The following is a 57,671-nucleotide window of genomic DNA, read 5'->3' as shown; positions in this document are numbered from 1 at the left end:
CGGCACTCGGATTTCCACCTCTTCCGGGTGCAGCAGTCTGGACATATCACCGCCGTCTTTCCCGGTAAGAGCAACAACATTAATGTTTCTGTCGTGTGCTGCCTGAATGGCTTTCACCATGTTCGGGCAATTTCCATGGGCCGAAACGACCAGCAGAATGTCACCTTCCTGACCCAGTGCTCTGATTTGTTTTGAGAAAACATCATTAAAGCTGGAATCGTTGGCAATGGAGCTCATGGTCATGCTGTCGGCACAAAGAGACAATGCGGGCAACGCTGGCCGCTCACGATCAAAACGGTTGAGCAGTTCAGAGACGAAGTGTTGAGCGTCACCAGCAGCGCCACCATTACCACAGGCCATGATCTTTCCTTCACTTAACAGTGATTGAACCATCATTTCAGCGGCTTCGGCAATAACGGGTGGCAGTGCGTCAGCTGAACGGATTTTGGCGTCAATGCTGTCGGAGAAATGCTGGGTTATACGTTCATGCATGCCTGAAATCCTGAGATGAAAACCGTTGGGAGCCTGTCGGGCTTACCACTGACCTACTGCGAAAAAGCCGGATTTGGCCATTTTTTACGCTGCTTTTCGTTGAATAGTTGGGCTATTCGCCTCAAACCAGCATAAAAACTGACTTTTTCTCGCTACGGTCGGCTAAGCCCGACAGACTCCAAGGGTTTTCATGTTGCTCCTGTTGTCATACGTCAGATGAATGCTTCAGTACTTTTGGTCAACTAAATAGTCTCCACTAAAAAGCATTTTTAATCCATTTTAAAGTGTTTTCGTATTTGGCGTCACTGTTATCAATGGCGATTACGTCAAATCGACAAATTCTGTGATTGTGCTGACGGTGATTTTGTAAATAAACGGCGGCCGTCTTTCTGATTTTTGTCTGTTTGTGGTGGTTGATGGTTTGAGCGGCGGAACCGAAGTGGCTTTTGCTGCGAAAACGCACTTCGATAAAGATCAGTTTTTCATTATCCAGCATGATGAGATCAATCTCGCCAGATTTGCAGGCAAAGTTTCTAGCGACAGATTTCAGGCCCTGCTGCTTCAGGTAGCGCAGAGCCTGATTCTCAGCCTGAAGCCCCGGGTTATTCCTGAGACTCAGTTTCCAGAACATCAGGTGTTGTGGTGCGGTACTCAGGTGGTAGGAAATCCATGGTGCTGACGGTCAGCGGCTTTTCAGTTTCCTTCGGCTTAACGATTGGCAGTGGTGACAGGTTGCCGTTCTTGAAAATCTGCCAGGAGAGTTCACGGTGTACTTTGCCATCGGTGTTAATGCTGAGAGAGCCGGTCATGCCGTGGAGTTGGCTGCCTTGCAGTGCAGCCAGTTGCTGCAGTCTTGGGTAAAGGTTATAAGCATCAACACCTAGGGCGTAAAGTGTGCCCAGCTGGCTGCGTGATTGTTGCCATTGGCTGTTGATCTGACGTTTTAAAGGTAAGTGAGTTTCCGGCAGGAGCCATGGCATGATAGGTACGCGAATGCCATTCATGTCCTGATCCTGTGTTTTGTTGCTGACACCGGAGAAAACACTGGATGTTGCGTATACTGGCACACTGCTGGCGTACTGGTAGGCGAGTGCAGGTTTGATTTGGCGAGCTTCCTGAGGTGTGGCACCAATAAAGACCATATCCACATCCTGACGACGCCTTGCCTGGAAGCCCAGGCTTTCGCCCAATACCCGGTTTAACTGTCGTGCTCTGGCTTCACTCTGGTCGGTGTGCATGAGCCAGCCGGCAAGGCTGCTGAACTGGGTTTTTCCGTCAAACTCACCGGAGCCGACAATCTCGCCGCCCAGTGCTAACCACTGATTTTGGAATGCAGTGTTTACCCGTTTGCCCCACTCGGTTTTCGGGGTGATCAGCAGGGCTCTTTGATGACCGTCCAGCCGGGCTCTGTGGGCCGCTAATACGGCTTCATCTTCAGCGGACAGGCCAAACTGGTACAGTTTCTGGTACTGGTTTTGTGGTTGATTTAACTGAGGTGCAGCTGTTTCGTCGGTATGATCATCGATATAGTTCAGCGCCAGAACAGGGACTCTGCTGGTGATGTCGCTGCTGAGTTCTTTGACGTTCGATTTATTCAGAGGGCCAATGATCAGCTGAGCGCCTTCATTAATAGCTTGATAGGCAAGGTCATTAATGTTGCTGCCCTGAGTATCGTAAAACTGAAGCTCAGTCAGCTGTTCTCCGCTTTGGATCGCCTCGAAGTGAGCCGCCATCATGCCATCGCGTACGGCGGCACCCATCTTCTCCAGCCTGCCAGTGAGGGGAAGCAGCACGGCAATTCGGTCTGGGCGCTCAGCAGAGCTGCCTTTAAGAACTTCAAAGTCCCCCGGCAGAAACTGTTTTGCAGGATGGGTTGCCCATTCCTGTTTCCATTGTTCAAGGCCCGCCAGTTGTTGATCGAGGCTTGTGCCTGTTTGATAGATGAGAGCCAGTGAGAGCCAGCCTTTCATGGCTCTGGAGCGTTCCTGTTGGTGGAGTAGGTTCAAACGCTCCGGTGAAACGTGTAGCAGGGTTTGCCAAAAGCGATCGTAATAAGGTTGCTTTTCACTTTCTGCCAGATAAGGCCCAGCCAGAATCCACTCATCCAGTGACGCCTGATGTTCTCCAAAGCGACCGTAAGCGAGGGCTTTAAGAATGTGGGACTGTGCGTTGATATTGCGATCGTTGCTGATGATGACGGCTTCTCTGTCCAGCCAGTCAAAAATAGCCCAGTCTTTGTTATTGGCCTGTGCCAGTTGAGCTTGCTGAATGGCCAACTTTGCCTGAATGGTTTTTGGTAGCTGATCATAGGGCAATTCGTCGAGCACCTGCTTGGCTCTTGCAGGATTGTCATTGGCCAGCTGGCTGGTCAGCTCCAGCGTCAAGCTGGCTCTTTCCGGATAACTGAGTTTTGCCACTTCAACCAATTGCTGTTCAATGCTTTTAGGTTGCGTTAAAGAAGATGTTTTCCCCCCAAGCGTGGATGAACAGGCTGAGATTAGCACAGGAACTAGCAGCGCCATGGCAACAGCGGGGAGTTTTTCCTGCAATCGTTCAGCTTTCAGTTTTGAAAGTAGCGCGGTGATAAAGTTCATCATTGGTAATTGTGCTTGGCTCTCTGGGGCTGGGAGTGCTGAGAATATTGAGAGTACTGAGAGTACTGTAATAATTGTCTTATTGTACACAGCCGTTGGAATCGACACTATAGGGTAAGCTCTTTGTCTCTACCAAAAGATGGTAAGATAGTCGAAATTTTTATGAGTTCCCATCTCTCATGACAGAATCCCTCCTTTATATAGTATCGACACCGATTGGTAATCTTGGGGATATGACGCCCAGGGCTGTTGAGGTGCTTGAGCGGGTTGATGTGATTGCAGCGGAGGATACCCGGCACAGTAAGCGATTGATGAGTCATTTTGGTATCAATACACCATTAATTCCCTGTCATGATCATAATGAACGGCAGCAGGCAGAGTCGATTGTTAACCGAATGCGTAATGGTGCGTCTGTGGCGCTGATCAGTGATGCGGGCACGCCGTTGATTTCCGATCCTGGCTTTTATTTGGTGAGAGCAGTGCGTGAGGCAGGTTTTCGGGTGGTGCCGGTACCGGGTGCCTGTGCATTTGTGGCGGCATTGTCGGTCAGTGGCTTGCCCACGGATCGTTTTTTCTTTGAAGGTTTTTTGCCGGCTAAATCTGGTGCCCGTCGAAAGCGGATGGAGGTTTTGTCGGCTTTTGAACATACCTGGGGTGTTTATGAATCGCCTCACCGTATTCTGGATTCCCTTGAAGACTTGCAGGCGGTGCTGGGCGATGAACACTATATTGTGATCGCTCGGGAAATCACCAAAACCTTTGAAACGGTGCTGGCCGGTTCGGTTTCTGATGTGTTGGAAAGGGTGAGGTCAGACAGTAATCAGCAGCGTGGCGAGTTTGTAGTTTTGGTGGAAGGCAATAAAAAAGAAAAGAGTTCAGAGATTACCCCTGAAATTCAGAAAATGCTTCAGCGCCTGCTGGAAGAGCTTCCCATTAAAAAGGCCGCCGCCGTGGTTGCCGATTTGACCGGGCTGCGCAAAAAAGCCCTTTACGAGCATGGCCTTACTTTTAAAGATAACGATTGAGATAAGCTTGCTTATCGGCTCGCAGGCAAGTAATATTCGCGGCCGCGAGCTGGCCGGGCAATCGCTGTTTGTTATTTCTTTGGATAATGCATCTTCGGAATTAATAGGTGGAGGAAAGTCCGGGCTCCATAGGGTAGGGCGCCAGGTAACGCCTGGGGGGCGAAAGCCTACGGAAAGTGCAGCAGAGAGTAGACCGCCTAAGTCACGCTTTCGAGCGTTGACCGGTAAGGGTGAAAGGGTGCGGTAAGAGCGCACCGCATGACTGGCAACAGTTCATGGCACGGTAAACCCCGCCTGGAGCAAGACCAAATAGGAATCCTATAGGTGTGTCCCGCACTGGATTCGGGTAGGTTGCTTGAGGTGTCTGGTGACAGACATCCCAGATGAATGATTGCCCAGGCCTGTTTTACAGGCTGGACAGAACCCGGCTTACAGGCCGGCTCGCGACTTCTTTTTTTTCCTGTTTCTTTTTATCTGTCGTATATCTGGCTTGCCGGCCGGATGACGCTGTCCGATTTTCTCTGTTTTTGCAGACTGAAGTTCTAAGAGCGTTCTTTTTCTATGAAACCCTTATGGAAGTTGGTTGTCTCATACTTTGCGAACGAGTGAGTTCCATCCCTTGACGTGGGTTTTTCAGATTCCTATAGTGTGCTGTAGTGGTGAAAAGTGGATTAAAGTGGGATGTGATGGGTTGAGTATGATGAACATGCCTCATCCGTTGCGGGTTTTCGTTATGGATAAGGCTTGTTCTTTGGGTGCGTAGGCAGTAGGCGTTTTCAATCTATCGAGCCAGGGGGAAGGTTGCTTGTTTCGAGGTGTTAACGCCATCAATCTGGATGCCAAGGGGCGTCTGGCTATACCTGCCCGGTACCGGAGTGTGCTGCGGGAGCGTTGTGATGGCGCACTGGTGGCAACCATTGATACGGATGAACCCTGCCTTCTGATTTACCCTCTTGATGAATGGGAGCTGATTCAACAGAAGATCGAATCATTACCCAGTTTTCATCCCATGACCCGCCGGATTCAAAGGCTGCTTATTGGTCACGCTACGGATCTTGAGTTGGACGGCAGTGGACGTATATTAGTGCCGCCACTGTTGCGGGATTATGCCGGTCTTGAAAAGCGCAGCATTCTATTGGGCCAGGGTAAAAAGTTTGAACTCTGGGATGAACAGTGCTGGAACGATCGTCGGGATCAATATTTGAAAGAGGCCAGTGAGTCGGATGAAATACCGGCAGAACTGCAGTCTCTTTCTTTATAAGGAGCGGTTACCTGTGGTAGCCGCTCATTTAGTGAATGAATACCGAGCCAGGCTCCCATGCTCAGCGTGGGAGCCGAGTAGCTCTGATAGTCTGGGTATGCATTCTCACGAAAGAGAGGCTGTCGCAAAAAAAACCAAACATCTCGTTCCCATGCTTTGCGTGGGAATGCATACCCTTGAATATTCAAAGGGTTAGAAGTATGGATTCCCACGCAAAACATGGGAACCAGGGCTTTTGCGACAACCTCAAGAGCGTGGGAACGAGGTGTATAAAATGCCAGACCACTTAGTGAATGAGTTTATGAAATCGTTAGAAGCTGTCGAAAGTCAGAGCCTGGAAGTTAAGTCGACCCAAAGTCCACTCAAGGATTCTGGTGAGCTCAAGGCTGCTGTGCATAAAACCGTCATGCTCCATGAGGCTGTCGAAGCGTTACTGACAGATCCTTCCGGTGTCTATGTGGATGGCACCTTTGGCCGGGGTGGACACAGTCGTCTGATTTTGCAATCTCTTTTAGAACAGGGGCGTCTGATTGGTATTGATAAAGACCCCGCCGCCATCGCGACCGGTGAAAGCCTTGCTGGCGATGATTCAAGATTCTCTATTCATCATGGTTCCTTTATAGAAGTAGATGCCGTTAATGGCGATGAGCCTGTGGATGGTATTTTGCTCGATCTTGGTGTTTCTTCCCCGCAGCTGGATGACCCGGAGCGGGGCTTCAGTTTTATGAATAATGGCCCGCTGGATATGCGGATGAATCACCAGCAGGGCGAAAGTGCAGCCCAGTGGTTGGCCCGGGCGGAAGAACAAGAAATCAGTAAAGTGATCTGGGAGTACGGTGAAGACCGCTTTTCCAGAAGAATGGCTCGTGCCATCGTCAGGGAACGGGACATTGAGCCGATTTTAACTACCAAGCGTTTGGCGAATATCATCGCTGCGGCCTGTCCGAGTCGGGAAAAAGGCAAGCACCCAGCGACCAGAGCGTTTCAGGCGATTCGGATTCATATTAACCGTGAGCTGGATGATCTGATTGATTGTCTTGATCGAGCATTGGAAAAGCTGAAGCCCGGCGGTCGTCTGGTGGTTATTAGCTTCCACTCGCTGGAAGATCGAATTGCTAAACGTTTTATCCGTAAGCAGGAAAAGGGCGATGACCTGCCCAGCTGGTTGCCAGTAAGAGAAGATCAACTGAATAAACGTATGAAAAGTCTGGGTAAGGCGATTAAGCCATCCAAAGAAGAAATTGCTGAAAATCCTCGCTCTCGAAGTGCAGTGATGCGTGTGGCGGAAAAACTCGCCTGATGAAAACGCTTGTGGTGGAGAGTGGCCTGTTTGGCATCCGAATATTTCAGACCTATGCATTGCCTTTGGTGTTGTTGTTGCTGGTGGTGATTTCAGGGTTGGCGGTGGGTTACGTTTCCTATGAAAATCGCCGGCTGCATAACCGGATGCAACAGGAGTTTGACAATAAAAATAATGCCCAGATTGAGTGGGGAAGACTGTTGTTGGAGCACAGCACCCTGACGGCTCCGGCCCGGGTTGAGAAAATCGCCAGAAGTAAACTGGGCATGGATGTGCCCGCTAACCATCAGATTGAAATGGTTTTGCCATGAGCCAGGGACGAAGAGTTCAGTACAACAGGCGTTCTGAATCCGAGAAAAGGCCCGGCTTTTTCTCGCGAATGAAAAAAGCGGCAGCTCATAAGTGGCGCCTGAAAATGTTGCAGGGTGTCCTGCTTATTGTTGGTTTGGCTCTGGGCTATAGGGTTGCTGATTTACAGTTGATTGATCGCCACTTTCTGCAAAACGAGGGAGATAAGCGGTCGGTTCGCTATGAATCGGTCTCAGCCCACCGGGGCGTTATCTTTGATCGCAATGGTGATCCGTTGGCGGTGAGCACGCCGGTGGTAACGATCTGGGCCGATCCGGAAGATCTTTATAAAGCCAAAGATCGCTGGGCTGATTTGGCGAAAGCGCTGGGTGTGCCTCTTAAGTGGTTGTCGGATCGGGTTGAGGTTAATAAGAACAAAGACTTTATGTATTTGAAGCGCCATCTGACGCCGGAACAGGGCGCAGCTATAGTGCGTATGAAAGTGCCTGGTGTTCAGGCAACGGATGAACAACGTCGTTATTATCCGGCGGCGGAGGTGACGGCTCACCTGGTTGGTTTTACTGATATCGATGAAACCGGTCAGGAAGGCCTGGAGTTAGCCTACAATGATTGGCTGTCTGGCCAACCGGGCAAGCGACGGGTGTTGAAAGATCGAAAAGGTCAGTTGGCTCGTCAAGCGGAATTGATGGAAAGTGCCAGCCCCGGTAAAGAGCTGATGCTCAGTATTGATCTTCGGCTTCAATACATGGCGTATCGGGAGTTGAAGCAGGCGGTAGAGAAGCATCGTGCCAGTGCCGGTTCTCTGGTGATGCTGGATGTGAAGACCGGCGAAGTGTTAGCCATGGTGAATCAGCCTGCTTACAACCCGAACAACCGTTCGGATATGCAGGCCTATAAAATGCGTAACCGGGTGGTCACGGATATGGTTGAGCCGGGCTCCACCCTAAAGCCGTTTACCGTGGCGGCTGCTCTGGAAAGTGGTCAGTTTCAGAAAACGTCGGTGATCAATACTTCACCAGGCGTTATGCGACTGGGGCGGGATAAAGTTAGAGACCCCAGGAACTATGGCTCTATTGATATTACGACGGTGTTACGCAAATCCAGCAACGTCGGTGTTTCAAAAATGGCACTGGCTATTGGGCCAGACAAAGTTTTGGAGTTATTACAGCGAGTAGGGCTGGGTCAAAGTACGGGGACTGGTTTTCCTGGGGAGAGCTCAGGTTATCTGCCATTCAGGGATCGCTGGAGTGATATTGAAATAGCGACCTTGTCGTTTGGTTATGGCTTAACAGTAACGCCACTGCAGTTGGCTCAGGCTTATACCGTTCTGGGATCAGGCGGTGTTTTACGGCCGGTGTCTTTAATCAAACGTGATGTTATACCCGACGGTGTTCGTGTAATGGATCAACGAATTGCTGATGATCTGAGAAAAATGCTTCGGGAAGTGGTGCACGGAGGCACCGGTGGGCGAGCACGAATTGATGCTTTTGAAGTAGGTGGCAAAACGGGTACAGCGCGGAAGGTTGGCAAAAATGGTTATAGCAAAGACCGTTATATCGGTATGTTCGCCGGTCTTGCGCCCATTGATGATCCGCGACTGGCCATTGTTGTTGTGATTGACGACCCCATCGGGCAGACCTACTACGGTGGTTTGACGGCGGCGCCGGTGTTTTCCAATGTGGCGGCTGGCGCGCTCAGGTTGTTAGGTGTTGAGCCAATCGACAGAGCAATGAATGATTCGGCCAGAAGTATGGCCTATGTGCCTTGGCGATTGACGCCAGATGGTCAAATGATGGAGCCGGGCTATAGCGCAACAAGGCTCAACTTTTTTAAAGAAAAGTTAAAGAAAAGTTAAAGAAAAGTTAAAGAAAAGTTAAAGAAAGGTTGAAGTAAACAGGCAATGACAGCTGACAAAGAGAAGACGCTGAACAGCGTGCTCACCGGGTTGCAGTTACCCCCGGTCGCTGTGGACAAAGAAGTAACCGATCTGACCCTCGATAGTCGCAAGATTATCGGGGGTGAGTTGTTTATTGCTGTGCCAGGGGTTATGTCTGATGGCAGGCAGTATATTGTCAGTGCTTTGGAGAAAGGTGCGGCGGCTGTTCTGGTGGACGACAGTGGGTGTGAGCGGTTTGATATTCCCAAAAGCGACAATGTTTTTTTAGTGTCTGGTTTGAAAGACAAGATGGGAACTTTGGCTGATCGATTTTATCGGCACCCTTCTAAAGGCCTGAAGGTGATGGGGGTTACCGGCACCAATGGTAAAACCTCCTGTTGCTGGTTTATCTCTGATCTATTGCGATTGCTAGGCGAACCCTGCGCCCTGATGGGAACGGTGGGTAAAGGCTTGCCCGGCCAGTTAGAAGCATCGTTGAATACCACCGGTGATGTGGTTTCCCTTCAGCACTATCTTGATCAGCTTGTCTCTGAGTCCGTTTCATCGCTGGCCATGGAAGTATCATCCCATGGTCTTGATCAGGGGCGAGTCGATGCGGTTCATTTTGAAGTGGCGCTATTTACTCACATCAGTCGTGATCACCTTGATTACCACGGTACTCTTGAAGCGTATGTTGATGCTAAGGCAAAACTGTTTTCCCAATGTGAGTACCGCTTTGCAGTGATTGGCAAGGATGATGTTTTCTCCGGGCAAATGGTGGCTGCTTGTCCTGCAGGCGCACAGATCACAACCTGGTCTTTGGAGGATGCCTCGGCAGATGTTTATCTGAGTGAGATTGAAGTGCTGCCGGAGGGTTTCAGAGCAATGCTTCACACACCTTGGGGCAATGGGTTATTAAACACCTCTCTGCTTGGGCGTTTTAATCTGGAGAATCTGCTTGCCGTTATTGCGGCACTGGGTGTTCAAGGTTACGCCATTGACCAACTGCTGGCAGCTGTTCCTGATATGTCGACCCCACCAGGAAGAATGCAACGCTTTGGCGGCGGTGATAAACCTTTGGTGTTGGTTGACTACGCTCACACGCCGGACGCCATTGAAAGTGTACTGACATCACTGCAAGAACATTCACGGGCGTTAAAAAATAACGAACCAGTTACCGGCAAAGTTTTCTGTGTATATGGCTGTGGCGGTGATCGAGACCGGGGTAAGCGTCCCTTAATGACGAATGCGGCATTGAAAGGTGCTGATAGAGCAGTGTTGACCAGTGATAATCCGAGAACGGAAGACCCGAATCAGATTCTCTCGGATGCACAGGAAGGTATCGATAGCGATGCTGCTCAACGACTCACGGTGATTCCTGATCGTGCTACTGCCATACATTCCACAATCAGAAACGCTCGTGCTGGTGACATTATCGTGATCGCCGGTAAAGGCCATGAGAATTATCAGGAGATCAACGGTGTCCGCCATCATTTTGATGATGCAGAGCAGGTTGAAGCAGCCTTGTTATCCGGGAATTGCTCAGCCCAAATTAGTGAAAGTGTGCAAGAAGGTGGGCTTTGATGATTAAGTCTATGTCGCTTTCCCAGGTTGCCAGTGTTGTTGACGGTGAGCTGGTTGATGTGGTCTCTGCATCGCTGTTGGTTTCCGGTGTCAGTATTGATACACGAACGTTGACGTCTGGCGATTTGTTTATTGCCATTAAAGGGCCGCGTTTTGATGGTCATAATTACCTTGCTCAAGCCGCCGATTCTGGAGCGGTGGCGGCGTTGACAGAAAAGGTGTGTGAAGGTTCGCCCATTCCGCAAATTGTCGTTACTGATGCCCGTCAGGCATTAGGTTTACTTGGTGCTGCCAATCGTGACGCTTTTGAAGGTTGTCTGGTTGGTGTAACGGGCTCCTGTGGCAAAACATCGGTTAAAGAGATGTTGCAGGCGATTTTCTCCGAGGTGGGTTCGACTCTGGCGACGGAAGGCAATCTGAATAATGATTTGGGTGTTCCGCTAACGTTGTTGAAAATTAACAGTGATCATCAATTCGCGGTCATTGAAATGGGCACCAGCGCCCCCGGAGAGATTGAGTACATTGCCAATCTCGGCCGGCCGAATATTTCACTGATTACCAATGCCGCGGAAACCCATCTGGCAGATTTGAAAACCGTGGCGGGGGTTGCTCAAGAGAAAGGTTATATTCTGGATGCGCTGTCAGCGGATGGTATCGCCGTCCTGAATATGGACGATCATTTTTTCCCGCAGTGGCAGGCTCGAGCCTTGCAGCCAAATGAGCGCACGGTAGTGAGCTTTAGCAGCGAGCAGGCAGCAGCCAATGTGTTCGCCAGCGATATTACGCCAAATCAGCAGGGTACCCGCTTTACTCTTCATTTTAATGATGGGGCTGATAATGCGATTCAGCAATCAGTTCAGCTCGCATTCTGGGGGCGTCACCAGATTTCTAATGCCTGTTGCGCGGCAGCAGTCGCCATGGCTCAAGGGTTGACGCTGGACATTGTTGCCCGCGGGCTTGAAAATGCCCGACCATTTCAGCGACGTGGTCAACGTTTTGCCCATGAAAGTGGTGCAGTACTGATTGACGAAACCTACAATGCCAATCCGAAAGCGACGTTGGCCGCCGTTGATCAGTTGGCTGATTGTGAAGGCATCAAAATTATGGTGCTTGGGGATATGCTGGACCTTGGTGAGGTTTCAGATGAACGTCATCGAGACGTTGGCCGCTATGCGAAAGCGCAGGGCGTGCATGTATTTTTGAGTTTTGGTGCTTCTGCTCATCTGGCCAGTGATGCGTTTGGTGACGGACATCATTTTGCAGAAAAGTCTCAGCTGGTGAACTGGCTGAGTGAATATCTTGGTACTGATCACTCTGAGCCGGTTTCGGTCATGGTTAAAGGGTCACGTGGCGTAAATATGACGGAAATTGTACAGGCTCTAACTGGAGCTGATGAGAAGGGAGAAGCCTGATGCTGCTTTGGTTGGCAGACTATTTATCACAGTTTTACCATGGATTTGGTGTCTTCAAATATCTGACATTGAGAGGGATTCTCGGTGTATTGACGGCACTGGCGATGAGTTTGTGGTTGGGGCCTCACTTTATTCGTAAGTTGAGTTTTTATCAGATTGGTCAGTCTGTGCGTAGCGATGGTCCGCAGTCCCATCTCAGCAAAGCGGGAACGCCCACCATGGGTGGTGCGCTGATTCTGGTGTGCATTGCCATCAGTACATTGCTTTGGGCTGATCTCAGTAATCGTTATGTTTGGGTAGTGCTCGTAGTGACCGGTATTTTTGGTGCCGTTGGCTGGGTGGATGATTATCGTAAGGTGGTGGAGAAAAACTCCCGTGGTTTGCCGGCGCGCTGGAAAATGTTCTGGCAATCACTGGCTGGGCTGGGTGCTGCTATTTTTCTGTTTTATACCGCCCCTTCTGCCACTGAAACGACGCTGATTATTCCGTTCTTCAAAAATCTCACGATTGAACTAGGCCCATTCTTTATTGTTCTGGCGTATCTCACCATTGTGGGCTCCAGTAATGCCGTCAACCTGACAGACGGGTTGGACGGACTCGCGATTTTGCCAACCGTTATGGTCGCTTCGGCGCTGGCGGTGTTTGCCTACCTTAGTGGTCACGCGAGTTTTGCCGAATATTTGTTGATTCCTGCTGTGTCTGGTTCCGGCGAAATAATGATCTTCTGTGGTGCGATTGCTGGAGCGGGTCTTGGTTTTCTCTGGTTTAACACGTACCCGGCTCAGGTCTTTATGGGCGACGTGGGCGCTCTGGCGCTTGGGGCTGCGCTGGGTGTGATTGCCGTTATTGTCCGACAGGAAATTGTACTGATCATTATGGGCGGTGTTTTTGTGATGGAAACCGTATCCGTGATCTTGCAGGTGGGTTCTTATAAGTTAACCGGTCGTCGTATATTCCGTATGGCACCGCTGCACCATCACTTTGAATTGAAAGGCTGGCCAGAGCCGAGGGTTATTGTTCGCTTCTGGATTATTACTATTGTGCTGGTTCTGATTGGTCTGGCATCACTGAAAATTCGATGATCAGCATTTGCTGAGTATCAAAAGGTAACGGGATTGTGAGCAGCAACGCAATGAATAATGAACAGGTAGAGTTAATAGGCTCAAGTTGTAATCGGGTCATTATCGGTCTTGGTATGACCGGACTCTCCTGTGCCCGCTATCTTTATCGTCAGGGGTTACCATTCAAAATTATCGATACCCGTGAGAACCCGCCCGGGCAGGAAGAGTGTCGTCAGGAGTTTCCTGAAATAGCTCTCCATACCGGTGGTTTTAGTGAAGCGTGGTTGATGGCGGCGGATGAGCTTGTTGTCAGCCCGGGTATTGCCCTTGCAGAGCCAGCGATTGCGCGAGCCATTGAGCATGGCGCTCAAGCTATTGGTGACATTGAACTGTTTTGCCGAGCCGTTAATAGTACTGCACCAGAGAAACCCGTTATTGCCATTACGGGTTCCAATGGAAAGAGTACAGTCACCACGCTGGTGGGTGAAATGGTTCTGGAAGCCGGCTTAAAACCTGGCGTTGGGGGCAATATAGGCACGCCCGCTCTTGAGTTGCTGGACGATCCGTCTATTGATGTCTACGTGCTGGAACTGTCCAGTTTCCAGCTGGAAACCACACACAGTTTGCGGGCTACAGCAGCTACAGTGCTAAACCTTAGCCCTGATCACATGGATCGTTATACGACACTTTCTGACTATCATCAGGCAAAACAACGAATCTATCGTGGTTGTGCAACAGCCGTCTACAACCGTGATGATCCATTGACATCGCCGTTGTTGCCGGTCACTGCCGGTGGTGTGAGTTTCACTGCGCTGTCGCCTGATCTTGGTCAGATGGGCTTGCTGTCAGACGACGATGGTGTTTGGTTGAGTAAAGGGCTGAATAAGCTGCTTAATACTCAGGATATGAAACTAAAGGGAACCCATAACCACCTGAATGCTCTGTCGGCTATGGCGTTGGCTGAAGCCGCAGGGATTGAACCAAAGGCGATGTATGAAGCGGTTAAGCGCTTCCCCGGTCTGGAACATCGTTGTCAGTGGGTTGGTGAGGCTGACGGTGTTGCCTGGTTTAATGATTCCAAAGCCACCAATGTTGGAGCAGCAGTGGCGGCTATTGAAGGTTTGGGTGCTGGCTTAACAGGAAAGGTGATATTGATTGCCGGCGGCGATGGCAAAGGTGCTGATTTTTCAGGATTGCGACCTTCTGTGCAGCGTTATGTGTCGCACGTAATACTGATTGGCAGAGATGGCCCGGTGATTGGTGATGCTTTGAAAGGAGCCGCGAAAGGAGCCGCGCAAACACATTCGGCCAGTGACCTTGAAAGTGCTGTCAGATTGGCCGCAGATTTATCAGGCTCCGGTGATGCGGTGCTATTGGCGCCTGCGTGTGCCAGTTTTGATATGTTTAAAAGTTTTGAAGATCGGGGTGAACAATTTACCGCCCAGGTAAATGAATTACTTAACAGGTTGAAAGAATGCTGAAGCGGGTGCGCAATCATTTAGCCCGCACAAAACCGGGCGTGTCACAAGAGCCATCAGCGGCACAAGAGCCATCAGCGCTAATGAGCATTGATATGATTCTGCTGGGTTCGGTGTTTGCGTTACTGGCCATCGGTTTGGTTCTGGTGGGATCGGCATCCATGGATGTGTCTCAAGAAACCTTTGGTGACCCGGCAAAAATTGTGTTGAAACAGCTGGTGTTTATGGTGGTTGGTTTGGTTGTCATGGCCGTGATGACCTTGATGCCCATGAACCGTATCCGTCAATTCAGCTGGGTTGGTCTTCTGATTGCTTTTTCTCTGCTGTTGCTTGTGCTGGTGGTTGGTCGTGAGATAAACGGCAGTGTTCGTTGGATTCCTTTAGGTTTTTTCAACCTGCAGGCTTCTGAGGTGGCAAAGCTGTGTGTGGTTATCTACATGTCGGGCTATCTGGTTCGTCACTTGGATGAAGTTCGTACGCAGTGGAGCGGCTTTATTAAACCCATGGTGGTTATGTTTGGTTTGGCGTTGCTGTTACTGGCAGAGCCGGATCTTGGCGCACTTGTGGTTTTGACTGTGGCAGTGATGGGCATGATATTTATGGCGGGAGCGCGCTTTCATCAGTTCCTGGCCATGATCGGTGTGGTGATACTTCTGATCGTTTTGTTGATCTGGATGGAGCCGTATCGAATGGCTCGTATTACATCGTATATGGATCCTTGGGCTCATGCCTATGGCAGTGGTTATCAGTTGACTCAGGCTTTGATTGCCTTTGGGCGCGGAGCCTGGTTTGGGCAAGGGCTCGGTAATAGTATTCAGAAACTATTTTATCTCCCCGAGGCACATACCGATTTTGTATTTGCGGTGCTGGCAGAGGAGTTTGGCGTGATTGGTTCCTTGCTGATTTTGGGGTTGTTTCTGTTTGTGGCATGGCGCTCTTTGCATATTGGTTCAAGAGCTGAGTCGAAAGGGCTGCTGTTTCACGCGTATGTGGCCTACGGTATTGCGCTGTTGTTCGCCAGCCAGGCATTTATCAATATTGGTGTAAATACCGGGCTACTGCCCACTAAAGGATTGGCTCTGCCACTGATCAGTTACGGTGGCAGTAGCATGATTGTCAATTGCATGGCGTTTGGCATTCTGTTTCGAATTGATCATGAACGACGACTGGCGAAAGCCGTAGAAGAAAAACCGGTGGCTGGTCGCAAAGCGAGTGAGCAGAAAGCTCGACAAGAATTGGAGCGTACGGTTGAAACAACATCACAAGGCATCGTTGGTGGAAGGAGGCGATATGTCTGATTCGTCATTGCTCCAGAAACCGGTCGTGATGATTATGGCGGGTGGCACTGGAGGTCATATTTTTCCGGGACTGGCTACCGCCCATGAGTTAGAAAAGTCTGGCTACCGAATCCATTGGTTGGGCACACCCGGCAGTATGGAAGCGGAGCTGGTGCCAAAACATGGCATTGATATCAGCTTTATCCCGGTGACGGGGTTGCGTGGCAAAGGGCTTGGCTTTTTGGTAAAGGCGCCTTGGCGTCTGATGAAGTCATTAATTAAAGCGATTCAAGTGTTAAGAACTCAGAAACCCGTGTGTGTCATTGGTATGGGTGGCTACGCGGCGGGACCGGGCGGTGTTGCTGCCCGTTTGCTGGGCATTCCTTTGATCATTCACGAACAGAATGCAGTCGCAGGGCTGACCAATAAATTGTTAGCTCGGGTTGCGACACGTGTGCTGGAGGCATTTCCGGATGCATTTTCAACGTTGCCATCCGTCGCTGGTAAAACGGTTTTGACTGGTAATCCAGTGCGTTCTGAGATCGCTGGCGTTAGAGCCAATAAACCCCATAGCCCACTTCGTCTTTTAGTGGTGGGTGGTAGTCGTGGTGCACTGGCGATCAATGAGTTAATGCCAGAACTGATGAAGCGATGTAACAATCGGCTGGAAATCTGGCATCAAACCGGTAAAGCAACCTACGAGCAGTGCCTGGCTCAATATCAGCAGCAGGGCTTCCCCGGTAATGATTCGAATTGCAGAGCTGCTCCATTGAGAGTTGCTCCATTTATTGATGACATGGCGCAAGCCTATGAATGGGCGGATCTGGTACTTTGTCGCTCCGGTGCATTGACGGTGGCAGAGCTTGCCGCAGCGGGTAAACCAGCGATTCTGGTGCCATTTCCCCACGCGGTGGATGACCATCAGACGGTCAATGGTCAGTATCTGGTTAAGCAAGGTGCGGCCCTGATGATTCAACAGCACGATCTGGATATCGATGCATTAACAAAAAACATAGTTGAGTGGATGGATGATCCGGCTCAGCTTGAAGTAATGGCCTCCTCAGCAAAATCAGCCGGTCTGCCCCAAGCGACAACAGACGTGGTTCGAAACTGCCTTGAAGCGGCTGGCCAGGAGGTTTCTTATGCCTGATCTAAAGAGTCGAATTCCAGTCGTCGCCGTGCCGGAAATGCGCCGGATTCGTAAAATTCATTTTGTCGGGATTGGCGGCTCCGGCATGTGTGGGATTTCTGAGGTTCTACTGAATCAGGGTTATCAGATTTCCGGTTCAGATATCCGCGCCTCTGCGGTCACTGAACGATTGGAATCCCTTGGTATTGAAGTATTTATTGGCCACCATGCTGAGAATATTGCCCATGCGGATGTGATTGTCACGTCTACAGCGGTTTCCAGTGACAACCCGGAAGTGGTTGAAGCGGAAAGTCGTCGTTTACCTATCGTGCCAAGAGCGCAGATGCTGGCGGAATTGATGCGTTATCGACACGGTATTGCCGTTGCCGGTACCCACGGAAAAACCACAACCACCAGTTTACTGGCCTCTGTTCTTGGTTTCAGTGGAATGGATCCAACGTTCGTTATCGGTGGCCGTTTGAATTCCGCTGGTACCAACGCCAAGCTCGGTGGCAGTCGCTATCTGGTGGCCGAGGCGGATGAATCCGATGCATCGTTTTTACATCTTCAGCCAATGGTTTCCATTGTTACCAACATCGATGCAGACCATATGTCTACTTACGATGGTGATTTTGGTAAGTTGAAGAAGACCTTTGTGGACTTTCTTCATAACCTGCCTTTTTATGGTGTTGCCATCGTTTGCATTGATTGCCCTGTGGTTCGGGAGCTTATCCCGGAAATTAAACGACAGGTTATTACTTACGGTTTTAGCGAAGATGCAGATTATCGTGCGATAAACGTACGACAGAAAGGCATGAACACTACATTCGATGTGGTTCGCCCATCGATCCAGGATGCGTCCGTTGACAACAAGCCAGTAACTGTAGAGCTGGGAATACCCGGCAGGCATAATGTATTAAATGCCTTGGCCACTTTTGCTACAGCGGCGGATGAGGGTGTGCCGGATCAAGTGATAGCAGAAGGTTTGAGTCTTTTTGATGGTGTTGGTCGACGTTTTCAGGTATTGGGTGATTTCAATACGTCCGCTGGCGAGGTAATGTTGGTAGACGACTACGGTCATCATCCTACTGAAGTGGATGCAACGATTAAAGCGGTGCGTGATGGTTGGGAAGATAAACGACTGGTGATGATTTATCAGCCTCACCGTTATTCCCGTACTCGCGACCTGTATGAAGATTTTGTGGATGTTCTCTCCAAGGTGGATGTACTTCTGTTGATGGAGGTTTATCCCGCAGGAGAAGAGCCAATCCCCGGTGCTGATGGCCGTGCGCTATGTCGCAGTATCCGTCAGCGTGGACAGATTGATCCGATATTTGTCAGTCGTCCGGAAGATGTGGAGTCAGTATTGGCGGATGTGCTGCAGGACGGCGATCTTCTATTGGCACAGGGTGCTGGTGATATTGGAGCACTCGCATTGCGGCTTGCACGCAGTGAATTGAAGCTGCCTTCTGGGCGATAATGTGCGCTGGTTCACATTTTATATAGCTCACGTTTTTTCAGGAAAAGGGATATAGTGCATGAAGTACGACCGGAGCGATGATCCGTTTGATCCAGCATCCTTTGGCAAGGTTGCTGTACTTTATGGTGGTCACTCTGCGGAGCGGGAAGTGAGTCTGAACAGTGGTCAGCGCATTTTTGACTCCCTGAAAAGTCAGGGTGTGGAATGCTTGTTGATTGACACGGCTGAACACGACTCAGCAGAGCGTTATGTCGAGCAGTTACTGAATTACAAGCCGGATATGGCATTTATTGCGCTTCACGGTCGTGGTGGTGAAGACGGTACTATGCAGGGCTTCCTGGAAAGCATGGGCATTCCATACACTGGTAGTGGTGTGATGGCATCTGCTCTGGCCATGGATAAGTACCGTTGTAAACTGCTATGGCAGTCTATTGGTCTGCCAACGGCTGAGTTTGCGCTGATTACGGATTTTGACAATATCGACAGTCTTGAATACGCAGAAACCTTGTTGCCTGCATTTGTGAAGCCTTCTCTGGAAGGTTCCAGTGTTGGGGTTACTCGAGTTGATCGTCGTCAGGATCTCGAAGCCGCCTGTCGCCGTGCCGGTGAGCATAAAGGGCCTGTATTGGTGGAGTCGTTCATTGATGGTCCGGAATTCACTGTAGGTATTCTTAATGGTCAGGTGTTGCCTGCTATTCGGGTAGAGGCAACCAGTGAATTTTATGACTACGAAGCGAAATACTTATCGGATTCTACCCGCTACCATTTGCCCAGCGGTCTGACCGAGGTGAAAGAGCAAGAGCTGCAGGCCATTGCCCTGACGGCTTTTGAATCCATCGGTTGTGAAGGCTGGGGGCGTGTGGATTTCATGCAGGATCAGCAGGGACGTTTTTGGTTGCTGGAAGTGAATACGATCCCAGGCATGACCGATCATAGTCTTGTGCCCATGGCGGCCAATGCTGCCGGGTTATCTTTTGATGATCTGATTGTTGAGATACTGAACACCGCCAGCGGTAGGTAAGGTTGAATGGCGGCGTTTGGTCATTCCAGTTCATCCAGAGGGGCAACGAGAAGCCCGACGGCATCGCTTTTGGATAAACCGGAAAAGCGACGTTTGAACTGGAAAAGAGTGCTGCAGTTGATGATTTCTGTAGCGTTTATATCAGGGGTGTTGGCTTTTGCCCCGCGAATTATGGACTGGTTGAATCAGCCGATAGCACGAGTTGAAGTGCATTCAGGGTTTGAGCACCAGTCTAGACAGGATGTTGAAAAAGCGCTTGAGCCCATGCTGCAGGCGCAATTTTTCAGTCTCGATCTTGAGTCGATGCAAGAGGCATTGATGAGTTTGCCTTGGGTGAAGGAAGCATCCGTCAGAAAACAGTGGCCTGACCGTGTCATGGTTAATCTGGAAGAGCGGCAGGCCATAGCAAGATGGGGAAAGCACCGCTTGATCAGTAATGAGGGTGTGGTATTCGAGCCGAATAGCCTTGAGGGTTTTTCGGATGTACCTGTTCTGGCCGGTGCTGATGAGTCCGCAGAAGAGGTGATGCAGCAGTATTTGGCTGTTGGTCAGCTGCTGCGACCCATTGGTTTGAGGTTAAAAGCGCTCACCCGTAAAGACAGTGGTTCATGGTCGTTTGTTATTGGTCACGTTCAGGTCAATATTGGCCGTGATCGACAGATGGAAAGATTGCAGCGGTTTACGCGGTTGTACCACACCAGACTTGAATCGCGATGGTCTGAGGTTGACCGGGTAGATCTACGATATTTGAACGGTGCTGCAGTAGCCTGGCGAAAAAAGGCTGCAGCAGACGCAGGCTTATGATGGATAGAGACGTTTGGGAAGGTTGATGCCATGACAGCGGTGGAAAATGGAAGATTGATCGTTGGGTTGGACATAGGCACCTCCAAAGTAGTGGCTATTGTCGGCGAACTCAATGCTGAAGGTGACATTGAAGTCATTGGCATCGGCTCGCATACTTCCCGTGGGCTGAAGCGGGGTGTTGTGGTTAATATCGACTCCACAGTACACGCAATAAAACGTGCCGTTGAAGAGGCTGAGCTGATGGCTGGCTGTCAGATTCACTCTGTTTATGCCGGCATTGCAGGCAGCCATATTAAAAGCCTCAACTCTCACGGTATCGTGGCAATACGTGAGCGAGAGGTGAATGGTGCTGATGTGGATCGGGTTATTGATGCAGCTCAGGCCGTAGCTATTCCGGCTGATCAGCGGATTTTGCACATTCTGCCTCAGGAATATGCCATCGATAACCAGGAAGGCATTAAAGAGCCTCAAGGTATGTCTGGCGTAAGACTGGAAGCCAAGGTTCATTTGGTGACCTGTGCCGTCAATGCGGCTCAGAATATTGAAAACTGTATACGACGCTGTGGTCTTGAAGTCGACGACATTATTCTTGAGCAGCTGGCATCCAGTTATTCAGTGCTTTCTGAAGATGAGAAAGAACTGGGTGTCTGTATGGTGGATATTGGCGGTGGTACTACCGATATAGCCATCTTTACTGAAGGGGCTATTCGTCATACGGCAGTGATTCCGATAGCGGGTGATCAGGTGACCAATGACATTGCCATGGCTTTGAGAACACCGACCCAGAATGCAGAAGATATAAAGATTAAATACGCCTGTGCATTGGCGCAACTGGCGGGGGCGGATGAAACCATAAAAGTCCCCAGTGTTGGTGATCGGGCACCTCGAGAGTTGTCAAGACAGGCATTGGCGGAGGTGGTGGAGCCGCGTTATGACGAATTATTCACATTAATAAATGCGGAAATCCGTCGAAGTGGCTTTGAAGACTTGATTCCAGCAGGTATTGTGCTGACCGGTGGCACCTCAAAAATTGAAGGCGCAATTGAGTTGGCGGAAGAGATTTTCCATATGCCTGTCAGGCTGGGTGTTCCCCTGGCGGTAAAAGGTTTAAGTGATGTAGTGAATAACCCGATTTATTCGACAGGTGTTGGGTTACTGCATTACGGACAGAAAATGCAAAAGGACGGTCTGAAAAAGGCGGTTCCGGGTAAAAATCAGGAAGCCGGGCTTGTTGAAAAAATGAAGCGCTGGTTCCAGAATTTCTGATGCTTTTTTGATACTACGGCGGCGTGCTGTAAATATCGGTGACGGCATTGCTCTGAATTTGTTAGATTAAGGGTGATAAAAAGGAGATGACCATGTTTGAATTGGTGGATAGCGTACCGCAGGAAGCGGTCATCAAAGTGATTGGCGTTGGTGGCGGCGGTGGTAATGCTGTTGTACATATGCTCAAGAGTCAGCTTGAAGGGGTTGAGTTTGTCTGTGCAAATACAGATGCTCAGGCACTGAAAAAGCAACACGTTCAGGCGCATACTCATCTGCAGTTGGGTGCTTCTATCACTCGCGGGCTGGGTGCTGGCGCTAATCCGAATGTTGGCCGTGAAGCGGCGATGGAAGACCGTGAACGTATTGCCGAGCTGCTCAAAGGCGCAGATATGATATTCATCGCTGCCGGTATGGGCGGTGGTACGGGTACCGGTGCAGCACCAGTGGTTGCTCAGATTGCCCGTGAAATGGGTGCGCTGACGGTAGCGGTCGTGACCAAGCCGTTTGGTTTCGAAGGCAAGCGTCGTATGGCTATTGCTGAAGAAGGTTTGAAAGAGTTGCAGGAACATGTTGACTCTCTGATTACTATCCCTAACGAGAAGCTGTTGCCAGTTTTGGGCAGCGATGTCAGCCTGCTGAACGCTTTTGGTGCAGCCAATGATGTATTGCTCGGCGCTGTGCAAGGCATTTCGGAACTGATTACTCGAGACGGCTTGATTAACGTTGACTTTGCCGATGTGCGCACAGTTATGTCTGAAATGGGCATGGCGATGATGGGCACAGGTGTTGCTACTGGCTCAGGTCGTGCAGGTGAAGCAGCTGAGAAAGCCATTCGCAGCCCGCTTCTTGAAGATGTTGATCTGGAAGGCGCTAAGGGCGTGCTGGTCAATATTACCGCAGGTCTGGACTTTACTGTTGGTGAATACAATCAAGTGGGTGAAGTGGTTAACCAGTTTGCATCGAATGATGCGACCGTGGTTATTGGCACAGTTATTGATCCTGAATTGACTGACGAACTCAGAGTCACCGTTGTGGCTACCGGTATTGGTATTGCGGGAGCGAGAGAACCTCTGAAGGTTGTCGAAAAACCGGCGCCTAAAAAGAACGATGGTAGCGTGGATTACAAAGGTCTGGATGTGTCTCCTCTGATTCGTGAACAGAGAAAGAAACATGAGGAAGGCCTTGAGCAGCGTAGCGAGACTAAGCGACCCTCTTCCTCTGGAGACAGTGTTGACTATCTTGATATCCCAGCGTTCTTAAGACGGCAGGCAGACTAAATTGGATGTGGCAATGTGAACTTGTGTCAAATGTTACTTTTGTTACAATGCTACGTTGCATCCAAAGAATATAGGCCTGTAAAGGTCGCGGAACACCCTTATCATGATCAGACAACGTACACTTAAAAACATTATTAGAGCGACAGGAGTGGGTTTGCACTCTGGTGAGAAAGTTTATCTCACCCTGAAACCTGCACCTGTGGATACCGGCATCATCTTTTGCCGTACCGACCTGGAACCGGTCGTTGAAATTCCTGCGTTTGGCCTGAACGTTGGTCAGACGACACTGTGCACCTCTCTGCACAAAGACGGTGTTCGAGTTGATACTGTTGAACATCTGCTTTCTGCGATGGCTGGCCTGGGTATCGATAATGCCTACGTCGAAGTTAGCGCCCATGAAGTGCCTATTATGGACGGAAGCGCAGGTCCTTTTGTCTTCCTGCTTCAGTCTGCAGGCATTCAAGAACAGAATGCACCTAAGAAATTTATCCGGATCAAAAAAGAAGTGACCGTAAAGGATGGCGATAAAACCGCTACCTTCAAACCGTTCAACGGCTTTAAAGTCAGCTTCACGATTGATTTTGACCATCCGGTATTCACTAGCCGCTCACAAACTGCCAGCATCGACTTTTCAAGTACCTCTTTTGTGAAAGAAGTAAGTCGTGCTCGTACTTTCGGTTTTATTCGCGATGTTGAGTACATGCGTTCCCAGAATCTGGCTCTGGGTGGTAGTGTGGATAACGCCGTTGTTGTTGATGACTATCGAATTCTTAACGAAGATGGCCTGCGTTATCACGATGAATTTGTTAAGCACAAAATGCTGGATGCGATTGGTGATCTTTACCTGATGGGCCATAGCCTGATTGGTGAGTTTATCGGTTATAAGTCTGGCCATGGGCTGAACAACAAACTGGTAAGAGAAATTCTGGCCAATGAGCATCTCTGGGAAATCGTCACCTTTGAAGATGCCGAGGTTTCTCCAATCGCTTACCAGAAGCCTGCGGCAGTTCCCGCCTGATAGAGCTGTTTGTCCCGATCTGAATCATGATACTTTGCAGACTGCGTAAGCAGTCTGGGTTGGGTCGCTTAGTGCGGCCCTGTTTTTGTGTGTAACACTTACCAAAATTTATCTTCAGGGAGTTCCCCTGTTGTTGAAATCTGTACAAAAATTAAAAGAATGATGATTTTCAACGATAAAATTGATATCCGTACTTGCACATTCAGCTGTCGATCATGTGAAATACCTCTGGGGCTGACAGGTGTAGCCTGTTTGTTATCAAAAATTAAGGGCAAAAGATGAAGATCATAGTTGTAGACGAAAAGTACTCACGCACAAGAACTCTGGCTGGGAGTAGCGTGGGCTTTGGTATGATGCTCGGCTGTGTTCTTCTGTTGATGGCCGCTCTCGGCAGCAGTGCCACCTATTTCTGGATGAAGCGCGGCCATGCTGATTTTTTGACGCAGGAAGGCGTTGCAAACTGGAAGCAGGTGATTGAGTTACAGCAGCAGGATATCGGTATAGTTAGGCAACAGACTCAGCATCAGGTTGATGCTCTGATGCTTCGGATGTCTGAGCTGCAAGGCCGTTTGACTCGTCTGGATGCTCTGGGAGAACGATTGACTGCCAAAGCCAAACTGAATGATGGTGAGTTTGATTTCAGTGAAGCCCCAGCGATTGGTGGTCCACAGGATTTAATGACGTCCGACGAAGCCTTTCATCAGCTGACCTTAATGGATGCTATTGATGAGCTATCTGGCCAGATTGAAAGCCGTGAGCAGCAACTTGATCTGCTTGATCGTCTGATTTCCAATCGCACCATTTATGATGATTCATTCCTTGCAGGCCTGCCTGTTCGCAAAGGTTGGCTTTCTTCCCGCTATGGTCGCAGAACAGACCCCTTTACTGGTCGGCCAGCCTGGCATAACGGTGTAGATTTTGCCGGTAAGCGTGGCTCGGAAGTGATTTCAGTGGCGGCTGGCGTGGTTGTCTGGTCTGGCAAAAGGTCAGGCTTTGGGCTTCTGGTGGAAGTTAATCATGGTAATGGATACCTGACCCGTTACGCCCATAATGAAGAAAGCCTGGTGAAAGTGGGTGATATTGTCTCCAGAGGCGAAGCTCTTGCCAAAATGGGGAGTTCTGGTCGCTCAACAGGCCCTCATGTGCATTTTGAAGTGTTGAAAGATGGACAGCCACAGGATCCAGCCAAATATATTTACAGAGCCAGTAAGTAGCTCTTTGATTCTGTCATCGATTTGTGCCTATCTCATAAAGCCCTTTTATAGGGCTTTATGTTTTTTGACTTTTATCATTGAGTACAAAAAGCTCGACCCAGCGCTGATTATCCCAACTACACACTCCCTAAATACTGACCTTTTCGTTATACAACGTTTTATACCAATCGCATTCTCTAAATCCCTATTGCGCTGACTACCTGAAGCGCAACTCTGCGTTGAAACTCCTCACATCTGCGTTGAAACTCCTCGCCATAGCTCTGCTATGACTCGTCACTTCCCCTTACTTTGCACTCCAGTTCGTCATGCGCATGACGGGTTTAGAAAATTTGATTGGTATCGCTAGGAGCCTGTCGGACTTAGAACAACTTTTGAGTATAATACCCGCAAGATCGTAAAAGACAGCCAGCCAATGAACAAATGGACTTTCAGACCCATTGACCGAGACATCCCTGACTTTTTTCCTGCCACTGTTCAGGATTATCTGCCAGAGGTGCATCTTGCTCGCTTTGTTGTAGAGGTGGTTGAGCAGCTAGACCTCACACCTTTGATCAGCGCCTATAAAGGAAGGGGTTCTAAAGCCTGGCATCCATCCCTCATGCTGTCGTTATTGTTCTATGGATATGCAACAGGTGTCTTCTCCAGTCGCAAACTGGAGAAAGCAACTTATGACTCCATCGCCTTTCGATATATCTGCGCCAACGAGCATCCGGATCACGACAGTATCAACACCTTTCGCCAGCGCTTCCGTAAAGAAATCAGTGAACTTTTTGTTCAGATATTGTTGATTGCGCAACAGGCAGAATGGTTGAAGCTGGGAACCATCAGCCTCGATGGAACCAAGATGAAGGCCAATGCCAGCAAACACAAGGCGCTCAGTTACAAGCACGCATGCAAGCTCGAAAAGCAGCTCAAGGCAGAAGTTGAAGAGCTCCTCAGGATGGCTGAAAAAGCAGATACTGAAAAATTGCCAGACGAATTATCCATTCCTGATGAGCTGAAACGCAGGGAAGATCGCCTCAAGGTGATTGCCGATGCCAAAGCTGAAATTGAGCGACGAGCTGAAGAACGTTATCAGCAAGAGCTGGCAGAATTCCAGGACAAAGTTGCCCGTCGTGATGCGATCAGAGATACGGGAAAAAAGCCACGGGGCAAAGAACCGAAAGCCCCTACGCCGGGTCCCAGGGACAAAGATCAAGTCAACCTGACAGATCCGGAGTCTCGCATAATGCCAACGTCTGCTAACGGTTTTGTACAGGCTTATAATGCGCAGGCCGCAGTAGATAACGACAGTGGTCTTATTGTTGAAAATCATATTACTCAGGCGACCAATGACAAACAACAGGTAGCGCCTGCCCTCGAAGAACTGGCCTCTCGTGCAGAGCAGATTGGCAAGCCCAGCGCGATTCTTGCCGACACGGGCTACTTCAGTCAGGGCAATGTGTCTGCTGTGGATAAGTTTGGAGCTATCCCTTACATTGCAGAAAAGAAGGATGCCCATAACAAACCTTTACTGGAGCGCTTTAAGCCCGATGAGCCGATGCCCGCAGGCGATGATGTTACCGCACTGGAGTTGATGCGTTGGCGATTGCAAACCAGGGAAGGACGGGCGGTGTATGCATTGAGAAAAAGCACCATTGAGCCAACGTTTGGGATACAGAAGGAAGTGATGGGATACCGTCAATTTCTGGTCCGTGGTCTTGAAGCAGTGTCTGCTGAATGGGATCTTCTGTGCATGGGTTTTAACCTGAAGCGGATGTTTACGCTGATGCTGAAAGATCTTCAGGAAAGTATCATTTTTATGCAGTTTATTTCAGCTTACAGGTTATTTGTCGCATGCATTTGGATATTTGGGCAAAAGAGACTGACGACATAAACAGCACTTCCAGACTGGATTCTGTGATTTTTGACTTTATTGCGGCCCATCTCCGGTTTTTACTTTCAAGTCCGACAGCCTCCTAGAAAGAAATACAGCTAATATAGATGAGACTTTGCTTTGATTGTCATAGAATGTTGGACTATTACGCGCTTGTCTGCTCCAGCCCGGATTTGTTGGTAGGAGGGCGGCTCCGGAAACAGAGTGTGAGACTGTTAACAACTTATGTTTGCTTCATTAATTAAGAAAATATTTGGTAGTCGTAACGACCGCCAGCTCAAGCGGATGGGCAAAACTGTCAAATCCATCAATGCTCTTGAAGAAAGTCTGGCAGCCCTGAGTGATGAAGAGCTCAAGGGAAAGACTGCGGAATTTCGTGAGCGGTTTGAAAAGGGGGAAACCCTGGATGACATGCTGCCTGAAGCTTTCGCCGTAGTGCGGGAAGCGGGTAAGCGAATCATGGGGATGCGTCACTTCGACGTTCAGCTGATCGGTGGTATGACCCTTAACGAAGGTCATATTGCAGAAATGCGCACCGGTGAAGGTAAAACACTCGTTGCTACCCTGGCTGCTTATCTGAATGCTATTCCTGGTAAAGGCGTACACGTGGTTACGGTAAACGACTACCTGGCACGTCGTGATGCTAACTGGATGCGTCCTCTCTATGAGTTTCTCGGTATGAGTGTGGGCATTGTCGTGCCACAGCAGGACCCGGAAGAAAAAAGAGAAGCCTACAAAGCCGATATCACCTACGGTACCAACAACGAGTTTGGTTTTGATTACCTCCGTGACAACATGGCATTCAGAAAAGAAGATCGTTTCCAACGTGAACTCTTCTTCTCCATTGTTGACGAGGTGGACTCCATCCTGATTGATGAAGCCCGAACGCCTCTGATTATCTCCGGTCCTGCTGAAGATTCCTCCGAACTCTATCGTCGTATGAATCTGCTGGTACCGATGCTAAAGCGTCAGGATCCATTGCCAGAAGATCAGGATCCCCGTGAAGTAGATGCGTCAGAACTCACCGGCCACTATTCAGTAGACGAAAAGAGTCGTCAGGTTGAGCTAAATGAGCTGGGGCATCAGTTTGTCGAAGAAGTTCTGCAAAAAGAAGGTCTGCTGCCAGAAGGTGAAAGCCTGTATGCATCGAACAACCTGAACCTGTTGCACCATGTCAACTCGGCTCTGAAAGCACACGTGCTGTTTACCCGTAACGTTGAATATATTGTACAGAACAATGAAGTGATGCTGGTTGATGAGCACACGGGTCGTTCCATGCCGGGTCGTCGTTTGTCAGAAGGTCTGCATCAGGCCATTGAAGCCAAAGAAGGCCTGAACATTCAGGCAGAAAGTCAGACTTTGGCTTCCACCACCTTCCAGAACTACTTCCGTAACTACGACAAACTGTCTGGCATGACCGGTACAGCGGATACCGAAGCCTTTGAATTCCGTCAGATTTACGGCCTTGACGTTATTGTTATCCCAACCCATAAAGAAATGGTGCGTCAGGATGGTAATGATCTGGTGTATCTGACCATTGCCGAAAAATACGAAGCTATTATTGAAGATATCAAAGAAACGGTAGTCGCCCGTCGTCCAATTCTGGTGGGTACCGCGTCAATCGACTCTTCTGAACACTTGTCTCAGGCTTTGGAAAAGGCAGGCATTCCTCATCAGGTACTGAACGCCAAATTCCACGAAAAAGAAGCCGAGATTATTGCCCAGGCGGGTCGTCCGGGTGCCGTTACCATTGCCACCAACATGGCGGGTCGTGGTACCGACATCATGCTCGGTGGCAACTGGAAATCCGAAGTGGCCGAGTTGGATAACCCGACTCAAGAACAGATCGATAAGGTTAAAGCAGATTGGCAGAAGCTTCATAAAGAAGTGTTGGAAGCCGGTGGTTTGCACATTATTGGTACTGAACGTCACGAATCCCGCCGGATTGATAACCAGCTGCGTGGTCGTTCCGGTCGTCAGGGTGATCCGGGTTCATCCCGCTTCTATCTGTCTCTGGAAGACAGCCTGATGCGCATCTTTGCCTCGGAGCGGGTGAAGAGCTTTATGAAAGCCCTGGGTATGGAAAAGGGTGAAGCGATTGAGCACCGCATGGTGACCAATGCTATTGAAAAAGCCCAGCGTAAGGTGGAAGGCCGCAACTTCGATATTCGTAAGCAGCTGCTGGAATACGATGATGTCGCGAACGATCAACGTAAAGTGGTGTACACCCAGCGCGATGAACTACTGAACGCCGATGATGTATCTTCCAGTATCGAAGCACTCCGTGAAGATGTGGTGCACGATCTGATCAGCCAGTACATTCCACCTCAGAGCCTTGAGGAACAGTGGGATGTGAAAGGTCTTGAAGAAAAACTGGGCAGTGAGCTGAACGAGCGGATGCCAGTTCAACAGTGGTTGGACGACGATGATCGCTTAGATGAAGAGGCGCTGCGTGAACGTATTCTGCAAACGGTGATTGACTCCTATCGTAAGAAGGAAGAGCTTGCCGGTGCTGAAGTGCTCCGTAATTTTGAGAAGCATATTTTACTGCGTATTCTCGATGATAAGTGGAAAGAGCATCTGGCCACTATGGATCATCTGCGTCAGGGCATACATCTGCGTGGTTACGCCCAGAAAAACCCTAAGCAGGAATACAAACGCGAAGCTTTTGAGCTGTTCCAGCAAATGCTGGAAGATATTAAATACGACACTATTCGTATTATCTCCCACGTTCAGGTTCAGGAAGATGATCGAACTGCCGAGATGGAAAGCCAGCGTCGTGAAGAGATGGCTCGTCGAATGCAGTTTGAACATGCTCAGGCTCAAGTGGTAGAAGGAGAGTCTGGTGAAGAAGCGCCAGATACCGAAGCGCATCAACCCTTTGTTCGTGAAGGTCGCAAAGTGGGTCGTAACGATGCATGCCCATGCGGCTCTGGTAAAAAGTACAAGCAGTGTCACGGTAAAATTGCCTGATCACTGACGGGTAATTTGTCACTACTGTATTTTCTGACATAAACTGCGGGTCAGTTCTTTAAGAGCTGGCCCGTTTTTTTATTGCAACGCTTCTTATAACAACTTAAGCATAAAGTGGGAGTCACCGATGGCAACGGGAGTCGATGAGTGGGTTGAAGTGAAACCCGTAAAAGGGTTTCGCCTGGGCACTGCGATGGCGGGTATCCGAAAACCCGGAAGACGTGATCTCGTCATTATGAACTGGGATTCAGGCAGTTCTGTTGCCGGTGTTTTTACCCGTAATCGATTCTGTGCTGCACCGGTACACCTTAGTCGCGCAAGGCTTGCTAATGATCCTGAATACTTTTTGGTAAACACGGGTAATGCCAATGCCGGTACTGGCGATGCCGGCATGGCTGCAGCAAAAATGACAACCCTTGAATTGGCCAGAGTTGCCGGTATTGACGAAAATAAAGTGCTTCCGTTTTCTACCGGTGTGATTGGTGAGCAGTTGCCGGTTGATCGTCTTTGTAAGGGTATTCCCACTGCATTGGAGGATTTACAGGAAGATAACTGGTACAGCGCGGCGGAAGGCATCATGACCACAGATACCCGGCCGAAAGGTGCATCCCGTCAGTTTGTGCATGAAGGTAAGTTGTACACAATTTCCGGCATGAGCAAAGGGGCGGGCATGATTAAGCCGGACATGGCCACCATGCTGGCATTTATTGCAACGGATGTGGCTGTGGACCAGAACTACCTTCAGTTGTTATTGAGAGACATCGCTAACCAATCGTTCAATCGAATTACCATTGATGGTGATACCTCCACTAACGACAGTTTTATGCTGGTAGCCACCGGTGCTGCGGGGAATGACGTGATCGATGCCAGTGAATCCGATCTGGCGCAAAAATTCATCCAAAATCTAAAGGAAGTGTCTGTTGAGCTTGCTCAAGCCATTGTGAAAGATGGTGAAGGCGCTACCAAGTTTGTCACGGTTCGTGTCGAAGGTGGAGCGAGCCAGCAAGATTCATTAGAGGTAGCCTACACAGTGGCGCATTCACCGCTGGTGAAAACGGCTTTGTTCGCCAGTGATCCGAACTGGGGTCGTATTCTGGCTGCGGTGGGCAGAGCGCCCGTTGCAACACTGGATGTTGATCAGGTGTCTATCTGGCTGGATGATGTTGCCATTGTGAACAGTGGACAGCCTGCCGTAGGTTACACGGAAGCAGCGGGTCAGAAGATAATGAGCCAGGAGTCCATCACCATTCGAATTGCGCTCGGGCAAGGCAAGGCCGTTGAAGAGATCTGGACCACCGATTTATCCCATGACTATGTGAAGATCAATGCTGAATATCGAACCTGAAGTCGCCAATAAAAAAATCATTCATGTGGCTGTCGGTGTCATTCTTGGTGATGACGGTCGGGTTCTGCTGGCGAAACGACCGAATAGTAAGCACATGGGCGGGCTCTGGGAGTTTCCTGGTGGCAAGGTTGAGCCCGGAGAGTTGGTGACGGATGCTTTGAAGCGTGAGCTTAGAGAAGAATTAGCGATCGAAGTGGAAAGTTTCAAGCCGCTTATTTGTCTCCGTCATGATTACCCGGATAGAACAGTGCTTTTGGATACCTGGATCGTCAAAGGAGTTACAGGGTGCGCCAGAGGCAATGAGGGGCAAATCATAGAATGGGTGGAAGCCTCTCGTCTAGACGAGTACGAATTTCCTGAAGCTAATAAAGCGATTCTCAGGGCATTTACATTGCCTGATCGCTATATGATTACAGGGCATTTTGATGAAAAGGTGGAACTTTTTCAAAAGGTGTCAACTGCGTTAGACAAAGGTATTCGCTTAATTCAATTTCGAGCACCTTGGTTGGAGCGCAATGTTTATCTCGACATGGCTAGAGAACTCTCTGAGCAGGTTAAAGCACAATCGGGCACGTTACTGATCAAAGGCGAGCTGGCGCTTCTTCAAGAGTCTTGGTGCCGCGGCCTTCATTTGACGACTCGCCAGTTGGATGAGTGTACAGATTATCCAAAAGAGCACAATGGCAAGCTGCTGGCTGCATCCTGTCACGACGAGCCTCAGGTTAAGAGAGCGCAGGCGCTAGGGATGGATTTCATCACTGTCTCTCCGGTGAACAAAACGAGATCCCACCCAGAGGTCAGCCCATTAGGGTATGAAAAGGCAGGGCAACTAACAGCCTGTGCTGCACTGCCGGTTTACTGGCTTGGTGGTATGGATGAAGTAGACATTGATGTCGCCCAGAGCAAAGGGGCTCAAGGTGTTGCTGCTATTCATGCTATCTGGTTTTTTTTATAATATAAGATGGGTTATTTATTTCAAATTAGAATAATTGACCAAGGAACCAATTAAAAGTCTCCCTCTCTAAAACATCAGTGCAATAAATTCATTACTAAATAAGAGAGGAACTAATGTCGATTACAGGAGCAACTCAAACTCAACTGAATCAAACATCCACGGCTCAGCAGCAGCAACTGCAGACTGAGCAGGAGTCGGGCTCGAAATGGCTTTGTGTGAATGTTTTTCATGGTGTACGTAGTATTTTTGGGCGTAAATGCAATGTGCTTGTGAATACGATAGCTTTCATTGCTGCAAGCACAGTAGCGCTTGGCTCTCTTGCTCTGGAGCCTGTCAACAGACTGTATATTCTATGTACCGGAAAACCGCTCTATCAGCGGAAGTGTTCAGTGATTTCGGCTGAGCAGGTGCAAAAACAAATCCCCTTATTTGAACAGCTACAAAACGAAAAAAATGAAGTTGCATCCTTAAACAATATGGTGGCTAATTTAGAAGAAACAGCTAAAACGGCTAGTGCAACTATTCAAGATAAGGACGAGAGACTTAGTGCTCTCGAAGGCAAATTGCAAGAACGAATCAAGCGTGAGAAAAAACTGCATGAGTTTTGTGCAGAAAAAAAGATTACATTTGATCAATTGGCAGAAAATTTAAAGCAATTAGAAGAAAATATATTACCCGAAATGAAAGCTGCAAAAACACAGCTTGATAAAATAGGTGAGGAGTTGAAACATAAAGACAAGCTGATAGAAGAGCAGGGAACTGAATTAACAAGGCTGAATGATGAACTGAAAACTGAATTAGCTGCTTTAAATGAAGCGCAGAACAAACTGGCTGGTGTTGAGCAAGAACTCGGCTTAAGTACAGAGCACGTTCATGGCCTCAATGAAAAATTAAGGAAAGAAAATAAGGAGTCTATGACCCTTCAAGGTGCGTTAAGAAAAACAGAAGCTCAATTAGGTCACACTGTGTCTCAGCACAAAGCTGAAGTTGAAGTGCATAGGGCGGCAATGGATGGATTAAGGCAAAGTCTCGATACAAAAGAAGGCGAAGTTCGTGAGATGACAGCCCAGTTAGCGAATCAACAACGGCAGCTCGAATTCGTTGGGGTACAACGTTATGAAGCCGGTCAGGAAAACTCTGCTCTCAAGGGCGAGAGAGATGCTCTGTTACAGAAATTGAAGGTCGCTGAGGAGTCTAATGCTCAGCTTGAGGCTGGTAAGCGGATAATGGAGGAGCAAGCGGCTAAGACAAATAAGGATATTGAGAACCTGTTTGTGACTATTGATAATAAAGAAGCAGAAATCAGTAAGCTAAAGGAGGAGATGCAAGGGCTTGAAGGTTGGCTAAGAAGTTCTCAGATGAATAATTTGGGTGCTCAGCCTGATCAATGTCCTGCCTGAAGGTTATGAGTAATTGGAAAACCGTATTGATTCATTTTTTTCCAAAAAGATGACCAATGTCCTGTTGAACATATGATCGCTCGGAGTGTTAACAGCATTGAGKCACCTTCTTCTTTCCAGCGCATACCTGATCTGCACATCCTCTGTTTCACCAATATTTTACAGGCCGCTTCAGTAACCCCAGAGCCGATTGGTAAATGGGCGCTCAGGGCTTCCGGATAGACCATCTTTTTCCAGTTGTTCTTAAAGTAGGTTCTTGCCTTGTACAGCTTCTCCATCGATGCCAGACGATTATTCCCCGGTGATGATTTCTTTAATTCCTTGGTCAGACGCTGTGCTCCACCAACTTCATGTTTCAGCTCATGGAGTTTTTCTTTCAGCCATGCATGCCGTTGTTGCTTGTTTTTAACTCCCGGATAGATCGCTTCCGCAGCGTCTGCCACATACTCAGAAGCATGATAAAAATCCAGAACCTGAACGGACACAAAAGGCTTAAGGAAAGTCCAGTTATCGGGAGCACCATCGGCAACGCCAACATAAGTGGCATCAGGGAATCGTCGTTTAACTTTTTCTATCTCTGCAGAAAATCGCTTCATAAAGGTTTGCTTGCCATATTCAGGCGCTGCAGCGCAGTAGATCGTATGAAGTCGATCACCGTCATCATTCAATAATGCAATGGTTCCACACATAGCAATGCGGTAGTTGCCATCACGATAGAGCAGAGTTGTTCCATCCAGACCAAGAGATACGGTAGCTACTGGCTCTGGTAGTTGAGGAATGTCGTAAGTCCAACTTTCTTCTTTTGCCTGGGCAATACTGGCCACGACATCAGAAATATCTTTAAGCGTGGCCCGGCTGCTTGATCTCCTGTGATTCTGAAGCAAATCTGCTTCAACCTGAGGAGCAGCCATGTTGGCATACTTCCAGCTGACCATGCGAGCAAATGCTGGCGTCGAGTTGACGATAATGCGTGCATTCTGATCAAGAGGGCAGAACGTTTTACCTCCCTTACTGCTCTGATAAACATAGCGCTCTACTGGACACTGCCCCCATGGAGACTCATAAACCTTGAGTTCTTTCTTTTTCTTGCAGGTCATACTGATAGAGCCAAGCTGAATAGGAGAGCCATCAGTGTCGAGGTACTCCAGCTGTTTAGCAGATGCCAGACGGCCAGCATCATTAAGCTCGTCCTGTAACAGATCTTCAAACTCCAACATTGACTTTCCATGCTGGATAGTGATGAGAACTTGGGTTTCGGAGTTTTTTGAAGAAAGTATCTGGGCAGGCATGGCAGCAAACATAAACGTCAGTAGTCAATTACTAATAGAGTAGATGCTTTTTAAATACTTGCTACATTATTCAGGCTGAGCACCCAATAATTTAGCACCAGGGTCATTTGATGAACTTGACGGTGATGACGAACATTCTGATGCCTGCCAAACACTTGATACAGTCGATGGCAATACTGATAGCACAGCTCCTCAACAGCATTCAGAACAGAACGCTTCAGACTTTTCAAGCGGTTCAGAAACAGACATCGTCGCATCAGATGAATCGGTTCAAACTGTTATTGATCTCACGGAGCAATTGGAGGCCAATGCCTGAAACAGATACTTCTTTTCGTCTGACTGAGGAAAATAAACCAAAACTCATTTGAAACATACGGTTCTAAATGAGCAGATAAATTGATCCAAAGCATGAAACGAAAAACGATTCAAGACGTATAATTACAGATCATTTTTTGCCATAACTATTCGATTCATGCTTAAAGTCCTACACGATAAATGGAATCAATCCCCAGAATGCCTCTATCAATCTGGATTATCAGAACCTCACCATAGGACGCGCGAACGCTTTATGGCCCTTTATCAAGTCTGTTGTGAGCAATCCGCTTCACAGGTGGCCTTCAGCACCAAACGCGCAACACACACCTTGTGGAAATGGATCAAAGCTTATAATGAATTCGGCCCAAAAGCTCTCCAGTATAAGCGTACAGGCGGGCACCCCCCTTTTGTCTAACCGTTACCTCAATCATCACTCAAGCCATCCACCGTTCGGCTGAAGCCGCTGCAAATGCTGAAAAGTCGTCACTCCCTCGCTGGACTCTTAAAAGGTTAGTAAACTGGTGCAAGGTGAAATGGAGCTTTACTTGCTCCCGGGAAACTATTCGCCGTGTTTTGAAAAGGAATAATATCTCCTGGAAAAAGGCGAAGAAGCTCCTGAATCGTGCCGATCCTGAAAAAAGAGCAGACTATCTGAAGCAGCTTGAGCCGTTACTTCAGCAGGCAACCAGGCAAGAAAAACTGATCGTTTATATTGACGAAGCGCACATTCATCAGGATACGGATATCGGTAGTGGGTGGTCAGCTAAAGGCGGTAGACTCTTTGTGTCTTCTTGCTCTCCAGGGCTATCCAAAGTCACGTTTTACGGGATTTATTACTACAACGAGGGCCAGGTTAGGATTTGGCCATACCCCAAAGGCAATTCACAACATACTGTGAATGTTCTGGAGCGTATTCGACAGGAGAATCTTGAACGACAAATTACTGTTATTTGGGATGGTGCGTCCTATCATCGGTCATTTGACGTCTGCGAGGCTGCAAAAAATCTAAAAATAGAGCTAGTCTGGCTACCTCCGTACAGTCCTGATTTTATGCCAGTTGAGGCTCTTTGGCGTTGGTTGAGAGAGGAGGTAACTTATCATTATTGTCATAGCACCCAAGATGAACTGGTGAAGAATGTCAAAGCCTTCTGCGTGCAGATTAACCAAAAACCAGTCGAGTTAGCCGACAGACTCCATACCAAGACGTCTCTTGACGAGGAGGAAGAGGTGCTCAGAAAACCGGTTAAGCCAAAACCAAAATAAAACCGATGGTTTCAAGTGAGTTTTGGTTTAACACAAGAGCCGGGAGTTAAATCCCGGCTTTTTTATAGGCAGTCGTTAATGTCTGGTTGGAAAATCATCCATCTCTTCTGACATTAAATCATCAAATGCAGGGTCACCGGGAATCGCGTGTTCTTCCTTCGCCCAGGCACCTAAATCAATCAGCTTGCAGCGCTCACAACAAAAGGGGCGATACTTGTTTTCCGGAATCCATTTCACAGCTTTGGAACAATGAGGGCAGTTAACAGTCTTGGTCATGATTTTGAGTGTTTTGGGATTCTGTTGGAATGTTCTGGTGCAGTATTTTCTGCACCAGATCAGATGAAATGATTAATTTGCCTGAGGAGGCAGTGGTGCAGCCAGAGGAGGTTGTTCCTGTTTGCTGCCTCCAATCAAGCCAAAGGTCAGCGTGCTCCAGATGGATGGATCAACATCATCGAATACCTTGTATCCGGTAAAGTTACCCTCAGCGTCCAGTGATGGGTGATCCGGGTAATTCAGTTTCAGTACCGCCAATGCCTGAGTAGCTGGTTGAGTCAGGTTCAGGTGCTGATACCCTTCAACCATAATGCTCAACGCTTCTGGCACGGCAGGCGTCTGCTGCATGTTCTCTACTACGTATTGCCCGCGGTTAATGGCAGCCACATACTCTTTGCGCTTCAGATAGAAATTGGCAGCGTGGATTTCATATCCAGCTAGACGGTTACGCAGGGCAATCATTCTCTGGCGGGCATCCGGAGCGTATTTACTTTCCGGGTAGCGGCTTAATAGTTCAGAAAACTCATTAAAAGAAACCCGCGCCTGACCAGGATCACGACGGGTCAGATCCAGTGGCAGGTAGCGTTCCAGCAAGCCCATAGCGGCGGTGTTGGATGCCAGGCCTTTCATGTAATAGGCGTAGTCGGCATCAGGGTGCTGAGGGTGCAGGCGGATAAAACGGTCTGCCGCCGCTTTGGACGCTTCAGGCTCGGTGTTTTTGAAGTAGGCGTAAATGATGTCCAGCTGTGCCTGCTCGGCAAACGCACCGAAAGGGTAGCGGGATTCGAGAGTGCGCAGAGATTTCACAGCTTCTGAATAGCGGCCATCATCAATGGATTTGCTGGCCATTTGATAGAGTTCCGCTTCAGAGAGGGACTCTGGCAGTTGTTCATCATCGGAACCGGAAGAAGCACAGCCGGCAAGAATAAGTGCTGTCAGTGTTACGGCTACTGATCTGAATATCGTGGTTTTGATCACAAGAGGTGAAAAGAACCTGGGCAATTTGTAATTCAGTAATGTCATGGCGCTTGTGAATAATCTCTTCTGAATAGTCTCTTGTGGTAAACTTTCGAACACTGTTATCACTGCATTTAAACACAGTATGCCGTTATCGCAAAAGGCTAAGCTTGCCATTTGTAGGATTAACACTGTACTCACTGTTTTAAGTCGATGTTTTTTAGTAGAGAGTCCCGAATGGGTGATGTTGTTAAAACCATACATGAGAGCGTAACGGTCCCTGATGATCTCGGTGGCCGACGCTTTGATCAGGTGGCTGCTGCCAGTTTTTCCGGATTTTCCCGGGCAAAGTTGCAAGAGTGGATTCGAGATGGTCATCTGCTGGTGGACGGTGAATCCCGAAAGCCAAAAGATAAACTGTACGGCGGTGAGCAACTGACGCTTTCCGTTGAAATTGAAAACGACAAGCAATGGCAGGCGGAAAATATTCCTCTGGATATTGTTTATGAAGATGATGACATTATTGTCATCAATAAGCCGGCGGGCCTGGTCGTTCACCCGGCAGCAGGTAATTACACCGGCACGTTGCTGAACGCACTGCTTTACCATTATCCGGATAATGCCGCCATTCCCCGTGCTGGTATTGTGCACCGACTGGACAAAGACACCACCGGCCTGATGGTCGTTGCTCGAACCCATGAAGCTCATGGTGATTTGGTAGCACAGCTGCAAGATCGAACAGTGCATCGTGAATATGAAGCGGTGGTTAGAGGAGTGATGACCAGTGGTGGCGTTGTGGATGCGCCTATTGGCCGCCATCCCCAGAATCGTTTGAAAATGGCGGTGGTGCGTGGTGGTAAAACGGCCATCACGCACTATCGTGTGCTCAAGCGTTTTAAGGCGTTTACTCATATTCGCCTGCAGTTGGAAACCGGCAGAACGCACCAGATTCGTGTGCACATGAGTCATCAGCGTTATCCTCTGGTTGGCGATGATCTGTACGGCGGTGGTTTGAAATTGCCGAAATCCTGCCCGGAAGCGCTGGAAGCGATGCTTCGTACTTTCCGTCGTCAGGCGCTTCATGCGCGTCAGTTAGGCTTGATTCATCCAGCCTCTGGCGAATACATGGAATGGGAAGTCCCTTTAACGGACGATTTTCAGGCTCTGCTGGATTCTCTTGCGGCGAATGAGCCAAAGCCGGAACAACTCTAAACAGTCAGGAGGTTCCACAAAACAGTGAACCTTCAGGTTAGGGTAGCGGCAAATAAGAAATTCCCAGCGTCATCCCCGCGAAGGCGGGGATCCATTGTCATGGTAGATTCCCGCCTTCGCGGGAATGACGATTCATTGGTAATTTGCTTATTACCGTTACCCTTAGACAAAACAGGGCACGATGCTGTGAATAATAAACGATACCTTCCTGTTGATTGGCCAGCCCCTTCCCATATTAAAGCGGTGGTCACTACCCGTCAGAGCGAAGGCTTTGATGTGCAAGATGGGTTTTCTGCTTTCAACCTGGGGTTGTATTCCGGTGAGGCTGTTGATGTGATTCAGACAAATCGACAGCAACTGCAAGATGACCTGAAGCTGGCAGAGTCACCTTTGTGGTTAAAGCAGATTCACGGCATCGAGGTGGCTGACGTAGCGACCAGTGATCAGGAAGTGGAAGCGGATGCGTCTGTTTCAAGCCAGCCGGGTATGGCTGCTGCCGTGTTAACTGCTGATTGTTTGCCAGTATTGTTCACTAATGTTGATGGTTCTGTCGTCGCCGCGGCTCATGCTGGTTGGAAGGGATTGGTGAACGGTGTGCTGGAGTCTACGGTAACAGCCATGAACGTTGCGCCGGCCACTGTCATGGCTTGGTTTGGGCCGGCCATCAGCCAGTCAAATTTTGAAGTGGGGCCTGAAGTACGAGAACAGTTTCTGGCTGCAGATGCGGGTTGCGAAGCGGCTTTCATCCCCGGGAAAGGCGACCGCTGGTTTGCGGATCTTTATGCGCTGGCAACCAGACGGTTGAATCGAATAGGTGTTGAGCAAATATACGGTGGAGGCTTCTGCACGTTTGATCAGCAAGACCAGTTTTATTCCTATCGAAGGGATGGCAAAACTTCCGGAAGAATGGCTTCTCTGATTTGGATTCAATCATAACGAATAAGTTCCGACAGATATGAAACATCTGCCTTGAATTACGCCCGTCTAACGCCATATTAAAAGGTATCGACAGGTAATTCTTCTTACCCGGGAGGTTTTTCATGAGAATGGATCGACTGACCAGCAAGCTTCAATCTGCTCTGGCCGATGCTCAATCACTGGCCATTGGTAAAGACAACAGTCAGATTGAACCCGTACATCTTCTGCTGGCAATGATTGATCAGAAAGGCGGTTCGGTCAGGCCGCTGTTAATGCAGGTCGGGTTTGATGTATCTACCTTGCGCAGTGACCTGAACGGCATGCTGGAAAACCTGGCTCAGGTCGGCACGCCCACCGGTGACATTCAAACCTCCCAACCCCTCTACCGAATGCTGAATCTGGCGGATAAAAAAGCCCAGAATGCCGGCGATCAATTTATCTCCAGTGAAACCATGCTACTGGTGATGATGGAAGACGAGGGCGATATTGGCAAATTGCTGACCAGTCAGGGTGTCAGTAAAAAAGCGCTGGAAAATGCCATCAAGAATATCCGTGGCGGTGCCTCAATTAATGACGCTAACGCAGAAGATAATCGGGATTCTCTAAATAAATACACCGTTGACCTGACTGAACTGGCAGAAGCGGGCAAGCTCGACCCGGTGATCGGCCGTGACGATGAAATTCGTCGTACCGTTCAGGTGCTTCAACGCAGAACCAAAAACAACCCTGTTATTATCGGCGAACCTGGTGTTGGTAAAACCGCCATTGTGGAAGGGCTGGCTCAGCGGATTATCAATGGTGAAGTGCCGGAAGGTTTAAAAGGCAAGCGTCTTTTATCTCTGGATATGGGCTCCTTGATTGCCGGTGCGAAATTTCGTGGTGAATTTGAAGAGCGGTTAAAAGCTGTGCTAAACGATCTTTCAAAGCAGGAAGGTCAGATCATTCTCTTTATCGATGAAATCCACACCATGGTCGGTGCTGGTAAAGGCGATGGCGCTATGGATGCAGGCAATATGTTAAAGCCTGCGCTGGCTCGTGGTGAATTGCACTGTGTCGGAGCGACGACACTGGACGAATATCGTAAATACATTGAAAAAGACGCAGCCCTTGAACGACGCTTCCAGAAAGTGCTGGTGGATGAGCCGACCGAAGAAGACGCTATTGCCATTCTTCGTGGCCTGAAAGAACGTTACGAAGCGCATCACGGTGTGGATATTACCGACCCTGCCATAATTGCATCCGTTAAATTATCTCAACGGTACATTACGGATCGACAGTTGCCGGATAAAGCCATCGACTTGATTGATGAAGCCGCCAGCCGCATTCGCATGGAAATGGATTCCAAACCGGAAGCCATGGATAAGCTGGAACGCCGCTTAATTCAATTGAAAATCGAACAGGAAGCCCTGAAAAAAGAAGACGATGCTGCTTCTAAAGAGCGTCTGTCGAAACTCAACGATCAGGTGAGTGAGCTTGAGCGAGAATATTCCGACATGGAAGATGTCTGGAAAGCCGAGAAAGCGCAGCTGCAAGGCGGACAAAAACTCCGTGAAGAAAAAGAAAAACTGCTGATTGAATTGGAAGCTGCAAAGCGATCTGGCGATCTGACCAAAATGTCAGAAATTCAGTACGGCGCATTACCGGAGCTGGATAAGAAACTCGCTCAGGCTGATGCGGTAGAAAGCGGCGAAAATCAGTTATTGCGAAATCGCGTTACCGAAGAACAGATAGCTGATGTGGTGTCTAAGTGGACTGGCATTCCTGTTGCCAAAATGCTGGAAGGCGAAAAAGAGAAACTGCTTCAGATGGAAGTCGTTCTGCACAATCGAGTGATTGGTCAGGATGAGGCGGTGGTTGCTGTTGCCAATGCAGTGCGCCGTTCAAGAGCGGGCCTTGCGGATCCAAACCGACCCAATGGCTCATTTATGTTTCTTGGCCCAACCGGTGTGGGTAAAACGGAGCTTTGTAAGTCACTGGCGGAATTCCTGTTTGATACGGAAGATGCCATTGTCCGAATCGATATGTCCGAGTTTATGGAGAAGCACTCCGTTTCTCGTCTATTGGGTGCGCCCCCCGGTTATGTTGGCTATGAAGAAGGTGGCTATCTGACAGAAGCCGTACGTCGTAAGCCGTATTCTCTGGTACTTCTGGACGAAGTGGAAAAGGCGCATCCCGATGTGTTTAATATTTTACTTCAGGTATTGGAAGATGGTCGTTTAACAGATGGCCAGGGCAGAACCGTAGACTTTAAAAATACAGTGATTGTTATGACGTCAAATCTGGGTTCTGACCTGATTCATTCTTTCCAGAGCAAGGACGGTGAAACCAATTTTGAAGAGTTGAAAGAGACGCTGGTTGAGGTCGTGGGCACACACTTTCGACCTGAGTTTGTGAACCGTATTGATGAAGTAGTGGTGTTCCATCCATTGGCAGCAAGTCAGATCAAAGCCATTGCCAGCATCCAACTGGCTAACCTGGATCGTCGTCTGGCAGAGAACAGTCTTAAACTTGAACTGTCTGATGAGGCTCTGGATCAGTTGGCAGAAGTAGGCTTCGACCCGGTATACGGCGCTCGCCCATTAAAACGAGCGATTCAGCGCAGTATTGAAAACCCGTTGGCGGAAGCTATTTTATCAGGCCGCTATAAGCCGGGAGATACGATCAAGGTGGTGGTTGAAGACAACCAATTACATTTTTCTTAAATCGGTTCTGCTGTAAATACCTCATGAGAATGCTAATACTCATGGGGCTTTTCTCGATACGGTTTTTATGAATAAATATCTCCTTGAGATACACATAACCGTTCAATGGTTTGAAGCAACAGTTCGGGCGATAAGTTGGTACTTTGCATGAGCTTTTGAAAGGCTTGATCTGAGTTGTGACCTATGAACAACGCTTTTAGCTCTTCGAACGTTACATCAGTTGCAAATGCCAAATTAGAAAGAGCGTTGTTAATAGTGCTGTCTTCCTGAAAATCAGCTTCAACGAGCCTGGAAGACTGTAAATTCAAAAAATTGTCTCGATTCTCTTCCACAAACACATCCCAATGGTTGGTCAACCGATTCATGATATCTGTATTAACAGTTGTCTTCTGTGGTAGCGTCGAGGCAGAATGGATTGGATTAGCGGTAGAAGTGCTTGCTGAACAATGGTGGCTGTTTCCACTGCTTCTCACAGCTTGTTCGTAAGAGGGTAATACTACTCTAGTGGATGAGTGTTCGGGGTGGTTTGGAGCTGTGGCAGAGGTGCTGGTTTGCATATCTCGAATGATTGCTCGAACAACATTAGCGAGATTTTGCTTGGTGTCTGTAATGCTTCGATTGGATTTTAATGCGCTGTAAAAAACCTGAAAAAGGAATTCAGAAGCACTTTCGCGTTTTTTGTCATAAAACAAATTATTAACTGTGTTTCGGTTTGAGTACTTCAAGTGCTGTGTAAGGCTATCAATCAGGCGTTCTTTTGAATCTTCCGTAGTGAAGCGGATCAGTTGATCAACGGCAATTTTGTAAATGTCGCCATTCTTAACGGGGCTCTGCGATTCTGATGCCGAAAAGTTGAATTCAGGAAGGTTTGGCTCTGGCTGAAGCGATTCGTTGTAGCTTGGTGGCTGACCACTCATTTGCTGGTTAAAGATGGGCTCCATTGTCTCATGAATAGCAGAGGTTAACGCTAACAGTTCATGCTTCCATCTCAGCCGATTATATGACGAGACGAGTGTTTTATACAAGGCTTCGCTAGGACTTGATTGATTGTTTACCATATAGTGCCATACATTTCCTTCTTTCATGTTTAGCTGATCGGCAAGGCAGGTAACCAGTTGGGGTTGGGTTTCTTTGATCATATACTTTATAAGTTTGTCGATGGCAGCATACCTATCATCTTCTGTGATGTTTTGTTGCGGCTGTGAAACACGGTGAGTGTGAATGGGTTGGTGGGTATATTGCTGCCGGGGAATATGCCTTTCTTGTGCCGTTGCTGAGGATACATTCAAACCAGAAAACCGCCCAGAAAGATTTAAGGTTTGCTCTGGGTGAGTGGGACTATCTTCTGCATCATCAGAAGCCTGAAACGGATAAGATAGTTTTTCTGGTACCCGTGTGTTCGTATTGGACATTCTTTTAATCTCCATGATTTTATTAAAGTACGCTTGTTAAGTCTTTATTCAGAGGAAAAAGTTCCCGAGTTTAAGTACTGGCAGCATTATCAGCATGGTGGTTTGGTATAACTACGAATTGTACGGTTTCGATGATTGATTTAGGTTGATAGTCTCATCATCTATAAAATACTTGATAAAACGGACTTTCCAGAGGTAGCCAATGTATCCAGTGGTTGTATCCGATCTAGACGGAACCCTTCTCAATAAAAATCATGAACTGTCACCCCGAACCCGCGAAGTCATTCAGACGTTAAGCCAACAGGGCATCAAGTTTATCTTTGCCACAGGTCGGCACTATCAGGATGTAGAACGCATTCGCGCACAGCTCGGTGTGGATATGTACCTGATCACCAGTAATGGCGCCCGGGTTCATAACCCCCAGGGTGAAATGATTATCCAGCACGATATTCGCCCGGAGTTGGTTCCGTCACTGCTAGATTTGCGCAAACCCCATGCCGCTAGCACACACACGAATGTGTATCAGGGTGAACAGTGGTTGTTAGAAGTTGAGCTGGATGAGCTGAAAGCTTTTCATAAAGAAAGCGGCTTCACTTATCAGGTGACCGATTTTGATCGAATGAGCAGCCATAATGTGCAAAAGATCTTTTTTATTGCGCCTTCGCAGTCCGCCCTTTTGCCGATATCGGAAAAAGCCACTGAGCTATTTGGTGATCAGCTGTCTATGGCGTATTCTCTCCCGGAGTGCTTTGAAATCATGGCGTCAGGGGTGCATAAAGGTTCTGCACTTTCAGAAGTCCTGAAGTTAAAAGGCTTTGAGCTGAAAGATGCCATCGCGTTTGGTGACGGAATGAATGATCTGGAAATGCTCTCACTGGTCGGCAAAGGTGTGGTGATGGGGAATGGTGACCCGACGTTGGTCAAGCAGTTAGCAGGTCATGAGCAAACCGGGCACTGTAATGATCATGCCGTTGCGGAGTATCTGGCTCGGCTTTACAACCTTTAAATCAGCAACTCAAAATAAAAGGTGTGGTTGATGGATGCAATTGTCTGGAGTGGAAATCATAAGACGGTGGTCGAAGGTCATCGGAGAATAAGCACTCCGGTTGGTGTCTTGAAAGTGACGGCAACCGCTAAAGGCATTTCGTCCATTCTGCCCGATGATGACATTCAGTTAACCGTTGATCATCAACCTGCTGCACTGGATCGTGATAAAATTTCAGAGTATTTGAAGGTAGCCATCAAAGAGCTGACCGATTATTTTTCCGGTAATTTAACCGCATTTTCTGTAACCCTTGATCTGCAGGGAACCGAATTCCAACAATCGGTATGGCAGGCCTTGATGCAGGTTCCTTATGGTGAAACCTGCTCCTATGTGGATATCGCCAGAAAAATACATCGCCCTAAAGCATCAAGGGCTGTCGGTGCAGCTAATGGTGCTAATCCGGTGGCGATTATGGTTCCCTGCCATCGAGTGATTGGGAAAAATGGCACTATGACTGGGTACGCCCACGGCCTGAATATGAAGCGCTGGCTTTTGATGCTGGAAAATGAATCTGTGAGTATCAATAATCTGGGGGAACCAATTTATAGCTAGGAAGTCTCATATTTCGAAAAGTTATTATTTTGCCTGTTTATTGAGACGTCGTTTAACATGTTGGTATCCCCGTTCATTTCACCCCCTGTAGGTTTGTCTAGTCGTGTTCCTCCGCCACCGCAAGTAGGGGCAGACTTGAGAAAAAACCTTGCTGGTAAAGTGACAGCGAAACAAATTATTTCATTTGAACAAGCGGTAGTTGAAAGCACGCCTGTCACATGCCGTGGCGCTAAGCTGGTGGCTGTGAAGAACTCTGTACGGATTGCTTATCAAAATGGTGACTACACAGGGTTGATTGAAAACTCTGCTAATCAGCCTGAGATCAACCGCTTTAAATGTGGCCTTTGTAAAGATATTCAACAACGAGCATTGGGTGCAGAGGGTTTAGCTCCTTTTAAAGCACTTAAGTTTATACCTGCGCTTGCTGGCTTTAGTAAAAACCACTTCATGGCGTGCACATCACACCATTCTCAGCCTGGTACATATGATGACTATGGTCTCAATCCTGACCAGTATTTAGAGGAGTTTCTCGAGTTTTTGGATTTGTATATGGAGGGTGTTGCTAGTGAGAATCCAGAGCATATAGGTTGCTGCTGGATGAATAACCCAGAAGCTGGAGCCAGCATTCCAGATCACGCTCATATACATGTGTGTGATGGTATTGATGTGCCCTTATTTCATCAATCTTTGACTCAAATCTATTCAGATAATAAATACAGCTTGAGCAGGGTAGATGAGTGGTTTGGCTATGAAGTGCTTTCGATGCAGGCAAAAGGCGATAAAATAAGCAGCCTGGCTGAGCCTCTGAAGAAAACGATGCAAGACATAATCAACAGTGGAATGAGGTTAAACTTGTTATTTGACTCTGCACAGAAAAGAATTTTGATTGTTCCCAGGGAGCCTGTAAAGACAAAGGGTGCTCTTGAGGCGAAGTTTGGAGCTTTAGAGGTTGCAGGTTATATGGCCGCTAAAACAGAAGCTCAGTATGATGCATTGAAGGGAGGGGGCGAGAGTCAGTGGCAATGCCATTATTTTGATAGTTTGGATAAAGTTCTGGTAACAAAAGAAGATTTTAATTCTAAATGTAGGCAGGTGTTATCTGCGAGCAGGGAGTCATTGTTAGAAATACCAAGAGTTGCTTGATTAATTACATTTATAGTATGGAAGCTTACTTTGCATTTAACGATCGGGCAGCATTATGGACTGTTTGGAAAGATACCCAAAGCTGGGCTGGCTTTGGGTATCTTTCCAATACTCTTTTTAGTCTAAATTCAGCATTGATTTAATATGACCAAAACGCTGGATGATCTGCTCCATGGTTGGTCTAAGATTAGGCCCTCTATGAATCATATCCAGAACAAGTTGTTTCAGTTCAGGATGCGGGATGTCTAGTTGATCGATGTGCTTGGATAAACCTCCAACAGCTAATGTACTTGTCCACTTTTCTTTATCGGTGAAAATGAATTCAGGTTTTGTAGCGAACATTTCTGCCAGGACAATACCTGATGAGAAGATGTCGACCTTTTCCATATCCATTTTGGCAGAAGGTGAACCTTGTTGCGTGACAATTTCCGGAGCCAGATTCAATGGGCCGCCACGGAATAAGGGGCGATTTGGGCGAGTTTTTTCAGAGACCGTAGTTCCGAAGTCAAGTATTTCAACGCTTTGATCCTCACCTACATTGATATTTTCCGGCTTTAAGTCGCAGTGGTAGACACCGTTATTGTGCATGTCCGCAACTCGGCAAAGAAAATTATCGGCCATGGTTGCTTTTTGTGACAGGCTTAGTTTTCTCTCCTGATCTTTCAAAAGCTTCAATCCTTCTTTACCTTTTGCCGGTTCCATGAAAATAATAAATAGATCTTCGCCAGTGTTAGCTTTCGTTTTTGATATTCCATAAACTTCTGGTCCAACGCCAGCCTTTGCTTGAAGAGTAACCTCAGTCTGGATCCTGCTTAGATTAAGGCCTTGTGTCTGTTGGAGTTTTTTGGCTACACACCATTTAGGTTGCTGTTGATCAGGCCGGTAAATTAAGGCCGGTGTAACACTGCCATACATACCTTTGCCATAAAAAAGTCCTTCTTTTGGGTCTTTGATGTCCTTAACACCAAATGCGTCCATAGCAGTTTTGGAAAAGTCATTCTTCTTTTCACGGAGAGTCATTTTTGCAATATCAGCAGCAGACCAATTCTGAGCCTTCAAAAACTCTTTGGGCACAGCATTTAGTAATTCTGCAATAAACGGTTTGCTGGTTAAGGTCTCTCCTTTTATTCGTGTGAAAGCAAGCTTGTGTTCACGTTTATCCTGCCTGTTGCCTTTGAAAACAGCTTTAGCTAGCTCAGAGTATTGGCTTTGTTTTAAGGCCTTGGGAGTGATTTCTGGCATGATTGCTGTGCCCCCAGCGGATAACTTTTTAGGTACATGGGCAGTAAGAGCGGTATTGCTTTCTCTGGTAGCAGGCAGCAAAGTTTGACTTTGAATTTTGCGAGCAAGTTTTATTGGAGTAATTTGAGTTTTAAATGCTGGGAGACGTGCATCTTCCATTGATACTGTTTTATTCTCAGCTCGCGTTTTAACCACTTTGCTCTCCGGGTTAGTTGGGAGCGATCTATTAATGTGGTTGTTGACTATGACGTTGACGCCTACTTCAGAACGATTCCTTTGCTCAGACCACCACGGAAACAGCTTTTGTTTCTCGGTATCCGACAGATAATATTTCCAGCTACCTGGGGTAGCTTTCATGTACGAGTCGGGCTTTGAAGGAAGATTATCGATCGCTTTGCAGTAGCTTTCATTAATCGACTTTGCCGAGCGAAGCCTCTTTATTCTGCCTCCTTGATGATGAATGCTTCTGAGCACTTCAGGGTCACCCGCCTTTGCAGCAAGATGCAGTGCAGTTTCACCTTTTTCCGTCAGTGATTTTGAAGGAAGTATTAAGGCTTTTCCAATGTCTGAGCTTAAAATGATTTCTGCCGTATCAATACATTTTTTTTCAATAGCATGAATAATAAGTGCGGTAATCATGCTGGCGTTGTCTTGTGAAGCTGATGAAATTAATTTATGCAGGAAGGCAATATTACCATTAGCGACTGCTTCTTTTGCTTGATGCAGAAGCTCGTTAGATAGAGGATTTTTCTGGTTTTTAGAAACTGTTGTAGCCTGTATATTCAGGCTGTTCTTTAGTTCTGGCTGGTGCAGCGTTATCTTTTCAATTTTAGCTTTTAATGGCTTGTTTTGTTTTAGTATTGGCTTCTTACAAGAAGTTGGTGCTATTTTATGTTCGACGTTTTTCTCTATTTGAATATCTCTGCCATTTAAGGCTGCGTTGATCCTATCTGCAAAGGATAAATTTTTGTTATTGGATGAGATGCGCCGTTTTTCATCAACCACTCTGGCTCGTGTCGTTATTTGCGTCTCTTGTTTTGTTCCATCTATGAGCTGATTAAAGAAGTGATGAGCCTTAGCTGCAACGGATGCTGAATTAGTAAATGCTGCCATGTCTGAATATCCTTATCGTTATTTAGGTGTTTGAAATGGCAGTGTTTCCGATGTGTAAGGCGGTTAATCTATAATACCCAGGCTGAGTAACGCTTAAAAAGATATTTCCTCAAGCTGACCATGATACCTATAAATCGCGCCATTCCCCTCCACGATTCATTTTTAAATTCTGGATTAGAGTAACTTTCTCAGGTGTATGAGCACAATGAGACTTAGGTAGAAAGGTTGAGGATATTCAGAGGGTTATCTAAAAGTATAATGTCTATTGTCAGTTGCAGAGCTCGTTGCTGAGCCCTGCGGGAAAAACTATTGCCAACCCCCGAGATTCTTCCACTGATTAACAATAGTGCAGAAAAGCTCGGCGGTTTTTTCGGTATCGTACCGCGCGGAATGCGCTTCAGCCTTATCAAAATCAATATCCGCTTCAGCACAGGCTTTGGCTAACACGGTTTGCCCAAAGGCAAGCCCGGCCAGCGTTGCCGTATCAAAGCAGGAAAACGGGTGGAATGGGTTGCGTTTGGCATCGCACCGTTCCGCTGCTGCCATGACAAACCCCAGATCAAAGGCCGCATTATGGCCGACTAGAACGGCACGGCTACAGCCCTGGCTTTTTACCGCTTTGCGCACGGTTTTGAAGATGCGGTTTATGGCATCTTCTTCTTCGCTGGCAATTCGCAGGGGGTGAAAAGGGTCAATACCAATAAAGTCGATAGCGGCTTTCTCGATATTGGCCCCTTCAAAGGGTTTGATATGGAAAGACTGAGACTCACCGGGATGGACGAAGCCGTGTTCATCCATCTCGATAACAGTTACCGCAATCTCCAGCAGTGCATCAGTGGCGGCATTGAAGCCGCCGGTTTCCACATCAACCACCACGGGCAGAAAGCCCCGGAATCGGCTGGCCATGGAATGGCTGTCGTCGGCCCGCAAGGGGTGTCTCCTTAATCAGTTTTGAGTAGCCAGTTACTTGATTTTCCAAGAAATGGTTTCGCCGGCTCTCAGAGGTTTCACCCGGTTATCTCCGAGTGGAATGGAGTCTGGCATGACCCACTCTTCTTTCATGAGGGTGATGGTATCACGGTTTCTGGGCAGACCATAAAAGTCTGGGCCGAAGAAACTGGCAAATCCTTCCAGCTTACCCAGTGCGCCCATGCCTTCAAAGGCTTCGGCATAAAGTTCAATGGCTGCGGGCGCGGTATAGCAGCCGGCACAGCCACAGGCGGACTCTTTGGCGCCAACGGCGTGAGGCGCAGAATCGGTGCCCAGAAAGAAGCGCGAATTGCCACTGGTGGCGGCTTCAAGCAGTGCCTGCTGATGACGATTTCGCTTGAGAATGGGCAGGCAGTAGTAATGAGGTTTGATACCGCCAACCAGCATATGATTGCGATTGTACAGTAAATGGTGTGCGGTAATGGTTGCTGCCAGATTATCCCGTCCGTCGCGCACAAACTCGGCAGCGTCCGCCGTCGTGATGTGCTCCATCACGATCTTCAAAGTAGGAAGTTTCTCGGCCAGTTTAACCAGATGGCGGTCAATAAACGCTTTTTCCCGGTCAAAGATGTCGATCTCCGCATCGGTGACTTCACCGTGAACCAGTAACGGCATGCCGCATTCAGCCATGGCTTCCAGCGCTTCTTGAACATTATCCAGATCTGTCACGCCAGAAGCCGAGTTGGTGGTGGCACCGGCAGGGTAGAGCTTGGCTGCCACCACATCACCTCGGTTATGGGCATCCAGAATGGTTTGCCGGGTGGTGCGATCCGTCAGGTAAATCACCATTAATGGCTGAAATGCATACTGGGCGGGAATGTGTTGAATAATTCTGGATTTGTATTGGCTGGCCATTTCAGCATCAATCACCGGTGGCACCAGGTTCGGCATGATGATGGCTCTGGCGAAGGTTTTGGCGGTTGCGGCAACGGTTTCGCTCAGAGCGCTGTCGTCACGCAGATGAAGATGCCAATCGTCAGGGCGGGCGATGGTCAGTAGTTGGCTCATATTATGAAGATGCCTATTCCGGTTTGACTGTTTATGGAACCGGCTGGATATCCTATATAAAAATACTATTTATTTATAGTGTTGATGAACAGCAGGCTACTTTTATAAGACCTTAGCGTTGGAGCCTTGGTTCATTTGGTGTAGGGTTTTTCAGCGAAATAGGTAAAAACCACTAATCTCCTTGGCGTAAAGGTGATAATGAATTATTATGCGTAAAAACAGAATATGTATCCGTTTTTGTGCGATCATCCCTATGATCCTGGAGAACGGCAGTCGGAGTTAACAATGAAAAAAATTAAAAAAGTGGTTCTGGCATACTCTGGAGGCCTCGACACTTCGGTAATCGCCAAGTGGCTGGAAGATACCTACGGTTGTGAGGTGGTGACCTTTACCGCAGATCTCGGTCAGGGTGAAGAAGTGGAGCCGGCCAGAGCAAAAGCGGAAGCGTTGGGTATTAAAGAGATTTATATCGATGATTTGCGTGAAGAGTTTGTGCGGGATTATGTCTTCCCCATGTTCAGAGCCAACACCATTTATGAAGGTGAATACCTGCTGGGTACCTCCATCGCCCGACCTTTGATTTCCAAACGGTTAATTGAAATTGCCAATGAAACCGGCGCCGACGCGATTTCCCATGGCGCTACTGGTAAAGGAAACGATCAGGTGCGTTTCGAGCTGGGCGCTTATGCGCTAAAGCCCGGTGTTGAAGTGATTGCCCCCTGGCGTGAGTGGGATTTGAATTCCCGGGAAAAGTTACTGGCTTACTGTGATGAGCACGGTATTGAGGTTGAACGTCAGAAAGGCAAATCCCCTTATTCTATGGATGCTAATCTGCTGCACATTTCCTACGAAGGCGGCATCCTCGAAGACCCATGGGCCGAAGCAGAAGACGACATGTGGCGTTGGTCTGTCTCTCCAGAAAATGCGCCGGACGTTGCCACGTATATGAATCTGACTTATCAAAAAGGCGACATTGTTGCGATTGATGGCAAGGCAATGTCCCCGGCAGAGGTGCTTGCCTACCTGAACAAAGTGGGTGGCGATAACGGCATTGGTCGTCTGGATATTGTTGAAAATCGTTACGTCGGCATGAAGTCCCGTGGTTGTTACGAAACGCCGGGTGGCACGATTATGCTGAAAGGGCATAGGGCGATTGAGTCTATTACTCTGGATAGAGAAGTTGCTCACCTGAAAGATGAACTGATGCCACGCTACGCCAAGCTGATTTACAACGGCTACTGGTGGTCGCCGGAGCGTGAAATGCTGCAAAAGATGATTGATGAAAGCCAGGCGCCGGTAAACGGCGAAGTTCGTCTAAAACTCTACAAAGGCAATGTGACCGTTGTTGGCAGGCGCTCCGATGACTCTCTCTTTGATGAGAATATCGCCACCTTTGAAGATGATGAAGGTGCTTATCATCAGGGGGATGCGGAAGGGTTTATCAAGTTGAATGCGCTGCGGTTGAGGATTGCAGCCAATAAGGGGCGATCTCTTAAATAGGTACGAAAGTATGAACTATTGATTGAATTTAGTTGTCTCATATTTTGAACCGCTATTTAAATATGAGGCATTTTATTGATGGGTAGTTTGTTTTCAAGCTTATCGGGTGATCGGGTGTGTACTAGCCCTCAGCCCCCAATGGAGCAACCCTGTGTAGAAGATACCCGGGCTACTGGGATCAAACCATTTCATCCTGAGCTTCAGTATTTTAATCGAAGGACAGGAGATATTATCGACTCACCAGTTAATGCGGTCATCTCTCTGCGCAGAAGAGAAATCGGACTCCCAATGAAACCAGAGTGTGACCAACAGGTCGCCGTTAAGTACGATGGTACCTGGAATCATCAAAATCAACCTTGGAAGCCTTTGTACGATGCGATTGTACATGAGGATGCAGAGAAGGGAATGGAAGCGCTTTGTGAATGGGTTAGAGACGGAAAGCCAGTCAATGTTCCTGTTTACAATCTATCTGATAATCCATGGACACCCATCTCATTAGCTGTAAAAGAAAACAAGAGACCTATGATTGAGCTGCTGGTGTCTGCTGGAGCTAATATCCATGAGAGTTATGGTTGTTGCAATGCTCTGTATGCGGCGGTTAACAATGGCAATTTTGAATTGGCAAAACTACTTTTGAATGCAGGTGGTAATCCGAACAGTGTTGGGAATCTATGTGTTTCTCCTGTTTGGAAGGCAGTGTGTAGTCTTTTTATAGCTACTAACGTTCAGGAAATGACAGCTAAATCGGATTTGCTAGATTTGCTGGTGAGTTATGGAGCAAACGCTGACGGTGTTAAGGCTGAGGGTAAACAATCATCGCTGCATCTGGTTAATTCTGTCGAAGATTTAAATATTCTGATTCAAAGAATTCCCGATGTTTTGAATGATTTAAATTACGAATATTGTGGTTATACACCTATTGCTTATGCAGAAAGCAATGGGAAACCTGAACTAGCAAAGGCTCTGCAGGAGTTACAAGTTCAACAGGAAATGAAAAAACTCACATTATAATCTACGCAAAGCTGAGGATTGAAACCCACTCTTCTCTGGGTTAGTTTGGTGACACTTCTACACGAAGAAAAGAATAACAACTCAAAATAATAGAAGAGTCCACATCATGGAAGCTATCAATAGTTTTATCGGCCAGGTGAATGGCATCGTCTGGGGGCCAGTGATGCTGGTTCTCATCTTGGGTACCGGGCTGTTTTTAATGCTTGGTTTGAAGTTGATGCCGCTGCTCAAGCTGGGCACTGGCTTCAAATTGATGTGGAATGGTCGTACATCCCGATCCGATGAAAAAGACAAAGGCGAAATCTCTCCGTTTCAGGCATTAATGACTGCACTGTCTGCCACCGTGGGTACCGGTAATATCGCCGGTGTTGCCACTGCGGTATTTCTTGGTGGGCCAGGTGCGTTATTTTGGATGTGGTGCACTGCGCTGGTGGGTATGGCAACCAAGTTTGCCGAGGCTGTGCTGGCGGTGAAATACCGAGAGGTGGATGAAGCGGGCAATCACGTCGGTGGCCCGATGTATTACATCAAGAATGGCCTTGGGCCAAAGTGGGCGTGGCTGGGCATGTTGTTTGCCATCTTTGCCGCTATTGCGGCTTTCGGTATTGGCAATACGGTTCAGGCGAATTCCGTTGCGAATGTGTTGAATAGCAACTTTGGCATTCCTGTCATTGCTACCGGCGTCGTGATGATGGTGTTAGTGGGTGCGGTGTTGTTAGGCGGCGTTCGTCGTATTGGTGCTGTGGCTGGTGCATTGGTGCCTTTTATGGCCATTGCTTATCTGATTGCAGGCCTGCTGGTTCTGGGTGTTAATGCCGATAAATTACCGGAAGCCTTTGAGCTGATCTTTACCTATGCGTTCACTGATCATGCCGCTGAAGGTGGTTTTGCCGGTGCCGCAGTGTGGATGGCGATTCGATTTGGTGTTGCCCGTGGTGTCTTTTCAAACGAAGCAGGGCTTGGCTCGGCGTCTATTGCTCATGCAGCTTCCCAGACCAAAGATCCTGTTCGTCAGGGGCTGATTGCCATGCTCGGCACTTTTATCGATACCCTTATCATTTGCTCTATCACCGGCTTGGCAATTATTACTTCTGGTCTTTGGATGTCCGGGGAATCCGGCGCAGCACTTACATCAGCAGCATTCGCGCAGGCACTACCAGGTGTGGGTAACTATGTGATAGCCATCGCCTTAAGCGTATTTGCCTTCACCACCATTCTTGGTTGGGCACTGTACGGTGAGCGCAGCGTTGAATACATCTTCGGTATAAAAGCTATTACGCCGTATCGTATTTTGTGGATTCTGGCGATTCCACTGGGTGCTGTAACGAGCCTGGATTTCGTCTGGCTGGTGGCAGATACTCTGAATGCGATGATGGCGCTGCCTAACTTGATTGCTCTGATCATGCTGAGCCCTGTGGTTTTCAAATTGGCTAAAGATTATTTTGATAAGGGTTAAGGGCAAGCTTTATCATCGGCTCAATTGATAATTTGAGTGGGCTCTGGCCAGTGTAGTCAATCACTCCGGCCGACAATAATGGTAATGCGCTAGCTGATGAACTTATCACCGTAGCCCCACACGAGGGTGAAGATTATACCAGCAGCAAGGGCTATTATCTCCTTTTTGGTGGTTGACTTATTGGCTTTTAAATGATGTTCCTCCACATCGTGGAACGTCTCTAAGCTATGTACGGGACAAAAACACCGCAAGCCAGATATAGCAATGCATAATAAGGTATGAGCTGGCTTCCATACTGGGTAATCTATGCGGTCTCTTACCTCCGGCCAGATTACCTTTTAGTGTATGGAAGACATCAGCTCACTAGCAAAGGAGCTTAAAGCTCATCTCCCTTGGCATCAAGCCCGGATACTGTTTCTTGCCCAATTCATTCTCGGCTTGATGAGGGGGCGCTCATGTAACTTGTATCGAGTGGCTGAAGAGTTTCAGAGTAAGGCTCAGGAAGAGTCCAGCTATYGTCGTATAAAGCGCTTCTTTGAGAAATATACATACTGCTATGAGCAGTTGGGAAAGCTCATACTTCATTGGTTAAACCTTACCAGCTACACACTTTGCATGGATAGAACCAACTGGCAATTTGGTAGCCAGCACATTAACTATCTGGTGGTTTCTATTGCCTGGCAAGGTGCGTCTATTCCCATTGTCTGGACTTGTCTCGATAAGAGTGGTGGCAACTCAAATGCAGATGAACGCATTGCCATCATGAAAAGAGTTCTGAAACTGATACCTGCAAAAAAGATAGATGGGTTGCTTGCAGACCGTGAATTCATTGGTCACGAATGGTTCGACTGGCTGGATAAACAGGGTATTGTCTGTCGGCTCCGTATCAAAGATAACACTTCCGTTATGGGGAGTGGAGGCAAGCCTATCAAGGCCGTGCAGCTATTTAGGAACATAAAGCTGTATCAGGTCGTGACCTGGCACAGCAAACGCAAGGKYTCAGGCGTTAGTCTGTATATTGGTGCAAGACGTTCAGTGGATGGGCTTCTCATTGTTGTCGCCACCAAAAAGCCAGAAACCATGGTAGAAGATTACTACAAACGCTGGTCGATAGAGACGCTGTTTGGATGCCTCAAAAGCCGTGGGTTTGACCTTGAATCTACTCATATGACCAACCTTGATCGTATGGATAAGTTGATGGGTATCCTTGCTCTGGCATTTACATGGTGCTTGCTTGTTGGCCACTGGAGTTATGGAGATGCAAAACAGCTTCCTCTAAATAAACATGGGCGACCTGCCAAAGCCCTTTTCAGACTGGGACTGGATATACTTCGCAGGGTTCTGAAAAATAGCTGTGCAAAAAGCGACCAAGTCAACTTTCAAATGCTCTTACATGTTTTGTCCCGTACATAGGTCTCTAAGACAGAATTCAGTGTTACAGTTTCTCCTTTTATTAATTTGGTATCAATGTTGTCAATGACAGCCTTATAGGCTTCCCGGGTAGCTTTATTTGTGAATGCGCTGAAATAACCAAAGAGCAAGGTTCCGACGATACCAGCAGCTCCTGATCGTTGAAAATACAAATTGCTTGGATCATCATCTTGAAGTATGTCGATAACTGCAGAGCCGATAACTACCGCTGTAATAAATACAGTGATAGAGATCATGGCAGGGTTAATGTCTGAAATGGTTTCCCGTAAGCTCTTATCGGTGAAGGTTATTCGCTTAGGATTTATAAATCCTTCTGTAAACTTGGATATTTTAAGTGTCTTTTGATCGATAGAATATTGTTGGGTAAGGTGTCTGATTAAATCATTCATTTGACCAGAAGATAGCTTTGTAATCAGTTTTTCATGGTCGACTCCGGAGTTAGTACTGAATATTTGTTGTGTTGTGGTTACCAGTTTTCGAACGAAGGCATCAAGATTTATGGTGTCGATTTGACGACCATGTTGAGTTTTTAAGGTTTTGATTGTGTCATCATCCAGAATGTTGGCTTTATCTGTGCTATCTATGCTACTGGAGAGCAGAAGACTACTGGACTGACTTGGTATGTTTTGATCTGATTTCGAGTTTCTGACAACTTTATCAGTTGCTGTGGAGGGTTTATTTGCTTCACTGTCACTGTCACTGTCTGTTTTGATAAAGATTGACGTGTAAGTTGGAGATAGTGCTGCCTCTCTGTTGTGCAGTCCTTGTGTATCGAGTTGATCGATGTGATGGCCGGTTGTAGAATTTATCGTCGAATTAGAATGCGTCTCAGCATGGACTGTCTTAAAGTTAAACGAGGAAGAGCTGGATGCAGGCTTGTTGGTTTCTACGTTTTCATCTTTGTGGCTCCATGAAGTTTGAGTATTTGAGGAAGCTAAGCCTCCTATTACGTCCCGCGTTAACATCTCAAGTCTCCAAGTCTACTGGCTTAAATTAGTGAAAGCTACTGGCACATGGTTTCAATGGTATTAATGCTTACAACTCCCGTTCGTACTGAGCTTGTCGAAGTGCGGTGGCACTATCCTTCGACTTCGCTCAGGAGGAACGGAATACCTCAAAATCAATGAAGCTATGTACTAGTGCTGTTCGTATATCCCCCTGTGTCAGCATAGGTGTCGCCTCTGCTGAATTTAAAACTTAAACAGGGGGCGGTCAGTGAGTAATCAATGGCCCGCTATTCAGAAGAGTTTAAAGAGTCAATCATTCAGAAGATGATGCCGCCTAACAATGCGCCGGTTTCCCAGCTGGTAAGAGATACTGGCATCTCTGATGTGACGCTATACACTTGGCGAAAACATGCCGTATCTAAAGGAGTGCCAGTGCCGGGCAACGGAAAAAATCCTGATCAG

At 48.0% G+C, this 57,671-nt stretch carries 45 protein-coding genes, 1 other RNA gene and 1 pseudogene (1 of these 47 only partly in view); 36 read left to right on the top strand and 11 right to left on the bottom strand.

What is annotated here, in order from left to right; all coding sequences use genetic code 11:
• The 3 genes from AKL11_RS01005 to AKL11_RS00995 all read right to left on the bottom strand — a co-directional run.
• Nucleotides 1-492, bottom strand: partial view of a phosphoheptose isomerase gene (locus AKL11_RS01005; RefSeq protein ID WP_067514689.1) — the 5' portion only. It extends 93 nt beyond the left edge of the window; 492 of the gene's 585 nt are visible here — the first part of the coding sequence; it begins with the start codon at nucleotides 490-492; the stop codon falls past the left edge of the window.
• Between the two features lie 256 nt (nucleotides 493-748).
• A complete protein-coding gene (locus AKL11_RS01000) occupies nucleotides 749-1,123 on the bottom strand; it encodes a YraN family protein (protein WP_067514687.1) in 375 nt (124 codons plus the stop codon).
• Entirely contained in the window at nucleotides 1,095-3,089 is a 1,995-nt protein-coding gene (locus tag AKL11_RS00995) for a penicillin-binding protein activator (RefSeq protein WP_067514685.1), read from the bottom strand. The genes AKL11_RS01000 and AKL11_RS00995 overlap by 29 nt, the downstream gene beginning before the upstream one ends.
• 176 nt (nucleotides 3,090-3,265) lie before the next feature.
• Here AKL11_RS00995 and rsmI point away from each other — a divergent pair, with 176 nt between their 5' ends.
• The 24 genes and pseudogenes from rsmI to AKL11_RS00875 all read left to right on the top strand — a co-directional run bounded on the left by rsmI (nucleotide 3,266) and on the right by AKL11_RS00875 (nucleotide 33,427).
• Nucleotides 3,266-4,111 (top strand): 16S rRNA (cytidine(1402)-2'-O)-methyltransferase, encoded by an 846-nt coding sequence (gene rsmI / locus AKL11_RS00990; protein ID WP_067514683.1) that lies wholly within the window; start codon nucleotides 3,266-3,268, stop codon nucleotides 4,109-4,111.
• A gap of 45 nt (nucleotides 4,112-4,156) precedes the next feature.
• An RNA gene (gene rnpB / locus AKL11_RS00985) (RNase P RNA component class A) lies at nucleotides 4,157-4,559 on the top strand.
• A 357-nt stretch (nucleotides 4,560-4,916) separates the two neighbouring features.
• Nucleotides 4,917-5,372, top strand: coding sequence for a division/cell wall cluster transcriptional repressor MraZ (mraZ, locus tag AKL11_RS00980; RefSeq protein WP_067514681.1), 456 nt, complete (start codon nucleotides 4,917-4,919; stop codon nucleotides 5,370-5,372).
• Between the two features lie 274 nt (nucleotides 5,373-5,646).
• Nucleotides 5,647-6,672: a 16S rRNA (cytosine(1402)-N(4))-methyltransferase RsmH gene (gene rsmH, locus AKL11_RS00975; protein ID WP_281180456.1), complete on the top strand. Its 1,026-nt coding sequence runs from the start codon at nucleotides 5,647-5,649 to the stop codon at nucleotides 6,670-6,672.
• The gene (ftsL, locus tag AKL11_RS00970; protein WP_067514680.1) at nucleotides 6,672-6,983 is read left to right on the top strand and encodes a cell division protein FtsL; all 312 of its coding nucleotides are present in this window, start codon (nucleotides 6,672-6,674) and stop codon (nucleotides 6,981-6,983) included. Before rsmH ends, ftsL begins: the two co-directional genes overlap by 1 nt.
• A complete protein-coding gene (locus tag AKL11_RS00965; protein WP_067514679.1) occupies nucleotides 6,980-8,836 on the top strand; it encodes a peptidoglycan D,D-transpeptidase FtsI family protein in 1,857 nt (618 codons plus the stop codon). The genes ftsL and AKL11_RS00965 overlap by 4 nt, the downstream gene beginning before the upstream one ends.
• 45 nt (nucleotides 8,837-8,881) lie before the next feature.
• Nucleotides 8,882-10,441: a UDP-N-acetylmuramoyl-L-alanyl-D-glutamate--2,6-diaminopimelate ligase gene (locus AKL11_RS00960; RefSeq protein ID WP_095210069.1), complete on the top strand. Its 1,560-nt coding sequence runs from the start codon at nucleotides 8,882-8,884 to the stop codon at nucleotides 10,439-10,441.
• Nucleotides 10,441-11,853 carry a UDP-N-acetylmuramoyl-tripeptide--D-alanyl-D-alanine ligase gene (locus AKL11_RS00955; RefSeq protein ID WP_067514678.1) on the top strand — a complete coding sequence of 471 codons (1,413 nt, stop codon included), beginning with the start codon at nucleotides 10,441-10,443 and terminating at the stop codon, nucleotides 11,851-11,853. Before AKL11_RS00960 ends, AKL11_RS00955 begins: the two co-directional genes overlap by 1 nt.
• Nucleotides 11,853-12,935: a phospho-N-acetylmuramoyl-pentapeptide-transferase gene (gene mraY, locus AKL11_RS00950; RefSeq protein WP_067514676.1), complete on the top strand. Its 1,083-nt coding sequence runs from the start codon at nucleotides 11,853-11,855 to the stop codon at nucleotides 12,933-12,935. The genes AKL11_RS00955 and mraY overlap by 1 nt, the downstream gene beginning before the upstream one ends.
• Before the next feature lie 35 nt (nucleotides 12,936-12,970).
• On the top strand, nucleotides 12,971-14,395 hold the full coding sequence (gene murD, locus AKL11_RS00945; RefSeq protein ID WP_342669734.1) for a UDP-N-acetylmuramoyl-L-alanine--D-glutamate ligase: 1,425 nt from the start codon (nucleotides 12,971-12,973) through the stop codon (nucleotides 14,393-14,395).
• A complete protein-coding gene (ftsW, locus tag AKL11_RS00940) occupies nucleotides 14,389-15,690 on the top strand; it encodes a putative lipid II flippase FtsW (RefSeq protein ID WP_067514672.1) in 1,302 nt (433 codons plus the stop codon). The genes murD and ftsW overlap by 7 nt, the downstream gene beginning before the upstream one ends.
• A complete protein-coding gene (murG, locus tag AKL11_RS00935) occupies nucleotides 15,683-16,819 on the top strand; it encodes an undecaprenyldiphospho-muramoylpentapeptide beta-N-acetylglucosaminyltransferase (protein WP_067514671.1) in 1,137 nt (378 codons plus the stop codon). Before ftsW ends, murG begins: the two co-directional genes overlap by 8 nt.
• A complete protein-coding gene (gene murC, locus AKL11_RS00930) occupies nucleotides 16,812-18,278 on the top strand; it encodes a UDP-N-acetylmuramate--L-alanine ligase (RefSeq protein WP_067514670.1) in 1,467 nt (488 codons plus the stop codon). The genes murG and murC overlap by 8 nt, the downstream gene beginning before the upstream one ends.
• Nucleotides 18,279-18,336: 58 nt before the next feature.
• Nucleotides 18,337-19,299: a D-alanine--D-alanine ligase gene (locus AKL11_RS00925; protein WP_067514668.1), complete on the top strand. Its 963-nt coding sequence runs from the start codon at nucleotides 18,337-18,339 to the stop codon at nucleotides 19,297-19,299.
• A 6-nt stretch (nucleotides 19,300-19,305) separates the two neighbouring features.
• The gene (locus AKL11_RS00920) at nucleotides 19,306-20,103 is read left to right on the top strand and encodes a cell division protein FtsQ/DivIB (RefSeq protein ID WP_067514666.1); all 798 of its coding nucleotides are present in this window, start codon (nucleotides 19,306-19,308) and stop codon (nucleotides 20,101-20,103) included.
• 30 nt (nucleotides 20,104-20,133) lie between these two features.
• Entirely contained in the window at nucleotides 20,134-21,369 is a 1,236-nt protein-coding gene (ftsA, locus tag AKL11_RS00915; RefSeq protein WP_067514664.1) for a cell division protein FtsA, read from the top strand.
• A 92-nt stretch (nucleotides 21,370-21,461) separates the two neighbouring features.
• Nucleotides 21,462-22,646, top strand: a complete 1,185-nt coding sequence (gene ftsZ / locus AKL11_RS00910) for a cell division protein FtsZ (protein ID WP_067514662.1) — start codon at nucleotides 21,462-21,464, stop codon at nucleotides 22,644-22,646.
• A 103-nt stretch (nucleotides 22,647-22,749) separates the two neighbouring features.
• Entirely contained in the window at nucleotides 22,750-23,664 is a 915-nt protein-coding gene (gene lpxC, locus AKL11_RS00905; RefSeq protein ID WP_067514660.1) for a UDP-3-O-acyl-N-acetylglucosamine deacetylase, read from the top strand.
• A gap of 278 nt (nucleotides 23,665-23,942) precedes the next feature.
• Nucleotides 23,943-24,878, top strand: coding sequence for a M23 family metallopeptidase (locus AKL11_RS00900; protein ID WP_067514658.1), 936 nt, complete (start codon nucleotides 23,943-23,945; stop codon nucleotides 24,876-24,878).
• A 412-nt stretch (nucleotides 24,879-25,290) separates the two neighbouring features.
• Nucleotides 25,291-26,646 (top strand): annotated as a pseudogene (locus tag AKL11_RS00895) (IS1182 family transposase); the annotation flags it as partial.
• 333 nt (nucleotides 26,647-26,979) lie between these two features.
• Nucleotides 26,980-29,727, top strand: a complete 2,748-nt coding sequence (gene secA / locus AKL11_RS00890; RefSeq protein ID WP_067514654.1) for a preprotein translocase subunit SecA — start codon at nucleotides 26,980-26,982, stop codon at nucleotides 29,725-29,727.
• Nucleotides 29,728-29,854: 127 nt separating this feature from the next.
• Nucleotides 29,855-31,072, top strand: a complete 1,218-nt coding sequence (argJ, locus tag AKL11_RS00885; protein WP_067514652.1) for a bifunctional glutamate N-acetyltransferase/amino-acid acetyltransferase ArgJ — start codon at nucleotides 29,855-29,857, stop codon at nucleotides 31,070-31,072.
• On the top strand, nucleotides 31,053-32,027 hold the full coding sequence (locus AKL11_RS00880) for a Nudix family hydrolase (protein ID WP_067514650.1): 975 nt from the start codon (nucleotides 31,053-31,055) through the stop codon (nucleotides 32,025-32,027). The genes argJ and AKL11_RS00880 overlap by 20 nt, the downstream gene beginning before the upstream one ends.
• Before the next feature lie 113 nt (nucleotides 32,028-32,140).
• On the top strand, nucleotides 32,141-33,427 hold the full coding sequence (locus AKL11_RS00875; RefSeq protein WP_067514648.1) for a coiled-coil domain-containing protein: 1,287 nt from the start codon (nucleotides 32,141-32,143) through the stop codon (nucleotides 33,425-33,427).
• Here the strand turns inward: AKL11_RS00875 and AKL11_RS00870 are convergent.
• A complete protein-coding gene (locus AKL11_RS00870) occupies nucleotides 33,412-34,716 on the bottom strand; it encodes an ISKra4 family transposase (RefSeq protein ID WP_067515320.1) in 1,305 nt (434 codons plus the stop codon). The two genes, AKL11_RS00875 and AKL11_RS00870, sit on opposite strands and share 16 nt — an antisense overlap.
• A gap of 741 nt (nucleotides 34,717-35,457) precedes the next feature.
• Between AKL11_RS00870 and AKL11_RS00860 the strand changes: the two genes are divergently transcribed.
• On the top strand, nucleotides 35,458-36,294 hold the full coding sequence (locus AKL11_RS00860) for an IS630 family transposase (protein ID WP_157673403.1): 837 nt from the start codon (nucleotides 35,458-35,460) through the stop codon (nucleotides 36,292-36,294).
• A 75-nt stretch (nucleotides 36,295-36,369) separates the two neighbouring features.
• Here the strand turns inward: AKL11_RS00860 and yacG are convergent, their stop codons facing one another.
• Both yacG and AKL11_RS00850 read right to left on the bottom strand, forming a co-directional pair.
• The gene (gene yacG, locus AKL11_RS00855) at nucleotides 36,370-36,570 is read right to left on the bottom strand and encodes a DNA gyrase inhibitor YacG (RefSeq protein WP_067514642.1); all 201 of its coding nucleotides are present in this window, start codon (nucleotides 36,568-36,570) and stop codon (nucleotides 36,370-36,372) included.
• A gap of 72 nt (nucleotides 36,571-36,642) precedes the next feature.
• Nucleotides 36,643-37,593, bottom strand: a complete 951-nt coding sequence (locus tag AKL11_RS00850) for an outer membrane protein assembly factor BamD (protein WP_095210066.1) — start codon at nucleotides 37,591-37,593, stop codon at nucleotides 36,643-36,645.
• A 171-nt stretch (nucleotides 37,594-37,764) separates the two neighbouring features.
• Between AKL11_RS00850 and rluD the strand changes: the two genes are divergently transcribed.
• From rluD to clpB, 3 genes are all read left to right on the top strand, one after another.
• A complete protein-coding gene (gene rluD / locus AKL11_RS00845; RefSeq protein WP_067514640.1) occupies nucleotides 37,765-38,739 on the top strand; it encodes a 23S rRNA pseudouridine(1911/1915/1917) synthase RluD in 975 nt (324 codons plus the stop codon).
• 99 nt (nucleotides 38,740-38,838) lie between these two features.
• Nucleotides 38,839-39,675: a peptidoglycan editing factor PgeF gene (gene pgeF, locus AKL11_RS00840; RefSeq protein WP_095210065.1), complete on the top strand. Its 837-nt coding sequence runs from the start codon at nucleotides 38,839-38,841 to the stop codon at nucleotides 39,673-39,675.
• A 104-nt stretch (nucleotides 39,676-39,779) separates the two neighbouring features.
• The gene (gene clpB, locus AKL11_RS00835; protein WP_067514638.1) at nucleotides 39,780-42,359 is read left to right on the top strand and encodes an ATP-dependent chaperone ClpB; all 2,580 of its coding nucleotides are present in this window, start codon (nucleotides 39,780-39,782) and stop codon (nucleotides 42,357-42,359) included.
• Between the two features lie 65 nt (nucleotides 42,360-42,424).
• Here clpB and AKL11_RS00830 read toward each other — a convergent pair whose 3' ends face one another.
• On the bottom strand, nucleotides 42,425-43,771 hold the full coding sequence (locus AKL11_RS00830; protein ID WP_067514636.1) for a hypothetical protein: 1,347 nt from the start codon (nucleotides 43,769-43,771) through the stop codon (nucleotides 42,425-42,427).
• A 202-nt stretch (nucleotides 43,772-43,973) separates the two neighbouring features.
• On the opposite strand from AKL11_RS00830, the gene AKL11_RS00825 reads away from it, so the two are divergent.
• The 3 genes from AKL11_RS00825 to AKL11_RS00815 all read left to right on the top strand — a co-directional run bounded on the left by AKL11_RS00825 (nucleotide 43,974) and on the right by AKL11_RS00815 (nucleotide 46,511).
• Nucleotides 43,974-44,777: a Cof-type HAD-IIB family hydrolase gene (locus tag AKL11_RS00825; protein ID WP_067514634.1), complete on the top strand. Its 804-nt coding sequence runs from the start codon at nucleotides 43,974-43,976 to the stop codon at nucleotides 44,775-44,777.
• A 30-nt stretch (nucleotides 44,778-44,807) separates the two neighbouring features.
• On the top strand, nucleotides 44,808-45,368 hold the full coding sequence (locus tag AKL11_RS26395) for a methylated-DNA--[protein]-cysteine S-methyltransferase (RefSeq protein ID WP_067514632.1): 561 nt from the start codon (nucleotides 44,808-44,810) through the stop codon (nucleotides 45,366-45,368).
• A 135-nt stretch (nucleotides 45,369-45,503) separates the two neighbouring features.
• Nucleotides 45,504-46,511, top strand: coding sequence for a hypothetical protein (locus AKL11_RS00815; RefSeq protein ID WP_067514630.1), 1,008 nt, complete (start codon nucleotides 45,504-45,506; stop codon nucleotides 46,509-46,511).
• Between the two features lie 117 nt (nucleotides 46,512-46,628).
• Here the strand turns inward: AKL11_RS00815 and AKL11_RS00810 are convergent, their stop codons facing one another.
• The 3 genes from AKL11_RS00810 to pyrC form a co-directional block, all read right to left on the bottom strand.
• Nucleotides 46,629-48,866 carry a protein kinase domain-containing protein gene (locus AKL11_RS00810; RefSeq protein ID WP_067514628.1) on the bottom strand — a complete coding sequence of 746 codons (2,238 nt, stop codon included), beginning with the start codon at nucleotides 48,864-48,866 and terminating at the stop codon, nucleotides 46,629-46,631.
• 306 nt (nucleotides 48,867-49,172) lie between these two features.
• Nucleotides 49,173-49,772 carry a ribonuclease T gene (rnt, locus tag AKL11_RS00805; protein ID WP_095210064.1) on the bottom strand — a complete coding sequence of 200 codons (600 nt, stop codon included), beginning with the start codon at nucleotides 49,770-49,772 and terminating at the stop codon, nucleotides 49,173-49,175.
• A 57-nt stretch (nucleotides 49,773-49,829) separates the two neighbouring features.
• Nucleotides 49,830-50,864: a dihydroorotase gene (gene pyrC, locus AKL11_RS00800; RefSeq protein ID WP_067514624.1), complete on the bottom strand. Its 1,035-nt coding sequence runs from the start codon at nucleotides 50,862-50,864 to the stop codon at nucleotides 49,830-49,832.
• Between the two features lie 285 nt (nucleotides 50,865-51,149).
• Between pyrC and AKL11_RS00795 the strand changes: the two genes are divergently transcribed.
• From AKL11_RS00795 to AKL11_RS00780, 4 genes are all read left to right on the top strand, one after another.
• The gene (locus tag AKL11_RS00795) at nucleotides 51,150-52,364 is read left to right on the top strand and encodes an argininosuccinate synthase (RefSeq protein ID WP_067514622.1); all 1,215 of its coding nucleotides are present in this window, start codon (nucleotides 51,150-51,152) and stop codon (nucleotides 52,362-52,364) included.
• Between the two features lie 78 nt (nucleotides 52,365-52,442).
• Nucleotides 52,443-53,375, top strand: a complete 933-nt coding sequence (locus AKL11_RS00790; protein WP_095210063.1) for an ankyrin repeat domain-containing protein — start codon at nucleotides 52,443-52,445, stop codon at nucleotides 53,373-53,375.
• Between the two features lie 106 nt (nucleotides 53,376-53,481).
• On the top strand, nucleotides 53,482-54,831 hold the full coding sequence (locus tag AKL11_RS00785; RefSeq protein WP_067514617.1) for an alanine/glycine:cation symporter family protein: 1,350 nt from the start codon (nucleotides 53,482-53,484) through the stop codon (nucleotides 54,829-54,831).
• Nucleotides 54,832-55,176: 345 nt separating this feature from the next.
• The gene (locus AKL11_RS00780) at nucleotides 55,177-56,244 is read left to right on the top strand and encodes an IS4 family transposase (RefSeq protein ID WP_067514615.1); all 1,068 of its coding nucleotides are present in this window, start codon (nucleotides 55,177-55,179) and stop codon (nucleotides 56,242-56,244) included.
• Here AKL11_RS00780 and AKL11_RS00775 read toward each other — a convergent pair.
• The gene (locus AKL11_RS00775) at nucleotides 56,211-57,227 is read right to left on the bottom strand and encodes a hypothetical protein (protein WP_067514613.1); all 1,017 of its coding nucleotides are present in this window, start codon (nucleotides 57,225-57,227) and stop codon (nucleotides 56,211-56,213) included. The two genes, AKL11_RS00780 and AKL11_RS00775, sit on opposite strands and share 34 nt — an antisense overlap.
• A 261-nt stretch (nucleotides 57,228-57,488) precedes the next feature.
• Between AKL11_RS00775 and AKL11_RS00770 the strand changes: the two genes are divergently transcribed.
• Nucleotides 57,489-57,671: transposase (locus AKL11_RS00770; RefSeq protein WP_157673402.1), on the top strand; the 183-nt coding region annotated here is incomplete at its 3' end.

Origin of the sequence: Endozoicomonas ascidiicola (assembly GCF_001646945.1) — a bacterium.
Taxonomy (GTDB): domain Bacteria; phylum Pseudomonadota; class Gammaproteobacteria; order Pseudomonadales; family Endozoicomonadaceae; genus Endozoicomonas; species Endozoicomonas ascidiicola.
The sequence above is the reverse complement of the archived record's forward strand: the minus strand, read 5'-3'. Positions and strand labels throughout refer to the sequence as shown.

What these genes read in the sequence shown, in the direction of transcription:
- rsmI (WP_067514683.1), top strand. Translation starts at nt 3,266, where the DNA reads ATGACAGAATCCCTCCTTTATATAGTATCGACACCGATTGGTAATCTT.
- ftsZ (WP_067514662.1), top strand. Translation starts at nt 21,462, where the DNA reads ATGTTTGAATTGGTGGATAGCGTACCGCAGGAAGCGGTCATCAAAGTG.
- pyrC (WP_067514624.1), bottom strand. Translation starts at nt 50,864, where the DNA reads ATGAGCCAACTACTGACCATCGCCCGCCCTGACGATTGGCATCTTCAT.
- rluD (WP_067514640.1), top strand. Translation starts at nt 37,765, where the DNA reads ATGGGTGATGTTGTTAAAACCATACATGAGAGCGTAACGGTCCCTGAT.
- clpB (WP_067514638.1), top strand. Translation starts at nt 39,780, where the DNA reads ATGAGAATGGATCGACTGACCAGCAAGCTTCAATCTGCTCTGGCCGAT.
- AKL11_RS00810 (WP_067514628.1), bottom strand. Translation starts at nt 48,866, where the DNA reads ATGGCAGCATTTACTAATTCAGCATCCGTTGCAGCTAAGGCTCATCAC.
- murG (WP_067514671.1), top strand. Translation starts at nt 15,683, where the DNA reads ATGTCTGATTCGTCATTGCTCCAGAAACCGGTCGTGATGATTATGGCG.
- AKL11_RS00880 (WP_067514650.1), top strand. Translation starts at nt 31,053, where the DNA reads ATGCTGAATATCGAACCTGAAGTCGCCAATAAAAAAATCATTCATGTG.
- AKL11_RS00925 (WP_067514668.1), top strand. Translation starts at nt 18,337, where the DNA reads ATGAAGTACGACCGGAGCGATGATCCGTTTGATCCAGCATCCTTTGGC.
- AKL11_RS00825 (WP_067514634.1), top strand. Translation starts at nt 43,974, where the DNA reads ATGTATCCAGTGGTTGTATCCGATCTAGACGGAACCCTTCTCAATAAA.
- ftsW (WP_067514672.1), top strand. Translation starts at nt 14,389, where the DNA reads ATGCTGAAGCGGGTGCGCAATCATTTAGCCCGCACAAAACCGGGCGTG.
- AKL11_RS00960 (WP_095210069.1), top strand. Translation starts at nt 8,882, where the DNA reads ATGACAGCTGACAAAGAGAAGACGCTGAACAGCGTGCTCACCGGGTTG.
- AKL11_RS00995 (WP_067514685.1), bottom strand. Translation starts at nt 3,089, where the DNA reads ATGATGAACTTTATCACCGCGCTACTTTCAAAACTGAAAGCTGAACGA.
- yacG (WP_067514642.1), bottom strand. Translation starts at nt 36,570, where the DNA reads ATGACCAAGACTGTTAACTGCCCTCATTGTTCCAAAGCTGTGAAATGG.
- AKL11_RS00920 (WP_067514666.1), top strand. Translation starts at nt 19,306, where the DNA reads ATGGCGGCGTTTGGTCATTCCAGTTCATCCAGAGGGGCAACGAGAAGC.
- murC (WP_067514670.1), top strand. Translation starts at nt 16,812, where the DNA reads ATGCCTGATCTAAAGAGTCGAATTCCAGTCGTCGCCGTGCCGGAAATG.
- mraY (WP_067514676.1), top strand. Translation starts at nt 11,853, where the DNA reads ATGCTGCTTTGGTTGGCAGACTATTTATCACAGTTTTACCATGGATTT.
- AKL11_RS00965 (WP_067514679.1), top strand. Translation starts at nt 6,980, where the DNA reads ATGAGCCAGGGACGAAGAGTTCAGTACAACAGGCGTTCTGAATCCGAG.
- secA (WP_067514654.1), top strand. Translation starts at nt 26,980, where the DNA reads ATGTTTGCTTCATTAATTAAGAAAATATTTGGTAGTCGTAACGACCGC.
- AKL11_RS00850 (WP_095210066.1), bottom strand. Translation starts at nt 37,593, where the DNA reads ATGACATTACTGAATTACAAATTGCCCAGGTTCTTTTCACCTCTTGTG.
- AKL11_RS00775 (WP_067514613.1), bottom strand. Translation starts at nt 57,227, where the DNA reads ATGTTAACGCGGGACGTAATAGGAGGCTTAGCTTCCTCAAATACTCAA.
- ftsL (WP_067514680.1), top strand. Translation starts at nt 6,672, where the DNA reads ATGAAAACGCTTGTGGTGGAGAGTGGCCTGTTTGGCATCCGAATATTT.
- AKL11_RS00900 (WP_067514658.1), top strand. Translation starts at nt 23,943, where the DNA reads ATGAAGATCATAGTTGTAGACGAAAAGTACTCACGCACAAGAACTCTG.
- AKL11_RS01000 (WP_067514687.1), bottom strand. Translation starts at nt 1,123, where the DNA reads ATGTTCTGGAAACTGAGTCTCAGGAATAACCCGGGGCTTCAGGCTGAG.
- pgeF (WP_095210065.1), top strand. Translation starts at nt 38,839, where the DNA reads ATGGTAGATTCCCGCCTTCGCGGGAATGACGATTCATTGGTAATTTGC.
- AKL11_RS26395 (WP_067514632.1), top strand. Translation starts at nt 44,808, where the DNA reads ATGGATGCAATTGTCTGGAGTGGAAATCATAAGACGGTGGTCGAAGGT.
- AKL11_RS00795 (WP_067514622.1), top strand. Translation starts at nt 51,150, where the DNA reads ATGAAAAAAATTAAAAAAGTGGTTCTGGCATACTCTGGAGGCCTCGAC.
- rnt (WP_095210064.1), bottom strand. Translation starts at nt 49,772, where the DNA reads ATGGCCAGCCGATTCCGGGGCTTTCTGCCCGTGGTGGTTGATGTGGAA.
- ftsA (WP_067514664.1), top strand. Translation starts at nt 20,134, where the DNA reads ATGACAGCGGTGGAAAATGGAAGATTGATCGTTGGGTTGGACATAGGC.
- AKL11_RS00830 (WP_067514636.1), bottom strand. Translation starts at nt 43,771, where the DNA reads ATGTCCAATACGAACACACGGGTACCAGAAAAACTATCTTATCCGTTT.
- rsmH (WP_281180456.1), top strand. Translation starts at nt 5,647, where the DNA reads ATGCCAGACCACTTAGTGAATGAGTTTATGAAATCGTTAGAAGCTGTC.
- lpxC (WP_067514660.1), top strand. Translation starts at nt 22,750, where the DNA reads ATGATCAGACAACGTACACTTAAAAACATTATTAGAGCGACAGGAGTG.
- AKL11_RS00955 (WP_067514678.1), top strand. Translation starts at nt 10,441, where the DNA reads ATGATTAAGTCTATGTCGCTTTCCCAGGTTGCCAGTGTTGTTGACGGT.
- argJ (WP_067514652.1), top strand. Translation starts at nt 29,855, where the DNA reads ATGGCAACGGGAGTCGATGAGTGGGTTGAAGTGAAACCCGTAAAAGGG.
- AKL11_RS00875 (WP_067514648.1), top strand. Translation starts at nt 32,141, where the DNA reads ATGTCGATTACAGGAGCAACTCAAACTCAACTGAATCAAACATCCACG.
- AKL11_RS00785 (WP_067514617.1), top strand. Translation starts at nt 53,482, where the DNA reads ATGGAAGCTATCAATAGTTTTATCGGCCAGGTGAATGGCATCGTCTGG.
- AKL11_RS00790 (WP_095210063.1), top strand. Translation starts at nt 52,443, where the DNA reads ATGGGTAGTTTGTTTTCAAGCTTATCGGGTGATCGGGTGTGTACTAGC.